The 54,365-nt window shown below is 66.5% G+C and carries 65 protein-coding genes (2 of these 65 running past the window's edge); 15 read left to right on the top strand and 50 right to left on the bottom strand.

Annotated features, from left to right (window positions below):
- Window positions 1-507, bottom strand: partial view of a hydantoinase B/oxoprolinase family protein gene (locus EV675_RS08280; protein ID WP_130356800.1) — the beginning only. Its footprint begins 1,074 nt before the window's first position; only the first 507 of its 1,581 coding nucleotides appear in the window; the start codon lies at window positions 505-507; the stop codon falls past the left edge of the window.
- On the bottom strand, window positions 507-2,597 hold the full coding sequence (locus tag EV675_RS08275) for a hydantoinase/oxoprolinase family protein (protein WP_130356799.1): 2,091 nt from the start codon (window positions 2,595-2,597) through the stop codon (window positions 507-509). Before EV675_RS08275 ends, EV675_RS08280 begins: the two co-directional genes overlap by 1 nt.
- Window positions 2,598-2,701: 104 nt before the next feature.
- On the opposite strand from EV675_RS08275, the gene EV675_RS08270 reads away from it, so the two are divergent.
- From EV675_RS08270 to EV675_RS08260, 3 genes are all read left to right on the top strand, one after another.
- The gene (locus EV675_RS08270) at window positions 2,702-3,631 is read left to right on the top strand and encodes a LysR family transcriptional regulator (RefSeq protein WP_130356798.1); all 930 of its coding nucleotides are present in this window, start codon (window positions 2,702-2,704) and stop codon (window positions 3,629-3,631) included.
- Between the two features lie 90 nt (window positions 3,632-3,721).
- Window positions 3,722-4,912 carry an aminotransferase class V-fold PLP-dependent enzyme gene (locus tag EV675_RS08265; RefSeq protein ID WP_130356797.1) on the top strand — a complete coding sequence of 397 codons (1,191 nt, stop codon included), beginning with the start codon at window positions 3,722-3,724 and terminating at the stop codon, window positions 4,910-4,912.
- The gene (locus tag EV675_RS08260) at window positions 4,890-5,978 is read left to right on the top strand and encodes a GntG family PLP-dependent aldolase (protein ID WP_130356796.1); all 1,089 of its coding nucleotides are present in this window, start codon (window positions 4,890-4,892) and stop codon (window positions 5,976-5,978) included. Before EV675_RS08265 ends, EV675_RS08260 begins: the two co-directional genes overlap by 23 nt.
- Here the strand turns inward: EV675_RS08260 and EV675_RS08255 are convergent.
- On the bottom strand, window positions 5,975-6,943 hold the full coding sequence (locus EV675_RS08255) for a LysR family transcriptional regulator (protein ID WP_130356795.1): 969 nt from the start codon (window positions 6,941-6,943) through the stop codon (window positions 5,975-5,977). The genes EV675_RS08260 and EV675_RS08255 overlap by 4 nt on opposite strands.
- A gap of 125 nt (window positions 6,944-7,068) precedes the next feature.
- On the opposite strand from EV675_RS08255, the gene EV675_RS08250 reads away from it, so the two are divergent.
- From EV675_RS08250 to EV675_RS08225, 6 genes are read left to right on the top strand one after another with little or no spacing between them, the layout of a single operon-like run.
- Window positions 7,069-8,577: an FAD-dependent monooxygenase gene (locus tag EV675_RS08250; protein ID WP_130356794.1), complete on the top strand. Its 1,509-nt coding sequence runs from the start codon at window positions 7,069-7,071 to the stop codon at window positions 8,575-8,577.
- On the top strand, window positions 8,574-9,911 hold the full coding sequence (locus EV675_RS08245; protein WP_130356793.1) for an amidohydrolase family protein: 1,338 nt from the start codon (window positions 8,574-8,576) through the stop codon (window positions 9,909-9,911). The genes EV675_RS08250 and EV675_RS08245 overlap by 4 nt, the downstream gene beginning before the upstream one ends.
- The gene (locus EV675_RS08240) at window positions 9,908-10,915 is read left to right on the top strand and encodes an alpha/beta hydrolase (RefSeq protein ID WP_130356792.1); all 1,008 of its coding nucleotides are present in this window, start codon (window positions 9,908-9,910) and stop codon (window positions 10,913-10,915) included. Before EV675_RS08245 ends, EV675_RS08240 begins: the two co-directional genes overlap by 4 nt.
- Window positions 10,912-11,895 (top strand): Bug family tripartite tricarboxylate transporter substrate binding protein, encoded by a 984-nt coding sequence (locus EV675_RS08235; protein ID WP_130356791.1) that lies wholly within the window; start codon window positions 10,912-10,914, stop codon window positions 11,893-11,895. Before EV675_RS08240 ends, EV675_RS08235 begins: the two co-directional genes overlap by 4 nt.
- 10 nt (window positions 11,896-11,905) lie before the next feature.
- Window positions 11,906-12,859, top strand: a complete 954-nt coding sequence (locus tag EV675_RS08230) for a VOC family protein (RefSeq protein WP_130356790.1) — start codon at window positions 11,906-11,908, stop codon at window positions 12,857-12,859.
- A gap of 19 nt (window positions 12,860-12,878) precedes the next feature.
- A complete protein-coding gene (locus EV675_RS08225; protein ID WP_130356789.1) occupies window positions 12,879-13,733 on the top strand; it encodes a fumarylacetoacetate hydrolase family protein in 855 nt (284 codons plus the stop codon).
- A gap of 31 nt (window positions 13,734-13,764) precedes the next feature.
- Here the strand turns inward: EV675_RS08225 and yghX are convergent, their stop codons facing one another.
- The 20 genes from yghX to EV675_RS08125 form a co-directional block, all read right to left on the bottom strand.
- On the bottom strand, window positions 13,765-14,652 hold the full coding sequence (gene yghX / locus EV675_RS08220; RefSeq protein WP_130356788.1) for a YghX family hydrolase: 888 nt from the start codon (window positions 14,650-14,652) through the stop codon (window positions 13,765-13,767).
- Window positions 14,653-14,780: 128 nt separating this feature from the next.
- Window positions 14,781-15,170 (bottom strand): 50S ribosomal protein L17, encoded by a 390-nt coding sequence (gene rplQ / locus EV675_RS08215; protein ID WP_124687637.1) that lies wholly within the window; start codon window positions 15,168-15,170, stop codon window positions 14,781-14,783.
- A 209-nt stretch (window positions 15,171-15,379) separates the two neighbouring features.
- A complete protein-coding gene (locus tag EV675_RS08210; protein WP_124687636.1) occupies window positions 15,380-16,366 on the bottom strand; it encodes a DNA-directed RNA polymerase subunit alpha in 987 nt (328 codons plus the stop codon).
- Between the two features lie 179 nt (window positions 16,367-16,545).
- Window positions 16,546-17,169: a 30S ribosomal protein S4 gene (rpsD, locus tag EV675_RS08205; protein ID WP_130356787.1), complete on the bottom strand. Its 624-nt coding sequence runs from the start codon at window positions 17,167-17,169 to the stop codon at window positions 16,546-16,548.
- A gap of 320 nt (window positions 17,170-17,489) precedes the next feature.
- A complete protein-coding gene (gene rpsK / locus EV675_RS08200; protein ID WP_087838298.1) occupies window positions 17,490-17,891 on the bottom strand; it encodes a 30S ribosomal protein S11 in 402 nt (133 codons plus the stop codon).
- Window positions 17,892-17,920: 29 nt separating this feature from the next.
- Entirely contained in the window at window positions 17,921-18,286 is a 366-nt protein-coding gene (gene rpsM / locus EV675_RS08195) for a 30S ribosomal protein S13 (RefSeq protein ID WP_087838299.1), read from the bottom strand.
- Window positions 18,287-18,328: 42 nt separating this feature from the next.
- Complete coding sequence (gene rpmJ / locus EV675_RS08190) at window positions 18,329-18,442, bottom strand: 50S ribosomal protein L36 (RefSeq protein ID WP_087780027.1); 114 nt, start codon at window positions 18,440-18,442, stop codon at window positions 18,329-18,331.
- Between the two features lie 36 nt (window positions 18,443-18,478).
- Entirely contained in the window at window positions 18,479-18,697 is a 219-nt protein-coding gene (infA, locus tag EV675_RS08185) for a translation initiation factor IF-1 (protein ID WP_087780026.1), read from the bottom strand.
- Between the two features lie 7 nt (window positions 18,698-18,704).
- The gene (gene secY / locus EV675_RS08180) at window positions 18,705-20,030 is read right to left on the bottom strand and encodes a preprotein translocase subunit SecY (protein WP_087838300.1); all 1,326 of its coding nucleotides are present in this window, start codon (window positions 20,028-20,030) and stop codon (window positions 18,705-18,707) included.
- A gap of 17 nt (window positions 20,031-20,047) precedes the next feature.
- Entirely contained in the window at window positions 20,048-20,479 is a 432-nt protein-coding gene (gene rplO / locus EV675_RS08175) for a 50S ribosomal protein L15 (RefSeq protein ID WP_130356786.1), read from the bottom strand.
- A 10-nt stretch (window positions 20,480-20,489) separates the two neighbouring features.
- Window positions 20,490-20,678 (bottom strand): 50S ribosomal protein L30, encoded by a 189-nt coding sequence (gene rpmD / locus EV675_RS08170; protein WP_130356785.1) that lies wholly within the window; start codon window positions 20,676-20,678, stop codon window positions 20,490-20,492.
- A gap of 3 nt (window positions 20,679-20,681) precedes the next feature.
- Window positions 20,682-21,203 carry a 30S ribosomal protein S5 gene (gene rpsE / locus EV675_RS08165; RefSeq protein WP_087838303.1) on the bottom strand — a complete coding sequence of 174 codons (522 nt, stop codon included), beginning with the start codon at window positions 21,201-21,203 and terminating at the stop codon, window positions 20,682-20,684.
- Window positions 21,204-21,214: 11 nt separating this feature from the next.
- Entirely contained in the window at window positions 21,215-21,580 is a 366-nt protein-coding gene (rplR, locus tag EV675_RS08160; RefSeq protein ID WP_130356784.1) for a 50S ribosomal protein L18, read from the bottom strand.
- Window positions 21,581-21,598: 18 nt separating this feature from the next.
- On the bottom strand, window positions 21,599-22,132 hold the full coding sequence (gene rplF, locus EV675_RS08155; protein WP_130356783.1) for a 50S ribosomal protein L6: 534 nt from the start codon (window positions 22,130-22,132) through the stop codon (window positions 21,599-21,601).
- A gap of 9 nt (window positions 22,133-22,141) precedes the next feature.
- Window positions 22,142-22,537 carry a 30S ribosomal protein S8 gene (gene rpsH / locus EV675_RS08150; protein WP_087838306.1) on the bottom strand — a complete coding sequence of 132 codons (396 nt, stop codon included), beginning with the start codon at window positions 22,535-22,537 and terminating at the stop codon, window positions 22,142-22,144.
- Window positions 22,538-22,548: 11 nt separating this feature from the next.
- Window positions 22,549-22,854, bottom strand: a complete 306-nt coding sequence (gene rpsN / locus EV675_RS08145; RefSeq protein ID WP_087838307.1) for a 30S ribosomal protein S14 — start codon at window positions 22,852-22,854, stop codon at window positions 22,549-22,551.
- Window positions 22,855-22,865: 11 nt separating this feature from the next.
- On the bottom strand, window positions 22,866-23,405 hold the full coding sequence (gene rplE / locus EV675_RS08140) for a 50S ribosomal protein L5 (protein WP_124687627.1): 540 nt from the start codon (window positions 23,403-23,405) through the stop codon (window positions 22,866-22,868).
- A gap of 15 nt (window positions 23,406-23,420) precedes the next feature.
- Window positions 23,421-23,738: a 50S ribosomal protein L24 gene (gene rplX / locus EV675_RS08135; RefSeq protein ID WP_130356782.1), complete on the bottom strand. Its 318-nt coding sequence runs from the start codon at window positions 23,736-23,738 to the stop codon at window positions 23,421-23,423.
- A gap of 10 nt (window positions 23,739-23,748) precedes the next feature.
- Window positions 23,749-24,117 (bottom strand): 50S ribosomal protein L14, encoded by a 369-nt coding sequence (gene rplN / locus EV675_RS08130; protein ID WP_087780015.1) that lies wholly within the window; start codon window positions 24,115-24,117, stop codon window positions 23,749-23,751.
- A gap of 303 nt (window positions 24,118-24,420) precedes the next feature.
- The gene (locus EV675_RS08125; RefSeq protein WP_130356781.1) at window positions 24,421-25,413 is read right to left on the bottom strand and encodes a LysR family transcriptional regulator; all 993 of its coding nucleotides are present in this window, start codon (window positions 25,411-25,413) and stop codon (window positions 24,421-24,423) included.
- 109 nt (window positions 25,414-25,522) lie between these two features.
- On the opposite strand from EV675_RS08125, the gene EV675_RS08120 reads away from it, so the two are divergent.
- Window positions 25,523-26,701 (top strand): MFS transporter, encoded by a 1,179-nt coding sequence (locus EV675_RS08120; RefSeq protein ID WP_130356780.1) that lies wholly within the window; start codon window positions 25,523-25,525, stop codon window positions 26,699-26,701.
- Window positions 26,702-26,711: 10 nt separating this feature from the next.
- Here EV675_RS08120 and EV675_RS08115 read toward each other — a convergent pair whose 3' ends face one another.
- Together EV675_RS08115 and EV675_RS08110 are read right to left on the bottom strand one after the other, a co-directional pair.
- On the bottom strand, window positions 26,712-27,662 hold the full coding sequence (locus EV675_RS08115; RefSeq protein WP_130356779.1) for a dioxygenase family protein: 951 nt from the start codon (window positions 27,660-27,662) through the stop codon (window positions 26,712-26,714).
- A 40-nt stretch (window positions 27,663-27,702) separates the two neighbouring features.
- The gene (locus EV675_RS08110; protein WP_130357950.1) at window positions 27,703-29,241 is read right to left on the bottom strand and encodes a glucan biosynthesis protein G; all 1,539 of its coding nucleotides are present in this window, start codon (window positions 29,239-29,241) and stop codon (window positions 27,703-27,705) included.
- Between the two features lie 397 nt (window positions 29,242-29,638).
- Here EV675_RS08110 and bglX point away from each other — a divergent pair, with 397 nt between their 5' ends.
- The gene (gene bglX / locus EV675_RS08105; RefSeq protein ID WP_130356778.1) at window positions 29,639-31,933 is read left to right on the top strand and encodes a beta-glucosidase BglX; all 2,295 of its coding nucleotides are present in this window, start codon (window positions 29,639-29,641) and stop codon (window positions 31,931-31,933) included.
- Window positions 31,934-31,952: 19 nt separating this feature from the next.
- On the opposite strand, the gene cynS is transcribed toward bglX, so the two are convergent.
- From cynS to rpsL, 22 genes are all read right to left on the bottom strand, one after another.
- Window positions 31,953-32,396 (bottom strand): cyanase, encoded by a 444-nt coding sequence (gene cynS, locus EV675_RS08100; RefSeq protein ID WP_130357949.1) that lies wholly within the window; start codon window positions 32,394-32,396, stop codon window positions 31,953-31,955.
- Window positions 32,396-33,202, bottom strand: coding sequence for an ABC transporter ATP-binding protein (locus EV675_RS08095; protein WP_130356777.1), 807 nt, complete (start codon window positions 33,200-33,202; stop codon window positions 32,396-32,398). The genes cynS and EV675_RS08095 overlap by 1 nt, the downstream gene beginning before the upstream one ends.
- 4 nt (window positions 33,203-33,206) lie before the next feature.
- Complete coding sequence (gene ntrB, locus EV675_RS08090; RefSeq protein ID WP_130356776.1) at window positions 33,207-34,049, bottom strand: nitrate ABC transporter permease; 843 nt, start codon at window positions 34,047-34,049, stop codon at window positions 33,207-33,209.
- Window positions 34,049-35,407, bottom strand: coding sequence for a CmpA/NrtA family ABC transporter substrate-binding protein (locus EV675_RS08085; protein ID WP_130356775.1), 1,359 nt, complete (start codon window positions 35,405-35,407; stop codon window positions 34,049-34,051). Before EV675_RS08085 ends, ntrB begins: the two co-directional genes overlap by 1 nt.
- Before the next feature lie 13 nt (window positions 35,408-35,420).
- A complete protein-coding gene (locus EV675_RS08080; RefSeq protein WP_130356774.1) occupies window positions 35,421-36,107 on the bottom strand; it encodes a DJ-1/PfpI family protein in 687 nt (228 codons plus the stop codon).
- A 163-nt stretch (window positions 36,108-36,270) separates the two neighbouring features.
- A complete protein-coding gene (locus EV675_RS08075) occupies window positions 36,271-36,909 on the bottom strand; it encodes a response regulator transcription factor (RefSeq protein WP_130356773.1) in 639 nt (212 codons plus the stop codon).
- Window positions 36,910-36,913: 4 nt separating this feature from the next.
- A complete protein-coding gene (locus EV675_RS08070; RefSeq protein ID WP_130356772.1) occupies window positions 36,914-38,056 on the bottom strand; it encodes a sensor histidine kinase in 1,143 nt (380 codons plus the stop codon).
- A gap of 117 nt (window positions 38,057-38,173) precedes the next feature.
- Window positions 38,174-38,437: a 30S ribosomal protein S17 gene (gene rpsQ, locus EV675_RS08065; RefSeq protein ID WP_124687618.1), complete on the bottom strand. Its 264-nt coding sequence runs from the start codon at window positions 38,435-38,437 to the stop codon at window positions 38,174-38,176.
- A 2-nt stretch (window positions 38,438-38,439) separates the two neighbouring features.
- The gene (gene rpmC / locus EV675_RS08060; protein WP_087838317.1) at window positions 38,440-38,631 is read right to left on the bottom strand and encodes a 50S ribosomal protein L29; all 192 of its coding nucleotides are present in this window, start codon (window positions 38,629-38,631) and stop codon (window positions 38,440-38,442) included.
- Window positions 38,632-38,641: 10 nt separating this feature from the next.
- Window positions 38,642-39,058, bottom strand: a complete 417-nt coding sequence (gene rplP, locus EV675_RS08055; protein ID WP_087780002.1) for a 50S ribosomal protein L16 — start codon at window positions 39,056-39,058, stop codon at window positions 38,642-38,644.
- Window positions 39,059-39,060: 2 nt separating this feature from the next.
- Window positions 39,061-39,912: a 30S ribosomal protein S3 gene (gene rpsC / locus EV675_RS08050; protein ID WP_130356771.1), complete on the bottom strand. Its 852-nt coding sequence runs from the start codon at window positions 39,910-39,912 to the stop codon at window positions 39,061-39,063.
- 9 nt (window positions 39,913-39,921) lie between these two features.
- On the bottom strand, window positions 39,922-40,251 hold the full coding sequence (gene rplV / locus EV675_RS08045) for a 50S ribosomal protein L22 (RefSeq protein WP_087838319.1): 330 nt from the start codon (window positions 40,249-40,251) through the stop codon (window positions 39,922-39,924).
- A 5-nt stretch (window positions 40,252-40,256) separates the two neighbouring features.
- On the bottom strand, window positions 40,257-40,532 hold the full coding sequence (rpsS, locus tag EV675_RS08040; protein WP_087838320.1) for a 30S ribosomal protein S19: 276 nt from the start codon (window positions 40,530-40,532) through the stop codon (window positions 40,257-40,259).
- 12 nt (window positions 40,533-40,544) lie between these two features.
- Window positions 40,545-41,372 carry a 50S ribosomal protein L2 gene (gene rplB / locus EV675_RS08035; RefSeq protein WP_124687616.1) on the bottom strand — a complete coding sequence of 276 codons (828 nt, stop codon included), beginning with the start codon at window positions 41,370-41,372 and terminating at the stop codon, window positions 40,545-40,547.
- A complete protein-coding gene (gene rplW / locus EV675_RS08030; protein WP_087779997.1) occupies window positions 41,373-41,672 on the bottom strand; it encodes a 50S ribosomal protein L23 in 300 nt (99 codons plus the stop codon).
- Window positions 41,669-42,292, bottom strand: a complete 624-nt coding sequence (rplD, locus tag EV675_RS08025) for a 50S ribosomal protein L4 (RefSeq protein ID WP_087838322.1) — start codon at window positions 42,290-42,292, stop codon at window positions 41,669-41,671. Before rplD ends, rplW begins: the two co-directional genes overlap by 4 nt.
- 2 nt (window positions 42,293-42,294) lie before the next feature.
- Window positions 42,295-42,987, bottom strand: coding sequence for a 50S ribosomal protein L3 (gene rplC, locus EV675_RS08020; protein WP_087838323.1), 693 nt, complete (start codon window positions 42,985-42,987; stop codon window positions 42,295-42,297).
- 248 nt (window positions 42,988-43,235) lie between these two features.
- A complete protein-coding gene (rpsJ, locus tag EV675_RS08015) occupies window positions 43,236-43,547 on the bottom strand; it encodes a 30S ribosomal protein S10 (protein WP_087779994.1) in 312 nt (103 codons plus the stop codon).
- Between the two features lie 179 nt (window positions 43,548-43,726).
- The gene (gene tuf, locus EV675_RS08010) at window positions 43,727-44,917 is read right to left on the bottom strand and encodes an elongation factor Tu (RefSeq protein WP_130356770.1); all 1,191 of its coding nucleotides are present in this window, start codon (window positions 44,915-44,917) and stop codon (window positions 43,727-43,729) included.
- Window positions 44,918-44,972: 55 nt separating this feature from the next.
- Entirely contained in the window at window positions 44,973-47,075 is a 2,103-nt protein-coding gene (fusA, locus tag EV675_RS08005; protein WP_130356769.1) for an elongation factor G, read from the bottom strand.
- Between the two features lie 78 nt (window positions 47,076-47,153).
- Window positions 47,154-47,624, bottom strand: a complete 471-nt coding sequence (gene rpsG, locus EV675_RS08000; RefSeq protein WP_087838326.1) for a 30S ribosomal protein S7 — start codon at window positions 47,622-47,624, stop codon at window positions 47,154-47,156.
- A 152-nt stretch (window positions 47,625-47,776) separates the two neighbouring features.
- The gene (rpsL, locus tag EV675_RS07995; protein ID WP_130356768.1) at window positions 47,777-48,154 is read right to left on the bottom strand and encodes a 30S ribosomal protein S12; all 378 of its coding nucleotides are present in this window, start codon (window positions 48,152-48,154) and stop codon (window positions 47,777-47,779) included.
- Between the two features lie 429 nt (window positions 48,155-48,583).
- On the opposite strand from rpsL, the gene EV675_RS07990 reads away from it, so the two are divergent.
- The 4 genes from EV675_RS07990 to EV675_RS07975 all read left to right on the top strand — a co-directional run bounded on the left by EV675_RS07990 (window position 48,584) and on the right by EV675_RS07975 (window position 52,306).
- A complete protein-coding gene (locus EV675_RS07990) occupies window positions 48,584-49,255 on the top strand; it encodes a TetR/AcrR family transcriptional regulator (RefSeq protein ID WP_242621357.1) in 672 nt (223 codons plus the stop codon).
- Window positions 49,256-49,378: 123 nt separating this feature from the next.
- Window positions 49,379-50,422 carry an aromatic ring-hydroxylating oxygenase subunit alpha gene (locus tag EV675_RS07985; protein WP_165404497.1) on the top strand — a complete coding sequence of 348 codons (1,044 nt, stop codon included), beginning with the start codon at window positions 49,379-49,381 and terminating at the stop codon, window positions 50,420-50,422.
- Between the two features lie 38 nt (window positions 50,423-50,460).
- Window positions 50,461-51,468 carry an ABC transporter substrate-binding protein gene (locus EV675_RS29680; RefSeq protein ID WP_165404496.1) on the top strand — a complete coding sequence of 336 codons (1,008 nt, stop codon included), beginning with the start codon at window positions 50,461-50,463 and terminating at the stop codon, window positions 51,466-51,468.
- 22 nt (window positions 51,469-51,490) lie between these two features.
- A complete protein-coding gene (locus tag EV675_RS07975; protein ID WP_130356765.1) occupies window positions 51,491-52,306 on the top strand; it encodes a TauD/TfdA dioxygenase family protein in 816 nt (271 codons plus the stop codon).
- A gap of 24 nt (window positions 52,307-52,330) precedes the next feature.
- Here EV675_RS07975 and EV675_RS07970 read toward each other — a convergent pair whose 3' ends face one another.
- The 3 genes in view from EV675_RS07970 to EV675_RS07960 are tightly spaced (at most 40 nt apart) and all read right to left on the bottom strand, a layout consistent with a single transcriptional unit that may run on beyond the window.
- Window positions 52,331-53,563, bottom strand: coding sequence for an NAD(P)/FAD-dependent oxidoreductase (locus EV675_RS07970; RefSeq protein ID WP_130356764.1), 1,233 nt, complete (start codon window positions 53,561-53,563; stop codon window positions 52,331-52,333).
- Between the two features lie 40 nt (window positions 53,564-53,603).
- A complete protein-coding gene (locus EV675_RS07965; protein ID WP_130356763.1) occupies window positions 53,604-54,347 on the bottom strand; it encodes an ABC transporter ATP-binding protein in 744 nt (247 codons plus the stop codon).
- Window positions 54,340-54,365, bottom strand: partial view of an ABC transporter ATP-binding protein gene (locus tag EV675_RS07960; protein WP_130356762.1) — the final stretch only. 724 nt of this gene lie beyond the right edge of the window; the window shows 26 of its 750 coding nt (coding positions 725-750); the start codon falls outside the window, past its right edge; it ends in the stop codon at window positions 54,340-54,342. Before EV675_RS07960 ends, EV675_RS07965 begins: the two co-directional genes overlap by 8 nt.

The raw sequence follows: 54,365 nt of genomic DNA, 5'->3' as shown, positions 1-54,365 counted from the left end.
GTCGAACACGTCACGGTTGACCTGGCCCGCGCTGACGATGCGCACGGGCGGAATGCGCAGTCCTTCCTGGAAGATGGACTGGCAGACCGCGGCCTCGGAACCCGGCACCATGCCGCCCACGTCCGCGTGGTGGGCGATGCAGGCCACATAGGCCACGATCTCCCCCTCGATGAAGACGGGCGAGATGACATTGATGTCGGGCAGGTGCGAACCGCCGCCGTTGTAGGGATCGTTGGCCAGGAACATGTCGCCCGGCCGGATCTCCTGACGGGGGAACCGTTCGAGCACGGCCTGTACCACGCCCACCATCGAGCCCAGGTGGATCGGCACGCGCTGGGGCAGCGCCACGACATTGCCGAGATGGTCGAACACCGCGGTCGAACAATCGCCGCGCTCCTTGATGTTGGGAGAGAACGCGGTGCGCATCAGCGCGGCGCTCATTTCCTCGGTCACGCCCAGCAGATAGCGGGCGACGACCTCGGCACGGATGGGATCGACGGAAATCATCAATGGGCTTCCTTGCCCGGTGCGCCGGGCGTGAGATCGATGTGCAGGCTGCCGTCCGCGCCGACGCGGGTCGACGAGCCCGGCGGAATGACCGTGGTGGTGTCCATCTGCTCGACGATGGCCGGCCCGTCCAGGCAGGCGCCGGCCAGCAGGTCGTCCCGCTGCAGCACGGGCGTGTCGACGAAGCCGGTCGCGGCGAACCACACGCGGCGCGTGGGCGCGCCGGCTACGGGATCGGTCCGCGCGTCGTGCCGGGCGATGGCCGCGACCTGCAGGCGTTCGCGGGCAATGACCACCGACACGCGCAGGTTGACGACTTCCACTCCTTGCGCACGCATGTCGTAGCCGTACAGATCCGCATGCCGGGCATGATAGGCGTCGACGGCACGGGCCAGCGCGGCCTCGTCCAGTTCGCCGGCGGCAATGTCCAGGATCAGTTCGGCGTTCTGGCCCAGGTAGCGCAGGTCGAGCTGCCAGTGCCGCGCGACGCCGGACATGTCATGGCCGACCCCCTCGGAGGCAAGCCAGTCGTCCGCGCGTCGCGCCAGTTCCCGCAGGCCCGCGTTCAGGGACGGCAGCCTGTCGGGCGTGGCCGGCACCAGACGGGTAAGAGAGAAATCGCCCTGTCTGTCGGACTGGAGCAGGCCCTGCGCCGACATCAGCCCGGGACGCGGCGGAACGATGACATGGCGCATGCCCGCCATCACGGCGACGTCGGCCGCATGCAGCGGTCCGGCCCCGCCGAAGGCGACCAGCGCATAATCGCGCGGATCCTCGCCCTGCTCGACGGAAATCACGCGAACCGCGCCCGTCATGTTGGCATTGGCGATCTCCAGTATGCCGATGGCGACTTCCTCCGCGCCGCGGCCCATGGCGGTGGCCACCTCATCGCGGATGGCCTGCGCCGCCAGTTCCGGATGCATGGACATGCGCCCTCCCAGCAGCGCGACCGGGCTCAGCCGGCCCAGCAGCACGTTGGCGTCGGTGACCGTGGGCCTGGTGCCGCCGCGTCCGTACGAGGCCGGACCCGGATAGGCGCTGGCGCTCTTGGGACCGACCTTGAGCAGCCCGCCCGCATCCAGCCAGGCCAGGCTGCCGCCGCCCGCCCCGATGGTATGGATGTCCAGGGTGCGGGTGCGCACGGGAAAGCCTCCCATGTCGCGCTCGCTCTTCATTGCCGGCCGGCCGTCGCGAATCAGGCAGACATCGGTGCTCGTGCCGCCCATGTCGAAGGTAATGAGGTTGCGCACGCCGCAGGCCTCGCCCAGCGCCGCCGTGCTGACGACGCCTCCCGCCGGGCCCGAGAAGAAAGTATTGATGGGACGCTGCCGCACGGTCTGCGTCGTGACCGCGCCGCCGTTCGATTGCATCACGTGGGGCGCCGAGCGCACGCCCAGGTCGCGCACGCCCATCTCGAAGCGTTGCAGGTAGTCGTCCATCACCGGCATCAGGCTCGCGTTGACGACGGTGGTGATGAAACGCTCGTACTCGCGGAACTCGGGCAGCACCTCGGACGAGACGCTCACGTATGCGTCGGGCCAATGCTGGGCGACCAACTGGCGCGCGCGCGCTTCGTGAGCGGCGTTCTGGTAGGCGTGCAAGAAGCAGATGGCAACCGTTTGCACGCCGCGGCCGCGCAGCTCGTCTATCGCGCGCAGTACCTCCTCGTCGCGCAACGGCGTGACGACCTCGCCGCCGGCGGCGATGCGCTCCGCCACTTCGGCGCAGCAGTCGTCGGGCACCGGTGGCGTCGGCTTGGGCACGTCCAGGTTGAAGTAGTGGGGGCGGCGCTGTCGCGCGAGGCTCAGTACGTCGCCGAAGCCTCGCGTGGTGATCAAACCCGTCCGCGCCCACTGTCCTTCCAGCACGGCATTGGTCGCCAGCGTGGTGCCCAGCACCAGGAATCCGACCTGCGCGGGGTCGACCGCCGCCAGGCTCATGATCTCGGCAATGCCGTTCAGTATCCCCTGCGCGGGATCCGCCGTCAGCGTGGGCACCTTGTGATAGTGCCAGCGGCCGCCGCCCGTATCGCCCAACACCAGGTCGGTGAATGTGCCGCCCGTGTCGATGCCTATCCAGTATTCGCTCATTCCTTCCTCGGCAAGGACCGCGGATCGGTCCTGTCGGCAGGACTATGAGCTTGCTAGACTATTACGACAATTGGATATTTATTTACCATTCATAGGCGATACGTATGAATTTCAAGCTGCGGCAACTCGAAGGTTTCGTGGCCGCCGCGGAGACCGGCGCGTTCAGCAAGGCCGCGGACCGGCTGGCCATGACCCAGCCCGCCTTCTCGCAACTCATACGCGAACTCGAGGCCATGGTGGGCGTGCGCCTGTTCGAGCGAACCACGCGGCGCATGGAGCTGACCGAAGGCGGGCGCCTGCTGCTGGCGCAGGTCAAGCGTCCGCTGGACGACCTGCAGCACGCCTATGCCAACCTGCGCGAGCTGGCCGGCGGCGAAAGCGGGACCGTGACCTTCGCCGTCCTGCCTTCGTCGGCATTCGGCCTCGGAACCCGCGCGATCGCCCAGTTGCGCGAGCGCTTTCCCAAGGTCCAGGTACGCCAGATCGAGGACCAGAACGACCTCCTGATCGACAAGGTGCTCCAGCGCGAAGTGGAGTTCGGCCTGGGCATGTACTCGCACGAGATTCCGGCGCTGCGGTTCGACTTCATGTTCACCGACGAACTGGTCGCCATCCTGCCCACCGGCCATGCCCGCGCGCGCGCCCGCCAGATCGGCTGGCCCGAGCTTGCCGCGATGCCGCTGGTGCTGCTGCCCGCGCCGTCCAGCGTCAGGCGGCTGGTCGATGCGGGACTGGCGCAGGCCGGCAGCCATCGCGCGCCGGCCTTCGAGGTGGTGAACATGGTCACGGCCCTGAGCATGGTGCGCGAAGGCCTGGGCGTGACCGTGCTGCCCCGCGTCGGCCTGGAAGCCATGAACCTGGCCGGACTGGTGCACCGGCCCATCGGCCCGCCCAGGCCCCAGCGGCAGATGGGCATCCTGCGCCGGGTGGACCGCCCCCTGTCGGCCGCCGCCGAGACGCTGATCGGTTTCCTGCACGGGCAGGCCGGAGAGGTCGCCCGCACCGCGGCGCGCGGCCAACGCGGTATGTCCTGAGGTCATGGCTCGCGCACCGAAAAATCGATAGGCGCGCAAAGTCGCGCTGACTATGCTGCCGGACATTCCCCGCATTTGTCCGAGCCCGCCATGACAACCGTTACCGACATGTCCCCCTTTGCCGCCCTGCGCGCCCGCTTCCCCGGCACCGCCCGGCGCGCCCACCTGGACGTGGCCAGCCGCAGCCTGATTCCCGCCAGCAGCCTGGATATCGCCCAGGCCCACCTGCTCGAACGCGTGAACGGCGTCATCGACAAGGACCGCTACTTCGGCCTGGTCGAGACGGTGCGCCAGTCCTTCGCGCGCCTGGTCAACGCCGATCCGATCGAGATCGCCATGACCAAGAACGTGTCCGAAGGCCTGAACATCGTCGCGGCCTCCATCGACTGGCGGCCCGGGGATGAAGTCATCCTGTGCTCCGACATCGAACACCCCAACAACCTCTATACCTGGCGCAACCAGGAACGGCTGGGCGTGGTGGTGCGCGACCTGCCGTCGCCCGACGGACTGTTCCCGCTGCAGGCCGCGCTCGATCGGCTGGGCGAGGGATCGCGCGTGCGCGTGGTGACCGTGTCCGCCACCTCGTTCAAGCCGGGGCTGCGCACCGACCTGCATGCGCTCGGCCGGGCCTGCCGCGCCGCCGGCGCGCACCTGGTCGTGGATGCGGCGCAGGCCGCCGGCATCACGCACCTGGACGTCGAGGCCATGGGCATCGACGCGCTGGCGGCCAGCACGCAGAAGGGACTGTGCTCGCTGTACGGCATGGGGCTGCTGTATGTGCGCCGCGCTTTTGCCGAGTCGTTGACGCCGCCCTACCTGGCGCGCTTCGGCGTCACCATCGCCGCGACCCACGAAGCCGATTACGACAAGGGTCCCATCCACTACAAGGCCGGCGCCCAGCGCTTCGATGTGGGCAACTACAACTTCCTGGCGTCGGCGCTCGTGGCCGATACCCTGTCCATGTTGCTCGCGTGCGGCACGCCCGCGATCGACCGACACGTCACGGCACTGGCCACCTCGCTCGCCGACGGCCTGACCGAGCGCGGCTGCGGCGTGGTGCGGCCCGCGGGCGCCATCATGGCCAACATGGTGTGCCTGCGCATCCCCGGCGGCGGCCCCGCGTCGGCCGAACTGCAACGCCATCTCCAGGAGCACCGGGTACAGGCCGCCGTCCGGCGCGACCTGCTGCGATTCTCCATCCATGCCTACAACGACCGGTCGGACATCGACCGCGCCGTGGCCGTGACCGCGCAGTGGCATGAGCGCCAGTCCCGCGTCTGACCGCGCGCCCGTCACCGGGGCCGGACGCCCCATCGACCTGCGCAGCGATACCGTCACGGAGCCCACCGAGGCCATGCGCGAGGCGATGCGCATGGCCGTCGTCGGCGACGACGGGCTGGACGGCGACCCGACCGTGCGCGAACTGGAGGCGGTGGGCGCCGCAGCCATGGGCAAGGAAGACGCCCTGTTCGTGACCAGCGGCACCATGGGCAACCTGGTGGCGGCCCTGGTACACGCGGGCAGAGGGGGCGAGGCGCTGGTCGATGAACACGCGCACGTGGCCCGTTCCGAGGGAGGCGGCATCTCGCGCCTGGCCGGCCTGATGTGCACGGCGGTCCGATCGCATGACGGCATGATGGACCTCGACGCGCTGGCGGCCTCGATGCGCGGCGACTATTCCCGCCACGGCGCGCCCACGGCGATGGTGGTGGTCGAAACGAGCCACAACCATGCGGGCGGCCGCGCCCTGCCCCTGCCCTACCTCGCCGCCGTGAGCGAACGCGCGCGGGCAGCCGGCGCGGCCGTCCATATCGACGGCGCGCGGATCTTCAATGCGGCGCTTGCGCAGGGCGTCCCGCCCGCGGCCATCGCCGCGTTCGGCGACACGGTGACGTTCTGCCTGTCCAAGGGCCTGAGCGCGCCCATGGGCTCGATCCTGGCGGGTTCCCGCGACTTCGTCGTCCGGGCGCGCAGCTATCGCCGCATGGTCGGCGGCGGCCTGCGCCAGGCCGGCTGTGTCGCCGCCGCGGGCCTGGTCGCCTTGCGCGACATGCTCGGACGGCTGGCCGACGACCACCGGCGGGCGCACGTCTTATGGGCGAGCCTGCGGACACCAACTCCGGCGCTGGTCGGAAATGCGCCGGACACGAACATCGTGCTCGTCCACCTGGGCGCCTCAAACCCTGGCGGGGCGACCGCCTGCGCCGCGCGGCTGTCCGCCCGGGGAATACTCGTACGCCCCCGCGATGCCGATACCCTGCGGATCGTGATCCATCGGCACATCGACGACGATGCGATTCGAGTCGCCGCAGCGGAGATCGCCCTCGCCACCGGGTCCGAACACTAGGCGCGCGCGCCTTCGCCCTGCCGGCGCCGCGGCGAAGCGCGTGGCACTTCGTCCAGCGCCGGCAAATCCGCCGCCGTGGCCCGCAACAACCCCCGCAGCCAGGAAATGGCCGGATCCCGCTCCTGATACTTATGCCATTGCAGATTCTCCGCAAAACGGGGAATCGCGATCGGACAAGGCACCACCCGCAGCGGAAAGCGCGCCGCCATGTGGCGCGCCAGCCGGGTCGGCAGGGTCGCGATTCGCGGCGTGCCTACCAGCAGTTCCGGCACCAGGGTGAAATTGGGGGCGATCACGTCCTGCCGGCGCTGGCGCCGACCGCGCGACAGCATCTTCGCGTCATAGGTGATGCGCCGCCCGCCGCCCCATTCGACGCCCACATGCGTCGCGTCGAAATACGCCTCGCTCGACAAATCGAAGTCCGGCGCGAAATGCGCTTCACACAGCAGGCAGGAAAACGTGTCCTCGAACAGCGGTTCCGCCGGGTGCCCCCCCACGACCGCGAACTCCGGCGCGATCAGCAGTTCGATCCCGCCGCTGTCCAGGTGCTCGGGCGTCTGGGGGCTGATCGCCCGCAGGTCGAACTGCATCAGCGGCGCCAGGCTGGCCGCGCGCCGCACCACCTCGGCCAGCAGTACCGTGATGACGTAGTCCGAGGATTCGATCGTGAAGCGGCGCGTGGCCGTGACCGGATCGAAGGTGGGCCGGGCGCGCGTCACGGTCTGGATCTGCAGCAGCACGTCGCGCACCGGCTTGACCAGTTGCTCGGCCAGCGGGGTCGGCACCAGGGTCTTGCCCACCGGCACCAGCAGCTCGTCGTCGAAATACTCGCGCAGCCGCCCCAGCGCCAGGCTGGTCGCGGGCTGGCTCAGGAAGATGCGCTCGGCGGCACGGCTCACGCTGCGGGTGGCCAGGAGGGCATCCAGCACCACCAGCAGGTTCAGGTCCAGCTTGTTGAAGCGCATGGCGCATCCATTTACCAAACAAATGGTTCTAATTTAAACAATTAACTTTACGTCTGTCGACGGGCTCGCCACCATGCGAGGCATGCGGCTTGAAGCCGCCTTGACGAAAAAGCTGGAGACAGACAATGCAGTGGGATGTGATCGTGGTCGGTGGCGGCCCGTCGGGGCTGACCCTGGCCGCCGAACTGGCGGGCTCGGGAGCCAGGACGCTGGTCCTGGAGCGGCGCACCGAAGGCGTGCAGTCGCGCGCCGGCACCCTGCTGCCGCGCGTGCTGGAACTGTTCGATGCGCGCGGCATCGCCGACCGCTTCATCCGGCGCACGCGCGACATCAGCCCGTATCCGTTCCGCCCTTCGCACATCTGGGCTGGTTTCCACCCTATCGAATGGCATTACCTGGAAACCCGCTACGGCTTCACGCTGGGACTGCCGCAGAATCTGACCGAGGAAATCCTGTGGACCTGGGCCGAGGAAAGCGGCGCCGAGATACGGCGCGGCGCCGAAGCCCGGGCCGTGCGGCAATCGGCGGACGGGGTCGAAGTGGATGTCGGCAGCGAGGACGGCACTACGACTACCCTGCGCGCCCGTTATCTGGTCGGCGCCGACGGCGGCCGCAGCGTCGTGCGCGGCCAGGCCGGCCTGCCCTTCGACGGCCGCGGCGGCTCGTTCCGCGGCATCGTGATCGACGCCGAACTGGACGCCCCCTGGCCCGGCGGCCGCGTCAACGTCGACAACGAGATGGGCTGGGTGCGCGGCTACGCCTTCGGCGACGGCATCACCCGCTTCAACATCGTGCACCGCGACCGGCGCCATGCGGCCAAAGACGAGCCCGTCACGCTGGAAGAAGCCCTGCAGTGCATCCGCGACGTGCACGGCACCGACTACGGCATCCGCGGCTACCGCTGGGCCTCGCGCTTCGACGACCAGATGCGCGCCGTGCCCACGCTGCGCAGCGGCCGCGTCTTCCTGGTGGGCGAATCGGCGCGCATCCACTACCCCGCCAGCGGCGTGGGCATGAACTTCTGCCTGCAGGACGCCTTCAACCTGGGATGGAAGCTGGCCCACGTGGTGCGGGGCCACAGCGACGCCGCCATCCTCGACAGCTATGACGAGGAACGCCTGCCGGTCATGCGCGACCTGCTCGACAGCGTCGCGGCCCAGTGTGCGCTGCAGTTCAATTTCGAACCCGAAGGCGTCGCCCTGAAGCGGCGCATGCAGCGCGAGTACATTCCGCTGCCCGACGTGCAGCGCAAGCTGGTGCGCGAACTGTGCGGCCTGACCCGGCCCTATCCCGCGCCGCCGGGCAGCCACCCGCTGGCCGGGCAGCACGCCCCGGACATCGACCTGATCGGACTGGACGGCCAGTCGGTGCGCCTGGCCGAACTGCTGCGCGAGCGGCGCTTCGTGCTGCTGGACCTGGAGGGCTACAGCGGCCAGTACGCGGACCTGCCGCTGGAAGGGCTGCCCGTGCGCCGCGTGCAGGCGCGCCTGGGCCGCGCGCCCGCCGCGCTGGCCGGCGTCCAGGGGTTGCTGGTGCGGCCGGACGGCTACATCGCCTGGGCCGGCACCTCCGTGCAGCAGGCCGGCGAAGTGCGCGCCGAGCTGGCCCGCTGGCTGCGCGGGGCCCCGGCATGACCCGCCGCACGCTCATCCGCCAGGGCTGGATCGTCAGCGTCGACCCCCAGGTGGGCGACCTGCGCCAGGGCGATCTGCTGATCGAGGACGGCCGCATCGCCACGATCGCCCCGCAACTGACGGTGGAGGATGCCGAACAGATCGACGCCCGCGGCATGATCGTCCTGCCCGGCTTCGTCGACACGCACCGCCATACCTGGCAGACCTGCGTGCGGCACCGCTATGCCGACATCGATCCGCAGGTCTATTTTGCCGAGATGCTGGGCGCCAAGGGCGCGGCCTTCCGCGCCGAGGACGTCTACACAGGCACGCTGCTGGGCGCAGTCTCGGCGCTGGACGGCGGCATCACCACCATGATGGACTGGTCGCACGTGCAGAACAGTCCCGAGCACAGCGACGCCGCCGTCCAGGCCCTGCGGGACGCCGGCCTGCGGGCCGTGTTCGGCCACGGCTGGCCGCTGGTCGAGGGCGCGAGCTGGATGTTCGACAGCCAGCGCGGCCACCCGCGCGACATCCGCCGGCTGCGCCGGGAGTTCTTTGCCTCGGACGACCAGTTGCTGACGCTGGCCATGGCGGCGCGCGGCCCCGAGATGGCCCGCCGCGAAGTCTGGCTGGACGACCTGCGCCTGGCGCGCGAACTGGGCCTGCGCTCGAGCATCCACATGGGCGCGTACGCGCGCAACGCGCCGATACGCGCCATCGCGCAGATGCACGCCGAAGGCGCGCTGGGCCCGGACCTGACCTTCGTGCACTGCTGCTTCTGCGGCCGCGACGAGATCGCGATGATGGCCGACGCCGGCGTCACCGCCTCGCTGGGCGTGCATTGCGAGATGAATGCCCAGGGCATCGGCGACATCCCCTTCGACCGCCTGCTGGCCGCCGGCATCCGGCCCAGCCTGAGCGGCGATACCGAAACCAAATGCGCCGGCGACATGTTCACCCAGATGCGCCACGCCTTCGCCTATTACCGCTCGTGGATGGGCGGCGGCCACTCGCGCGTGCCGGACGCGCCGGCCACGCTCACGCTGCGCGACGTGCTGGAGTTCGCCACGCTGGCCGGCGCGCGCGCCACCGGCCTGGACCACAAGACCGGCTCGCTCACGCCCGGCAAGGAGGCCGACATCGTGCTGATACGCGGCGACGACCTGAACCTGACGCCGGTGTCGGACGCCGTGGGCGCCGTGGTGCTGGCGGCCCACCCCGGCAACGTCGATACCGTGTTCGTGGCCGGCCGCGCCGTCAAGCGCGCGGGTCAACTGCTGCACATCGACGTCGAGGCGCTGCGGCGGCGCGCCCGGGCTTCGCAGGCGCACGTGCTGGAGCTGCCTGCATGACGGCCGGGCCCGCCATCCCGCTGGACGCGGACCTGGCCCGTATCGTGGCCGCCCTGCGCGCGCAGAACGCGCCGCCGCCCTTCGCCGACAGCGCGCCCGCCGCCCGCCAGCGCATGACGCGCGCCATCCTGGCGGCGCGCGAACGCCACGGCCTGCCCACGGTGGGCGCAGTGCGCGACCTGGACGACGCCCCGGTGCCCGGCCGCGTGTACCGTCCCGCCACGGCCGGCCCGCACGCCACCGTGGTCTTCTTCCACGGCGGCGGCTTCGTGCTGGGCAGCGTCGAACTGATGGACGACATCGCGCGCAAGCTGTGCCGCGACGTGGACGCGGTGGTCGTGTCGGTGGACTACCGGCTGGCGCCCGAGCATCCCTACCCGGCTGCGCACGACGACGCCCTGGCCGCCACGCAATGGGTGCAGGCGCATGCCCGCGAGCTGGGCGGCGACCCGGCGCGCGTGGCGGTGGCGGGCGAGAGCGCTGGCGCCAACCTGGCCGCCAGCGCCGCCCTGCTGTGCCGCGACGCCGGCCGGCCGCTGGCCGCGCAACTGCTGGTCGTGCCGGGCCTGGACATGGCCCGCGACACGCGGCGCCTGGACGCCGACGGCCACGACTACCCCATGCTGTCCCCGGCCGACCTGCGCGACATCGCCCGCCTGTACATGGGCGATCGCGCCGGGGAAGCCACCTCCTTTCCGCCTTCGCCGCTGCGCGCGGCCGACCTGGGCGGGCTGCCTCCCACCGTGATCGCGGTGGCCGGGCACGACCCGCTGCAAGGCGAAGGCCTGGCCTACGCAAACCGGCTGCGCGACGCCGGCGTGCCCGTCACGCTGCTGCGCCACGACGACATGTTCCACCCCTTCCTGGGCTTCTTCGAAGCCTCGGCAGGGGCCCGCCGCGCCAACGACGACATCTGCCGGGCGTTCCGCGCCTGCCTGGCATCCCTTCCCCAGGCCGGGGCCAAGTCCCCCGGCCGCACAGCCCCCCAAGAGGATCCACGATGAGACAAGCCAAGCAACTGATCGCCGGAGCGCTGGCCGCGCTGCTCGGCCTGGCCTGCCCGCTGCAGGCGGGCGCGCAGCAGCCCTACCCCAACAAACCCATCCACGTGGTCTTTCCCTATCCCACCGGATCGCCCATCGACGTCATCGGCCGCCTGATCGCCGACCGGGCCGGCAAGCTGCTGGGCCAGCCCCTGGTATTCGAGAACCGCGGCGGCGCCAACGGCATCGTCGGCACCAGCTATGCCGCCCGCATGGCGCCCGACGGCTACAACATCCACCTGACGACCACATCGGCCCTGCTGCTCAACAGCTACCTGCGCAAGGACCTGCCCTACGAGCCGCTCAAGAGCTTCACCCCCATCACCGCCGTGGCCGACCTGCCCGTCGCGCTGATGGTCAGCGCCAAGGTGCCGGCCAACACCACGCGCGAGTTCGTCGACTACCTGAAGCGCAATCCCGGCAAGCTCAATTTCGCCAGCGTCGGCAACGGCTCCTTCAACCATCTGCTGGGCGAACAGTTCAAGGCCGCCGCCGGCGTCGACATGCTGCACGTGCCCTACCAGGGCGCAGGCCAGATCGCCATGGAACTGCTGGCCGGCCGGCTGGACGCCACCATCCTGAGCGTGGGCAGCCTGCTCGGACAGTGGAAGCAAGGACAGATCAAGGTGCTGGCCTTCATGACGCCCAAGCGCCATCCGCTCCACCCCGACGTGCCCGCCATCACCGAGGACTTCCCCGACTTCCGCCCCTTCGGCAACTGGATGGGATTCGTCGCGCCCGCGGGCACCCCCGCTCCCATCGTCGCCAAACTGGCGGCCACCTTCCGGACCGTGCTCCAGCAGCCCGACGTGCGTGCCAAGATCGAGGAACAGCACTGGAGCGTGATCGGCAACAGCCCCGAAGCCTTCGCCGCCTCGCTGCGCGACGACACCGCCATCCTGCGCGCGGCCGTCGACATGGCGGGCGTCAAGCCGGAATAGGAGCACGCCGATGCGCGCCCCCGCCCTGACGACCCACCTCGAACGCCGCGCCGCCGTGCATTCGGTGGACTGCTTCGTGTACTCGGTGCCCGACCTGGCCGAGGCCGAGCGTTTCTATCTGGCCTTCGGCCTGGACGTGCGGCGCCGGGCCGGCCATCTCGAGCTGCGCACGCACGGCCATCCCCACGTGTGGAGCCGCATCCACGAAGGGGGCATGACCAAGCGCCTGCAGTACGTACGCTACGGCATCCACGCGCGGGACCTGGACGAGATACGCTCGCGCATCGAGGACGCCGGCCTGCGGACCGATCCGCACGACTGGTCGGACGGCCAGGGCCTGTGGCTGCGCGATCCGGACGGCACGCCGCTGCAACTGGTGGTGGCGGACAAGGTCTCGCCCGCCGCCAAGAGCCCGCCCACCGCCGTCGCCCCGGTCCCGCCCGGCCAGGGGGCCGCGCCGGCCCGCAGCCGCGTGCAGCCGGTGCGGCCGCGCCATCTGTCGCACATCCTGTTCTTCACACCCGACGTCCCGCGCATGGTGGACTTCTGCCGGACCATCCTCGGGCTGCGCGTGTCCGACCATTCCGGCGATCTCATCGCTTTCATGCATGGCATCCACGGCAGCGACCACCATCTCGTGGCCTTCGCCAAGTCGCACGCGCGCGGCCTGCATCACTCGAGCTGGGACGTCGGCAGCCTGGACGAGGTCGGCCGCGGCTCCGAACAGATGCGCATCGCCGGCCACGCGCAGGGCTGGGGCGTCGGCCGGCACGTGCTGGGCTCGAACTACTTCTACTATGTGCGCGACCCCTGGGGCAGCTGGGCCGAATACTCGTACGATATCGACTACGTCCCGGCCGGACTGGACTGGCCCGCCGCCGACCATCCGCCCGAAGACTCGCTCTACGTCTGGGGTCCGCCGCTGCCGGCCGACTTCATCACCAACCAGGAATACCCCGGCTGACGGGGCAACGAGACCAACCATGAGACTGATCGCCTTCAAGAACCAGGCCGGAGCGCCCACGCTGGGCGCCCGCATCGGCAACGACGTGGTCGACCTGACCGCGCGCGGCCTGCCCGCCACGCTGGACGGACTGCTGCGCGACCCCGGCGGCCTGGATGCCGCCCGCGCGGCCGCCGACGCGCCGGGCGAACGCCTGGCCCTGGCCGGCCTCGCCCTGCTGCCGCCGCTGCAGCAGCCCGCCAAAGCCTTCGCCATCGGCCTGAACTACGTGGACCACGCCGCCGAAAGCAATTTCGCGCCGCCCGCGCATCCGGTGCTGTTCCAGCGCTTCCCGTCGTCCTGGGTGGCCCACGGCCAGGCCATCGAACGCCCCCGCGTCTCGGTGCAGTTCGACTACGAGGCCGAACTGGTCGCGGTGATCGGCAAGGGCGGCCGCTACATTCCCAAGGAGCGCGCGCTCGAGCACGTGGCGGGCTATTCGCTGTTCAACGAGGGCTCGATCCGCGACTACCAGTTCCGCTCCAACCAGTGGCTGTGGGGCAAGAACTTCGACCGCAGCGGCGGCTTCGGCCCGGAATTCGTCACCGCCGACGAACTGCCACCGGGCGCCGCCGGCCTGCGCATCCAGTGCCGCCTGAACGGCCAGGTCATGCAGGACGCCAATACCCGCGACATGATCTTCGACGTCGCCACCCTGGTGGCGGCCTGCTCTGAAGGCATGGCGCTGCAACCGGGCGACATGATCATCACCGGCACCCCGTCGGGCGTGGGACTGGCGCGCAAGCCGCCGGTGTGGCTCAAGCCCGGCGACGTATGCGAGATCGAGGTGGAAGGCGTAGGCGTGCTGCGCAACCCGGTCGTCGACGAGGCCTGAGGTCCGACCACCGCCGAGACGGCCCCGGCGGCTAGGCCAGGTAGCGCTTGAACCAGGCGATCGTCCGGTCCCAGGCCAGCCTGGCCGCCGCCTCGTCGTAGCGGGGCGTGGAATCGTTGTGAAAGCCGTGGCTCGTACCCGGATAGATGTGGGCCTCGTAGGTCTTGCCGGCCGCCTTCAGGGCCGCCTCGTAGGCTGGCCAGCCGTCATTGATGCCCTTGTCGTTCTCGGCGTAGTGCAGCAATAGCGGCGCCTTGATGCGCGGCACGTCCGCCGCGCCGGCCTGTCTGCCGTAGAAAGGCACGGCCGCGGCCAGCTCGGGATACGCCACGGCGGCGGCGTTGGCGACGCCGCCGCCGTAGCAAAAACCGGTGATCCCCACCTTGCCGGTCGTCCTGTCGCCCTGCATCAGGAACTCGACCGCGGCGAAGAAATCGTTCATGAGCTTGGCCGGATCGACCTGGCGCTGCAAGTCCCGGCCCTTGTCGTCATTGCCCGGATACCCGCCCACCGAACTCAGGCCATCGGGCGCCAGCGCCAGGAAGCCCGCCTTGGCCAGCCGGCGTGCGACGTCCTCGATATAGGGGTTCAGACCGCGGTTCTCGTGCACCACGACCACGCCCGGCACCTTGCCCGCCGCCTTGGCCGGCCTCGCCAGGTAGCCGCGCACCGTGCCGTGCCCCTTGGGCGACGGATAGCCGATGTACTCGGCGACGATGTCCGGATCGGTAAAGGACACCTGCTCGGCCAACGCATAGTCCGGGCTCAGCGACGCCAGCAGCCCGGCGGCGGTCAGTCCTCCCACCGCATACCTGGCCGCCCGGTCCAGGAACTCCCGCCGGGAGATCCTGCCGTGGACGTAGTAGTCGTACAGCTCCAGCAGTCGGGGATCGAAGTCCTGCGCAGTCAGACGAGCCATGGCATGCCCTTTTCGGTAAGGTCCGCGAGTGCGGACAACATACACCGGGCGAAAAAAAACTGCGAGACAAGCTCGCAGTTTTCATGCAACCGGACATCGGACCGGACTCGCGCCCGGCCCTGCCTTGCTTACTCGGCGTCGGCGGCTTCTTCGGCTTCCGGCGCGCGGTCGACCAGTTCCATGTAGGCCATGGGAGCATTGTCGCCCTGGCGGAAACCCATCTTCAGGATACGGGTGTAACCACCGTTGCGCTCCTTGAAGCGGGGGCCGATTTCGGCGAACAGCTTGACGACCAGGTCGCGGTCGCGCAGGCGGGCGAACGCCAGGCGCTTGTTGGCCAGGGTCGGTTCCTTGCCCAGGGTGATCAGCGGCTCGACGATGCGGCGCAGTTCCTTGGCCTTGGGCAGGGTGGTCTTGATGGCTTCGTGCGTGAGCAGCGAGACAGCCATGTTGCGGAACATGGCCAGACGGTGGCTGCTGGTGCGGTTCAGTTTACGGAGACCGTGACGGTGACGCATGATGACTTCCTTTATGAATCTAAGAGCGGCTGTGCCGCGAGGTTTCCAGCTCTTCTATCGGCAAAGCGCCGCGGGCCGGTGGAAAAACTCTTGGTACTACAACTACGTAACGAAAGAAGCTCCGCTACCCAGGGCACAGCGGATCCGGCTTTGCCGGTCCGCCAGTGCCGCCCCCTGGGGGGCGCCCGTAGGGCGTAGGGGGGAGACCCCTACGGCCTTTCCAGGCCGAGAGGCGGCCAGTTTTCCAGCTTCATGCCCAGGGTCAGACCGCGGGCAGCCAGGACTTCCTTGATCTCGTTGAGCGACTTGCGGCCCAGGTTCGGGGTCTTCAGCAGCTCGTTCTCGGTACGCTGGATCAGGTCGCCGATGTAGTAGATGTTCTCGGCCTTCAGGCAGTTGGCCGAACGCACCGTCAGTTCGAGGTCATCCACCGGGCGCAGCAGGATCGGGTCGATCTGCGGCGTGCCGCGGGCGGGCGCTTCGATGGTTTCGGTCGAGCCTTCCAGCGCGGCGAACACCGACAGCTGGTCCATCAGGATGCGGGCCGACTGGCGCACGGCTTCCTCGGGCGAGATCACGCCGTTGGTCTCGATGTCCAGGACCAGCTTGTCCAGGTCGGTACGCTGCTCGACGCGGGCGCTTTCGACGGTGTAGCTGACACGGCGGATGGGGCTGTACGAGGCGTCCAGCACGATGCGGCCCACGGTGCGGGCATGGTCATCGGCGAAGCTGCGCAGGTTGCCCGGCACGTAGCCGCGGCCCTTCTCCACCTTCAGTTGCATTTCCAGGCGGCCGTTGTCCGTCAGGTTGGCAATGACGTGGTTGGGGTTGATGATCTCGACGTCGTGCGAAAGCTCGATATCGGCAGCCGTGACCACGCCGGGGCCTTGCTTGCGCAGGGTCAGGACGACTTCGTCGCGGTTGTGCAGCTTGAACACCACACCCTTGAGGTTCAGCAGGATGTCGACCACGTCTTCACGCACGCCGTCGATGGCCGAGTATTCGTGCACGACGCCGGTGATCTGCACTTCGGTCGGCGCATAGCCCGCCATCGACGACAGCAGGATGCGGCGCAGCGCATTGCCCAGGGTATGACCGTAGCCGCGTTCGAACGGCTCCATGATCACCTTGGCATGATTCGAGCCGATGGTCTCGACGTCGATATTGCGCGGTTTCAGAAATGCGGCATTCGCCATGAATCTTCCTTATTCCTTATCAATACCCTCGGCTCGTTACACCGATAAGGCTGGGGGAAAAATAGGCCCACCCCTACGCGCTCCGCGCGCCCCTCAAGGGGCGGCACTGGCGGACCGGCAAAGCCGGATCCTCTGTGCCCAGGGATGGGAAAGCCGGCACCTAGAGCCGGCTTCAGTTATTAGCGCGAATAGAGTTCCACGACCATGGATTCGTTGATGTCGCGGGCGACATCGGCGCGGTCCGGGGCCTGCTTGAACGTGCCTTCCAGCTTGGTCGCGTCGACGCTGACCCACTGCGGCATGCCCTGGCTGGAGGCCAGTTGCAGCGCTTCCTGGATACGGGCCTGCTTCTTGGCCTTCTCACGGACGGTGATCACGTCGCCGGCCTTGACGATGATGGACGGCACGTTGGCGGTGTGGCCATTCAGCATCAGCGCCTTGTGGCTGACCAGCTGGCGCGCTTCGGCGCGGGTCGAACCGAAGCCCATGCGATAGACCACGTTGTCCAGGCGCGACTCGAGCAGCTGGATCAGGTTTTCACCGGTGTTGCCCTTGCGGCGCTCGGCTTCTTCGAAGTACTTGCGGAACTGCTTTTCCAGAATGCCGTACATGCGCTTGAGCTTCTGCTTCTCGCGCAGCTGCAGACCGTAGTCCGAGGTACGGGCACCCGAGGTGCGGCCATGCTGGCCGGGCTTGCTCTCGAGCTTGCACTTGGAATCCAGCGAACGGCGGGCGCTCTTCAGGAAGAGGTCCGTGCCTTCGCGGCGGGAAAGCTTACATTTGGGGCCAATATAACGTGCCACGATGTATCCTTTTCTCTGTCAGGCCATGCACACGCATGGCGAGGAGTTTGCCTTGGTCTTTTACGTTCGATGAACCAGAACGCGGCAAACGGTGGTCTTACTCGGCGCGCCCGACCCATGCCGGCCGCGCCCCCATAAAACAATAAAAACTACATACAGCAAACAGCAAAGCCCACCATTCTACCGCGCTTTGCCCGAATCCCCCACAGCGAGCGGCCCAAAGGGCCGCTAAGCGAAAGACCCAGGGCACCGCGGATCCGGCTCCGCCGGTCCGCTAGTGCCGCCCCCTGGGGGGCGCGCGTTAGCGCGTAGGGGGGGGCCTAGATCCTTCTACGCTTCGGCGGACGGCAGCCGTTGTGCGGCACCGGCGTGATGTCGGCGATGCTGGAGATCTTGATGCCCAGGGCGTTCAGGGCGCGAACCGACGATTCGCGGCCGGGACCGGGGCCCTTGATACGCACTTCCAGCGTCTTGATGCCGTATTCCATCGCCACGCGACCGGCGGACTCCGCCGCGACCTGGGCCGCGAACGGGGTGGACTTGCGCGAGCCCTTGAAGCCGGCGCCGCCCGACGTCGCCCACGACAGGGCATTGCCCTGGCGATCGGTGATCGTGATGATGGTGTTGTTGAAGGACGCGTGAACGTGCGCGATGCCGTCCGAGACGTTCTTCTTGACTTTCTTGCGAACGCGCTGGGCGCCGCTGTTCGGGGATTTCGCCATTTCTGGATCCTTGACTGGGTATCAGCCGATTACTTTTTGAGCGACGCGGCGGCGCGACGCGGACCCTTGCGGGTGCGGGCGTTCGTACGGGTACGCTGGCCACGCACGGGCAGGCCGCGCTTGTGGCGGAAGCCACGATACGAGCCGAGGTCGATCAGACGCTTGATCGACAGTTGGATTTCACGACGCAGATCGCCTTCGACGGTGAAGGTGTTGATCTGTTCGCGAATCCGCTCGAGCTCGGCGTCGTTCAGATCCTTGACCTTCTTGTTGCTCGGCACGCCGGCCACTTCGCAGATCTTGCGAGCGCGCGAACGGCCAATGCCGAAGATAGCCGTCAGACCGATTTCGGTGTGCTGATGCGGCGGAATGTTGATGCCAGCAATACGGGCCATAACGTTTCCTTGAATACCTTTAGCGTAGAACCGAGCCTAGGCTCAGCCCTGACGTTGCTTGTGGCGCGGGTCGGTGCAGATGATCCGCACCACGCCCTTGCGCTTGATGACCTTGCAGTTCCGGCAAATTGCTTTGACCGATGCCATTACTTTCATGATTGACTCCTAATTCTTACCCGGCAGGCCCCAGGCCTACTTCGAGCGGAACACGATTCTTGCTCGCGATAGATCGTATGGGGTCAGTTCGACCGTCACACGATCCCCCGGCAGGATGCGGATGTAATTCATCCGCATTTTTCCCGAGATATGTCCCAGCACGACATGGCCATTCTCGAGCTTGACACGAAACGTTGCGTTGGGCAGGTTTTCCAGGACCTCGCCCTGCATCTGGATAACGTCGTCTTTGGACATTTTCTCGTTACCGCACCGGTAGATTTCCACCCTTGAAGTTCGCCTTCTTGAGCAGAGAATCATATTGGTGCGACATCACGTAAGCCTGCACCTGGGCCATGAAATCCATCGTGACCACAACGATAATCAGCAAAGACGTACCACCGAAGTAGAACGGAACGTTCCACCTCAAGACCAGGAACTCCGGCAGCAGGCACACCAGCGTGATGTAGATGGCGCCGCTGAACGTCAGGCGCATCAGGATCTTGTCGATGTACCGCGCGGTCTGCTCGCCCGGACGGATACCCGGGACGAACGCGCCGCTCTTCTTCAGGTTGTCGGCGGTCTCGCGGCTGTTGAACACGAGCGCCGTGTAGAAGAAGCAGAAGAACACGATCGCAATGGCATACAGCGTGATGTACAGAGGCTGCCCGGGCGACAACGCGGCGGCCAGGTCCTTCAGCCAGCGCAGGCCGTCGCCGCTCGAGAACCAGCTGACCACCGTAGCCGGGAACAGGATGATCGACGACGCGAAGATCGGCGGAATCACCCCGGCCATGTTCAGCTTCAGCGGCAGATGCGAGCTTTGTCCGCCATACACCCGGTTGCCCACCTGGCGCTTGGCGTAGTTGACGACGATCTTGCGTTGTCCGCGTTCCACGAACACCACGAAAGCCGTCACCAGCACCACCAGCACGACGATGAACAGCGCCGTCAGGACGGCCATCGCGCCCGTGTTGACCAGCTCGAACAGCCCGGCCAGCGCATGCGGCAGGCCGGCCGCGATACCCGAGAAGATCAGGATCGAGATGCCGTTGCCCAGGCCCCGCTCGGTGATCTGTTCACCCAGCCACATCAGGAACATCGTTCCCGTGACGAGCGAGATCATCGTGGTGGCCCGGAACATCAGGCCAGGATCGATGACCAGCCCGGGCTGCGATTCCAGCGCGACCGAAATGCCGACCGACTGCACCAGCGCCAGCGCCAGCGTACCGTAGCGCGTGTACTGCGTAATCTTGCGCCGCCCGGCCTCGCCTTCCTTCTTGATCGCTTCCAACGACGGCACGATGACCGTCATCAGCTGCATGATGATCGACGCCGAGATGTACGGCATGATCCCCAATGCAAAGATCGAGAAACGCGAAAGCGCACCGCCCGAGAACATGTTGAACAGGCCCAGAATCCCGCCCTGGTTCTGATGGAACAGGGAGGTCAGCTGGACCGGATCGATCCCGGGAACAGGGATGTGCGTACCGATCCGGTACACCACCAGGGCGAGCAACAGGAAGACCAGCCGGCGCTTCAGGTCGCCGTACTTGCTGCCGGTCTTGCCCAGTGCGTTCGCATTAGCCAAAGCTCAGTCCTCGGTTATCAGACCAGGGAGCCGCCGGCGGCTTCGATCGCCGCCTTGGCACCGGCCGTCGCCGTCATGCCCTTGAGCACCACCTTGCGGGAGAGCTCGCCGGTCTTGATGACCTTGACGTAGCGGACCTGCTGGCCGACCACGCCGGCCTGCTTGAGCGCCTGCACGTCGATTTCCTCGACCGGCAGGGCTTGCAGTTCGGACAGGCGGACCTGCGCGTACAGGTGCTGGCCCAGCGACTTGAAGCCACGCTTGGGCAGCCGGCGCTGCAGCGGCATCTGGCCGCCTTCGAAACCGACCTTGTGGAAGCCACCCGAACGGGACTTCTGACCCTTGTGGCCGCGGCCGGCGGTCTTGCCGAGGCCGGAGCCGATACCACGACCGACACGGCGCTTGGCGTGCTTGGCGCCTTCGGCGGGCTTGAGCGTATTGAGTTGCATGCTAGACCTCTCAGGCTTCCGACACGGTGATCAGATACGACACCTTGCGGATCATGCCGCGCACTTCGGGCGTGTCGACCAGGACGCGCGAGCTGTTCAGCCGGCGCAGTCCCAGGCCACGGATCGTGGCGCGGTGCGATTCGGGCGTTCCGATAGGGGAACGCACGAGCGTCACTTTGACGTTTTTCTTCGTCGTCATGGCTTACCCCAGGATCTCTTCGACCGACTTGCCGCGCTTGGCGGCGACGTCTGCCGGAGTCGAGCTTGCGCTCAGACCGTTGAGCGTCGCGCGCACCAGGTTGTACGGGTTGGTCGAGCCGAGGCTCTTGGCCACCACGTTACGAACACCCAGCACGTCGAAAATCGCGCGCATCGGACCACCGGCGATCACGCCGGTACCTTCGACGGCGGGCGAGATCAGAACGGTCGAGGCGCCGTGCTTGCCGACCACGTTGTGGTACAGGGTGCCGTTCTTCAGGGGCACCTTGACCATCTTGCGGCGGGCTTCTTCCATCGCCTTCTGGACCGCGACCGGGACTTCCCGGGCCTTGCCCTTGCCCATGCCGACGCGACCGTCGCCATCGCCGACCACCGTCAGCGCCGCGAAACCGAGGATACGACCGCCCTTCACGACTTTCGTGACGCGGTTGACGGCAATCATCTTCTCGCGAAGACCGTCGTCGCGTTCCTCAGCCGCTGCATTCTTACCTTGCATCTTGGCCATGTAATCCTCGCTTAAAACTTCAGGCCGGCTTCACGCGCGGCATCAGCCAGGGCCTTGACGCGGCCGTGGTAGCGGAAACCGCTGCGATCGAACGCGACGGTCTCGATACCGGCAGCCTTGGCCTTCTCGGCCACGCGCTTGCCCACCAGGGTTGCTGCGGCCACGTTGCCGCCCTTGCCCGAATCGCCAGCCAGTTGCTGACGGACTTCGGGTTCGACGGTCGAGGCACTGACCAGCACCTTATCGCCTTCAGGCGAAATGATGTTTGCGTAGATGTGCAGGTTGGTGCGGAACACCGACAGGCGATGCACGCGCAACTCGGCGATCTTCCGGCGGGTAGGTACCGCGCGACGCAAACGAGCTTGCTTCTTGTCCATGATTCGTCCTTGCCCGCCTTATTTCTTCTTGGTCTCTTTGATGATGACCCGCTCATCCGCGTAGCGCACACCCTTGCCCTTGTAGGGCTCGGGGGAGCGGTAGGCGCGGATTTCAGCGGCCACCTGACCAACCTGCTGCTTGTTGGCGCCCTTGATGACCACTTCGGTCTGCGAGGGGCACTCGACTTTCACGCCGGCAGGCATCTGGTGCACGACATCGTGCGAGAAACCGAGCTGCAGCTTGACGGAATCGCCCTGCGCCTGGGCACGATAGCCCACGCCGACCAGGGTCAGCTTGCGTTCGAAGCCCTTGCTGACGCCGGTCACCATGTTGTTGACCAGGGCCCGGACGGTACCGGACATGGCCTTGGCTTCGCGGCTGTCGTTGGCGGCGACGAAAGTCAGCTTGCCGGCGTCTTGCGCGATCGTGACCTGACCGGTCAGGGCCTGGGCGAGCGTGCCCAGGGGACCCTTGACGGTGATCTGGTCGGCAGCGATCGTGGCTTCGACGCCCTTGGGCAGCTCGACGGGATATTTAGCTATACGCGACATGTCGACTCCTTACGCCACGTAGCAGAGGACCTCGCCGCCCACGCCGTTGGCGCGCGCCTTGCGATCGGTCATCACACCACGGGAGGTGGACACGATGGTCACGCCCAGGCCGTTCATGACCTGGGGAATGGAATGACGGCCCTTGTAGATGCGCAGGCCGGGCTTCGAGACGCGTTCGATGCGCTCGATGACCGGACGGCCGGCGTAGTACTTCAGGGAAATTTCGAGTTCAGGTTTGCCATCATTGGCCTTGACCTCGAAACCGTCGATATAGCCCTCGTCCTTCAGCACGGTGGCAATCGCCACCTTCAGCTTCGAGGAGGGCATGGACACGGACGCCTTATCTACGCGCTGCGCATTGCGGATGCGCGTCAGCATATCGGCGATCGGATCGCTCATGCTCATGAATGACTCTCCTACCAGCTGGCCTTGGTCATGCCCGGAACTTCACCGCGCATAGCCATCTCGCGCAGTTTGTTACGAGCCAGACCGAACTTGCGAAACACGCCACGGGGGCGACCGGTCACCGCGCAACGGTTGCGCTGGCGGGTGGGGTTGGCGTTACGGGGCAGCTGCTGAATCTTCAGGCGAGCCTGGTAACGTTCTTCGTCCGACTTGGACGCATCGTCGACGATAGCCTGGAGCGCGGCGCGCTTGGCGGCATACTTGGCCGCCAGCTTGGCACGCTTGATATCGCGGTTGATGAGTGAAAGCTTAGCCACTATTTCACCCCTTAATTACGGAACGGGAAGCGGAAGGCCGACAGCAGCGCCTTGGCTTCTTCATCGGTCTTGGCCGTGGTCGTGATGCTGATGTTCAGCCCACGAAGCGTGTCGATCTTGTCGTACTCGATCTCGGGGAAGATGATCTGTTCTTTCACACCGATGTTGTAGTTGCCGCGACCGTCGAAAGCACGGCCGGACACGCCACGGAAATCGCGCACGCGCGGCAGCGCGACGCTGATCAGGCGATCGAGGAATTCGTACATGCGGGCGCCACGCAGGGTCACCATGCAGCCGATCGGGTAGTTCTCGCGGATCTTGAAACCGGCGATGGCCTTGCGCGACTTGGTCACGACGGGCTTCTGGCCGGCGATCTTGGTCAGGTCGCCGGTGGCGTGCTCGATGACTTTCTTGTCAGCGACCGCTTCCGAGACACCCATGTTCAGGGTGATCTTGGTGATGCGGGGCACTTCCATCACGGATTTGTACGAGAACTGCTTGGTCAGGTCGGCAACGACCTTCTCGCGGTAGATGTCTTGAAGACGGGCCATTGTGTTTGCTCCCGCTTACGCTTTCGTCGCAATGGCTTCGCCATTGGAACGGAAGACGCGCACATTCTTGCCGTCGACTTTCTTCACGCCCACGCGATCGGCCTTGCCGGTGGCGGGGTTGAAAATCGCCACGTTGGACACGTGGATGGGCATGGTCTTGTCGATGATGCCGCCGGGCTGGTTGGCCATCGGATTCGGCTTCACATTCTTCTTGACGACGTTGATGCCTTCGACCAGGACGCGGTCTTCGGCAACGCTCAGCACGACGCCGCGCTTCGCCTTGTCCTTGCCGGTCAGGACGATGACTTCGTCACCTTTGCGGATCTTGTTCATCGCGGCACCTTTACAGCACTTCGGGCGCCAGCGACACGATCTTCATGAAACGCTCGGTACGCAGTTCACGCGTAACGGGTCCGAAGATGCGAGTGCCGATGGGCTCGAGCTTGGCGTTGAGCAACACGGCGGCATTGCCACCGAAACGGATCAGCGAACCGTCCTTGCGACGGACGCCCTTGGCGGTACGAACCACCACGGCGTTGTAGATTTCGCCCTTTTTCACGCGACCGCGGGGGGCCGCATCCTTGACGCTCACTTTGATGACGTCGCCGATGCCGGCATAGCGGCGCTTGGAGCCGCCGAGCACCTTGATGCACATAACCGAGCGCGCACCGGTGTTGTCGGCCACGTCCAACGTGGTCTGCATTTGAATCATGGTTTACCCTGTTCCAACTTAACCCGAAATGCCCGGCACCACCTTGTCAGTGAAAGCCAAGCCTTCCGATCAGTTTTGGTCCCGTCAGGCGGCAATGCGACTTGCGCACCCTGGGTTGAAATTCTGAAGCGGACACCGCAAGAACGCGGTGCCAGGCCAGTTACTACCCACCCCGGGCCCCCGCTTCCCGCCACGCGCAAGGCTGGCAAGAAGGCAAAAACCCATAGGTAAGCCAGCCATCATACCCGGCAAACCACCACTTAGCAAGCCTTTTGTCGGGATATCCCCCACAGCCGGCCGCCCTCATCCACCCGTCGGGGCCGCCGCTCCGGGCGTGCGCTCGGCGTAGCCCAGGTCGACGTTGGCCTGCAGGAAATCGAGCACCGCCCGGGTGCGGGGCGGCAGCCGGCCGGGCTTGCCCAGGTAGATGGCATGGATGGGTTCGAGATCGCCCGTGTTGTAGGGCTCGAGCACCGGCACCAGGCGGCCGGCCAGCAGGTCGGCCCAGGCATGGTAGACCGACAGGCGGGCCAGCCCGGCGCCGTTCAGGGCCAGCCGGCGCATGACCTCGCCGTCGTTGACGCGGACGATCTCGCCGATCTCGACCTCGATCCGGCGTCCGTCCACCGCGAAAGGCCAGCGCGGCACTTCGCGCGGATAGTTCCAGCCCAGGCGCAGGTGGGCGCCCAGGTCGTCGGGATGCGAGGGAGTGCCGTGGGCGGCAAGATAACCGGGACTGCCGACGACGACCTGGCGGGTGCGGCCCAGGAGCCGCGCCACCAGATCCGAGGCGGGCAGCCGCCCCCAGCGGATCGCGATGTCGACCCCCGCCTCCAGCAGGTCCACGACCTGGTCGGTGAAGCTCAGGTCCAGCCGCAACCCGGGGTGCGCCGCCAGCAGCCCGGGGATCAGCGGTCCCAGCAAGGTCTGCCCGGTCGACGTGCTGGCGGTGATGCGCACCAGCCCGCGGGGTTCAGCCTGCCCCGCCACCGAGGTTTCCAGTTCGTCCAGGTCGGCCAGCACGCGCTTGCCCTGCTCATAGTATTGGACGCCTTCCGCCGTCAGCAGCACCCGCCGCGTACTGCGTTGCAGCAACTGCACGCCCAGTCTCGCCTCCAGCCGGGACATGACCTTGCTCACGGCCGAGGGCGAGACCCCCAGCCGACGCGCCGCGGCCGACAGGCTGCCGCGCTCGGCCACCAGGACGAAGGTCTCAAGTTCGCCCGACCGGTTGGCCTCGCCGGGTGTCGGCGCAGGTCCGGCTGGATGGGGGGCCGCCTTCGAGGGAGTAGGCACAGCTTTTCCTTACAGGAACAAATGTCGTTCCATTATTCCACCTACACAAAGATCCCGCCCACCCCCACAGTGTCGCTGTCAACCGCAATCCGCTTACAGGACACTCACCATGCCGCTCTCTTTATTGGCGCTGGCCGCCGGTGCCTTCGGCATCGGCACCACGGAATTCATCATCATGGGCCTGTTGACCCAGGTCAGCACGGACCTGGGCATCTCCCTTCCCACGGCGGGCACGCTGATCTCGGGCTACGCGATCGGCGTCGCCGTGGGCGCGCCCGTGCTGACGCTGCTGACGCGGACCTGGCCCCGCAAGCGGCTGCTGCTGTCCCTGATGCTCATCTTCATCGCCGGCAACGCCGCGGCCGCGGTGGCGCCCGGCTATGGGTGGCTGATGGCCGCCCGCATGCTGACCTCGCTCACGCACGGCACCTTCTTCGGCGTTGGCGCGGTGGTCGCGACCGGCCTGGTCCCGCCCCACAAGCGGGCCTCGGCCATCGCGCTGATGTTCTCGGGCCTGACGCTGGCCACCCTGCTGGGCGTGCCCGCCGGGGCCTGGATAGGACAGCATTTCGGCTGGCGCTCGGCATTCTGGGCGGTGGCGGTGGTGGGCGTGGCCGCCTACGCCATCCTGGCCTTGTTCGTACCGCGCGACCAGGGCCGTCCGCAGCTCCCGCCGCTGGGGCAGGAACTGGCGGTACTGGGGCGCGTGCAGGTCTGGGCCGGACTGGGCATCACCGTGTTCGGGTTCGCCGGCGTGTTCGCGCTCTATACCTATATCGAACCGCTGCTCAGGCAGGTCACCGGCATGAGCGACAATCTGGTCGCGGTCACGCTGCTGCTGTTCGGCGCGGGCCTGGCCGCCGGCAACCTGCTGGGCGGACGCATGGCCGACCGCGGCGTCATGCGGGCGCTGCTGCTGACCACCGGCGGACTGATGGCGATCCTGGCGCTCGGCCCCTGGGTCTTCGGCCGGCCTCTGGTGGCCATGGCCTACACCGTCGCGCTGGGCACCGTGGCCTTCGCCACCGTCGCCCCGATGCAGATGCGCGTGCTGCAACAGGCAGGCCCGGCCGGCGCCACGCTGGTTTCCAGCCTGAACATCGCCGCCTTCAACCTGGGCAATGCCCTGGGCGCCTGGGTGGGCGGCCTGACCCTGTCGGGCCTGGGCCTGGTGTCGGTGGGCTGGGCCGGCGCCGCGCTCACGGGCGTGGGCCTGCTGCTGGCGCTGTGGAGCGGCAGGATGTCGGCTTGCGCGCCCTCCATCGGCCAGTCCCGGCAGTGCGCGTGAGGCCCGCCCGTCAGGGCCGCCGCGCCAGCACCTTCAGGACGGGCCGCTCGCCGTCCGCCTTGCCGGTGATGGGCGGCCGGGGCAGCCCGGCCTCGCCGGGCTCGATCACGAAATGGTGGTCCATGGAATACCACCGGCCCCGCACTCCGGGATCCGGCGCCGGCTCGGCGGCGCTGTCGTGCAGCACGTACTGTCCCACCAGGGCCTGCGTGACGCCGAACTGCACGTCGGTCTCCAGGTTGGGATCGTCGCTGGAATAGACCTGCGAGAACTGAGTCTTGAAGCCCGGCTTGTAGATCATGAAATGGATGTGGGCCGGACGCATGTTGTGCCGGCCCTGGGCCTGGATCAACTCGCCCACGGGACCGGTCACCGGGATCGGATAGCCGGCCGGCTTGATGCTGCGGAAGGCGATGCGGCCATCGCCGTCGGTGGTGAACTTGCCCCGCAGATTCATGTCGCCCTGCGACGGATCCTGGTTCTCGTAGAAACCCTCGGTCGAACTGTGCCAGACGTCGACCTCGGCGCCCGCGACCGGGCGGCCCTCGCGGTCGCGCACCCAGGCCTGGACGAACACCGGATCGCCCGGGGTGGGCGACCGCACGATGGAGCCGCCATTGGGCGTCTGGGGCGATCCCATCCGCCAGAACGGCCCCATCAGGTTGGCGGTGGTCTCGGTCTGGCCGTTGTCGCCGTTGTTCAGCAGACAGACCAGCGAGGACAACCCCAGCGATCCGGCGGCCAGCACCACCTCGTTGTGCGAGGCGGTGGTCGCCTGGCCCAGCCGTGCGATCACGCCGCACAGCTGGTGGAACTCCGTCTCGGTCAGCCGCGCCTCGCGCGCGAAGGCATGCAGGTGGCGGATGCCCGCCGACAGGATTTCGCGGAATCGCGCATCGGGCGCGCGGGCGGCCTCGGCCAGCACCGCGCGGGTAACGTCTTCCTGGTTCTTGATGATCATGGTGGGTCCGTCGGGAAACTCGGCTTGCGGACCCTCCAGGTTACCGCGCCGGCAGCTGATAGCTCCAGGTCTCGGTCAGGGCACGCTTGCCCTCGACCAGCGCGGCCCGCATCTCGACCGGCACCTTCGGATCCTTGACCTTGACCCGCAAAGTCAGGCGCCAGCCCTGGATGGCGGGATTGCGCTGCAGGACGTTCTCGATCAGTTCGGCGTTCTCGCCCACGCTGACCTCGGCGCCCACCGCCGCGTCGGGCGAGAGCCGCGCCAGCACCGGTCCCTCGAAGTCGACGATCAGGGCCGTGCTGCCGTCCAGGTGGCGGATCAGGTTGGCCTGGCGGATCTCGCCGTCTGTGCGCAGGGTCTGCTTGACCCAGCCCACGTCCTTTTCGATCAGCGCGGGTTCGTTCATCGTCCAGTGGATGCGGTAGTCGTGGCGCATGGGCTGCCCCTTGGGCGGCAGCACGTCGGGCGTCCAGAACGCGACGATGTTGTCGTTGGTCTCGTCCGCCGTCGGGATCTCGACCAGCTCCACCCTGCCCGGCCCCCAGTTGCCCCTTGGCTCTATCCATGCGCTGGGGCGCAGGTCGTAGCGGTCGGCCAGGTCCTCGTAGCGGGAGAACTCGTGCCCCCGCTGCAGCAGGCCGAAGCCCTTGGGATCCGTGACCTGGAAGGAACTGACCGACAGCGAGGCCGGATTGTTCAGGGGCCGCCACAGCCATTCGCCGCTGCCGGTGTGGATGGCCAGGCCGTTGGAGTCATGCAGCGCCGGACGGAAGTTGTTGCCCCGCACGCCCTGGTTCGGCCCGTACAGGAACATGCTGGTCAGCGGCGCGACACCCAGCTTGTTGATCTGGCCGCGCAGGAACACGCGCGACTCGACGTCCAGCACGGCGTCCTCGCCCGGGCGCAGCACGAAACGGTAGGCGCCGGTGGCACGCGGCGAATCCATCAATGCGTAGATCACCAGGAAACGGTCCTGGGGCTTGGGCCGCTCGATCCAGAATTCGCGAAAGCGCGGAAACTCCTCGGCCATGCCGTCCTTCCACGCGGTGTCCAGCGCCAGCCCGCGCGCCGACAGGCCGTACACCTGGCCCTTGCCGATTACGCGGAAATAGCTCGCGCCCAGCATGCTCATGATCTCGTCGTGCACGCCGTCGCGATTGATGGGATAGAGCACGCGAAAGCCCGCGTAGCCCAGGTTGCGGGTCGTGTCCGCATCGAAGGACATGCCGCCGAAGTCGAACTTGGCGGGGTCGTACCTGATCTCGTGGACCTGGCCGTCGACCACCTCGTTGATGCCGACCGGCGTGGAGAAATGCATGCCCTGGTGGTAGAACGCCAGCCTGAACGGCGTATCGCGGTCGTGCCACTCGAACTGGTCGCGGCGCGGCTGGATGCGCAGATAGTCGGCGAACTGCATCTTGCTGAAGGCCGGCGGCAGGTTGCTGACCGGTGCCTGGTAGGCCCGGTCGGCAAGCGCCCTGGCCCGCGCCGTCACGTCGTCGAGCGAAAAGGCGTGTGCCGCGGCCGCGCCCAGCAAGGACAACAAGACCGTGGCGATCCCGAGCGAGACAGGCACGAACCTGTCGCGCGCGAAGCTGGCTACGTCTGCAAAACCCACTAGTTTCTCCCTGGAACGATGTGGACGATGAAACCCCGAGTCGGGTTACGACCGCCCCCAGCCCCGATGATTCCTCGATCCTGGTGGCCTGGACGGCCGCGGTTGTAACAAGCCGTCTGCCGTGCCACCGCCCGCGCACCCCGCCGCCGCGCGGCGCGGGCGAAACGGAAAGTATCACAGCCGCGCGCCGCGCCAGCGCACTCGGGCGCAGAATCGCGCCGTGCACCCGTACAATCGGGCGACCCCCATGGAGGACGACCACTTGGCGCCAAGCTCTTCCCATCGATTCCACCTTCCCCGCAATCTTCTCACTGCCCGCCTGTCGCGCCGGACTGACGGCGCCGCAGGTACGTCGATGGCAAGGCGGTTCGCCCTGGGCCTGTGCGCCTTCCTGCTCGCCTGCGGCGCCCAGGCCGCGGCCAATCCGGCGCTGCTGGGCGACAAGGAAGCCTTCATCGCCGACCTGATGTCGCAAATGACGCTGGACGAAAAGATCGGCCAGCTTCGGCTGATCAGCATCGGCCCCGACATGCCGCGCGAGAAGATCGCCAAGGAAATCGCGGCCGGCCGCATCGGCGGCACGTTCAACTCGGTGGTCCACGTCGACAACCGCATGATGCAGGACGCCGCGGCCAGGAAGAGCCGCCTGCGGATCCCGCTGTTCTTCGCCTATGACGTCGTGCACGGCCACCGGACCATCTTCCCCATCGGCCTGGGCCTGGCGTCGAGCTGGGACATGGGCGCCATCGAACGCGCCGCCCGCGTGTCGGCCATCGAGGCCGCCGCCGACAGCCTGGACATGACCTTCGCGCCCATGGTGGACATCTCGCGCGATCCGCGCTGGGGCCGCACCTCGGAAGGCTACGGCGAGGATCCCTACCTCGTCTCGCGCATCGCGCAAGCCACCGTCCAGGGCTACCAGGGTCCGTCGCCGGCGCGCGCCGACAGCATCATGGCCAGCGTCAAGCATTTCGCGCTGTACGGCGCGGTCGAAGGCGGCCGCGACTACAACGTGGTCGACATGAGCCCGCTGCGCATGTACCAGGACTACCTGCCCCCCTACCGGGCGGCCATCGACGCCGGAGCCGGGGGCGTGATGGTGGCGCTGAACTCCATCAACGGCATCCCCGCCAGCGCCAACACCTGGCTGCTGCAGGACCTGCTGCGCAAGGACTGGGGGTTCCGGGGCATCGCCATCAGCGACCATGGGGCCATCACCGAACTGGTCCGCCACGGCGTGGCGCACGACAACCGCGAAGCCGCGCGGCTCGCCATCAAGGCGGGCGTGGACATGAGCATGGCCGACTCGCTGTATCTGCAGGAACTGCCGGGTCTGGTGAAATCGGGCGAGGTCACCGTCGCCGAGATCGACCGGTCGGTGCGCAACGTGCTGGGCGCCAAGTACGACATGGGCCTGTTCCACGATCCCTATCTGCGCATAGGCGCCGCGGCCGACGATCCGCCCGATCTGTATGCCGAAAGCCGCATGCACCGCACGGATGCACGCGAGATAGCCCGCAAGTCGATGGTCCTGCTGGAGAACCGCAACCGGGCCCTGCCCCTGGACAGGGCCGCCACCGTCGCGCTGGTGGGCCCGCTGGCCGATTCGCCGCTGGACATGATGGGCAGTTGGTCGGCGGCGGGCAAGAGCACATCCTCGGTCACGCTGCGGCAGGGCATGGAGGAAGCCATGCGCGGCCAGGGCCGACTGCTGTACGCGCGCGGAGCCAATATCACCGACGATGCCCGCATCGTCGACTACCTGAACTTCCTGAACTGGGACCACAAGGAAGTCTTCCAGGACCCGCGGCCGCCCGCCGACATGATCGCCGAGGCCGTCCGCATCGCCCGGCAGGCCGACGTCATCGTCGCCGCGGTGGGAGAGTCGCGCGGCATGTCGCACGAGTCCTCCAGCCGCACCCGCCTGGACATCCCCGCCAGCCAGCGCGCGCTGCTGCATGCGCTCAAGGCCACCGGCAAGCCGCTGGTGCTGGTGCTGATGAACGGCCGGCCGCTGGACCTGCAATGGGAAAGCGCCAACGCCGACGCCCTGCTCGAGACCTGGTACAGCGGCACGGAGGGCGGCCATGCCATCGCCGACGTGGTGTTCGGCGACTACAACCCCGCCGGCAAGCTGCCCATCTCCTTTCCCCGCTCGATCGGCCAGATCCCGACCTACTACAACCATCCCCGCGTGGGCCGGCCCTTCGTCGAAGGCAAGCCGGGCAACTACACCTCGCAGTACTTCGAGGAAAAGAACGGGCCGCTCTACCCGTTCGGCTACGGCCTGAGCTATACCGACTTCACGGTGTCCGAGGTATCCCTGAGCAGCGCCCGGATGGAACGCGGCGGCCGCCTGGCGGCGCGGGCGACGGTCGCCAACGTCGGCGGGCGCCCGGGAGAAACCGTCGTCCAGCTATACATCCGCGATGAAGCCGCATCGGTCGTGCGTCCGGTCAAGGAGTTGCGGGATTTCCAGAGAATCTCCCTCGCGCCGGGCGAGTCCCGCGTCATCCAGTTCGATATCGACGAGGAAGACCTGAAATTCTTCAACGCCCGGCTGGAGCACGTGGCCGAGCCCGGCGCGTTCGAAATCCAGATCGGACTGGATTCGCAAGCAGTCCGAAGCCAACGCTTCGAACTGCAGTAGCCGGCGCCCGCGGATAGGGTCAGTAGGTCTTGTAGGGCAGGAATTTCCCGCTCATGACGATCTGCACGCGATCGCCCTTGGGATCGGCCTCGCGGGACAGGTCCATCTTGAAATCGATGGCGCTCATGATGCCGTCGCCGAACTCCTCGTGTATCAGTGCCTTGAATGTGGTGCCGTATACGCTTATCAGTTCGTAGAATCGATAGATCAGCGGGTCGGTCGGCACGGCGGTCGGCATCGACCCCTTGTACGGCACGACCTGCAGTTGCAGGACCGCGTCGTCGGGCAGGTCCAGCAGCTTGGCGACAGCCAGGGCCTGTTCCTCGGTCAGGGTCATCTGGCCCAGCAGCGCGGCGGTGCTCCATTCCTTGCTCTGGCCCAGTACCTTGGCGATCTCGGCCCAGCCGAGCTTCTTCTCGATCTTGCGGGAAACGATCAGTTCGGTCACTTCGATGCGGGACATCATGATGCGACGGACTCCTTCTTGGTAGCCTTGTCGACCAGGAAGTCGACCAGGTGGTTGCGAATGTCGTAGTAGCCGGGCTCATGGTGAAGCGTGGCGCGGGTGCGGCTCCGGGGGAGATCGACAGGCACCATCTGCGCGATGCGCGCGTACGGCCCGGTGCTCATCAGCATGATGCGGTCGGCCAGCAGGATGGCTTCATCGACATCGTGTGTGATCATGAACACCGTCTGCCCGGTGGCGCGGACGATGTCCAGCAATTCGTCCTGGATGGTGCCGCGCGTCAACGCATCCAGCGCGCCGAAGGGTTCGTCCAGCAACAGCATCTTGGGCTGGATGGCGAACGCCCGGGCGATGCCCACGCGCTGCTTCATGCCCCCGGACAATTCGGCAGGTTTCTTGTCCAGCGCATGGCCAAGGCCCACCATCTCCAGATAGCGCACGCTGTGCTCGCGCACTTGTTCGCGCCGGTGGCCCGGCCAGCGCGACCGCACGCCGAATTCGACGTTCTGCAGCGCGGTCAGCCAAGGTAGCAGCGCGTGCGCCTGGAACACGACTCCCCGGTCGAGGGACGGCCCCGCGATCTCGCGTCCGTCCATGATGAGGGTGCCGCGGCTGGGCTCGTCGATGCCGGCCAGGATATTCAGGATCGTGGACTTGCCGCAGCCCGAATGACCGATCACGCAGACGAATTCGCCCTTGTCGATGCTGAACGCGATCTTGTCGAACACGGGCGCGCCGGGCTTGCCGTCGCGACCGGGGTAGCGCTTGCACAAGTCATCGACTTCGAGGAATGGACGGGTCATGGTGCTATTCCCTGTAGCTGACCAGGCGTGCGGCGCGTGCCAGCAAGGTATCCAGGACCATGCCGACGATCCCGATGACCAGAATGGCGCAGATGATGTTGGCGATGGACAGGTTGTTCCATTCGTTCCAGACGAAATAGCCGATGCCCGTGCCGCCGATCAGCATCTCGGCGGCGACGATGACGAGCCAGGCGATGCCCACGGAAATGCGCATGCCGGTCATGATGGTCGGCGCCGCCGCCGGCAGCACCACCATCAGCGCGGTGCGCAGCCGCGACACTTCGAGCGTGCGCGCCACGTTCAGCCAGTCCCCGCGCACCGAACCGACGCCGAACGCCGTGTTGATCAGCATGGGCCACAGCGAGCAGATGAAGATGACGAATATGGCCGACGTGTTCGCATCCTTGATCGTGTAGAGCGCGAGCGGCATCCAGGCCAGCGGCGAGATGGGCTTGAGCACCTGGATGAAGGGATCGCAGGCCTGGTGGACGGTACGCGACATGCCGATCAGGAAACCCAGCGGGATCGCGACCACCGCAGCCGCGGCGAAGCCCAGCAGCACGCGGCCGATCGAATAAGCCAGTTGTACGCCCAGGCCCTTGTCGTTCGGACCGTTGTCGTAGAACGGATCGCGCAGATGCCGCCATAGCTGCTCGCCCACCTCCCCCGGCCCGGGGAAAGGGGTCTTGGAACCGCTGGCGGCGGCATTGCCCACCAATGCCGCGTAGGCCGGGTCGACCGTCGCCTCGCCCTGTTCGGGAAGGCTGGCCGCATGCCACACGGCCAGCAGCACGGCCAGGATGGCGAGCGACAGCAAGGCGGAACGCCAACGTTGAGCAATCGGCATCAGGCTCTCCGGATCTTGAAGCTCGCCAGGTATTTCTCCGGCGCGCCGGGATCGAACGGTTTACCCATGACGCTGAACGACTTGTCGGCCTGCGCCGGCACCGGATAGCCCGCGTCCTTCATCAGGCGCAGGGCATCGGTTGCCAGGAACACCTCGCGCGCCACTTTCGCGTAGTCGACTTCGCCCTTGATCTGCCCCCAGCGCTTCATCTGCGTCAGGATCCAGATCGCGAACGACTGCCACGGCATGGGATCGAAATCGATGCGGCCGGGCTCCTTGATCACGTTGCCCAGGCCATCCGCGAAGGTTCCGGTCAAGACCTGCTCGACCACCGTCACGGGTTGGTTCAAGTAGCTCGGCGCGGCGATGGCCGCGGCGATTTCCTTGCGGTTCGAGGGGTTGTGCGCGTAGGCGGCCGCTTCGATGATGGCCTTGAGCAGCGCCTGGTAGGTATTGGGCATCCGGGTCACGAATGCCTTGCTGGCCGCGAAGGCGCAGCACGGGTGCCCTTCCCACAGGCTCTTGGACAGCGTGTGGATATAACCGACGCCGTCGTAGACCGCCCGCTGGTTGACGGGATCCGGCGCCAGGAAGCCATCGATGTTGTCCGCGCGCAGATTGGCGACCATTTCCGGCGGCGGAACGGCCCGGATCTGGACGTCCGTATCGGGATCCAGCCCATGCTCGGCCAGGTAGTAGCGCAGCAGGTAGTTGTGCATCGAATAATCGAATGGCACGGCGAATTTCATGCCTTTCCAGCTCTTCGGATCCCGCTTGTCCTTGTGCCTGATCGAAAGCGTGATGGCTTGGCCGTTGACGTTCTCGACGGCGGGCATGGTCCATGGGATGGCGCTGGCCGTGCCGGCCCCGAGCGTGATGGCCAGCGGCATCGGCGACAGCATGTGGGCGGCATCGTATTCGCCCGCCATGGCCTTGTCGCGGATCAGCGCCCACCCCGCCGCCTTGTCCACGGTCACGTCCAGCCCCTGCTTGGCGTAGAAGCCCATGGGATGGGCCATGATGATGGGCGTGGCGCAGGTGATGGGAATGAAGCCCACCTTCAGTTTCTGCTTCTCCAGGGGGCCGCCGCTCTGGGCGAAGGCCTCCTTCGCGGCGGCCAGCGGAAACAGTGCGCCGATGGCCGCCATCGCGGTACCGCTGCCCACTGCCTTGAGGAACACCCGGCGCAGGCCGTCCTCCGGAAACAGCGCACGCATGACCGCGCTCTCGACCGCGTGGGACTGCAGGGCTTCGCCCTGCGCGCGCACGGCCTGCTCATGTTCGGCCTGGCTGGCATGGCGGCCGCAACCGCAGGTCAGGCGGGTCCGGGCATCGAAAGGATTGCGAAACAGCGACATGGGCATGCTCCAGTCAGTCGTTGGCAGGGAAGGTATCGGCGGACGGCGGCGAGGCGAACTCGATGTCTTCCCGATACAGGGCATAAGCGCGGTGGTATTCCATGATCCGCGCGGTATCTTCGATGAAACTCTCTGCGTAGCCGGCCCGGCGCAGCAGGTGCAGGCCGAGTTCGTGGCCGCTGGATATTCCCCCGGCCGTCACGACCCTGCCCGCGTCGACCACGCGCGCGCGGCTGATGCGGCAGGCCGGGGCCAGCGTGGCCAGGCGGTCGATGGGCGTGCGCCCCAGGTGCGAGGCTTCCAGACGATCCGGCTCCTTGCGGCTGGTAGCCGGCAAGCCATCGAGCAGCCCCATCCGGGCATAGATCCACGAGCCGGTGCATACACTCGTCAGCAGGCAGTCCGAAGGCTGTGCACGGATGTAGTCGTGGAGGCGGCGGTTGTGCATTTCCTGGCGCGTGCCCAGGCCGCCGGGAATGAGCAAGGCATCCATCGCCGGCGAATCATTGAAGCCATAGGCGGGCACGACGGTCAGGCCGGCCTGGGTCTGAACCGGCCGCAGCGCATCGGCCACCAGGAACACGTCCAGCTCCGGATCGAGCCGGCGCGCCACCGAGAAAACCCCATAGGGCGCGGCGTAGTCGATGACCTCGGCATCCTTGAACACATAGATGCCCAGCCTGAACCCGTTTTTCCTCATGGCGATCCATCCGCGTCACGTCCGGCGCTGCCACCCATCGCGGCACCGCATGCGACACATCATGGGCGAGCGGGCCGGTTGCGGATATCGCGGTTCCAACGAAAAATTTGTAGTGATCGAACTACGCGGTGCGCGCAATGCCCACCATTGGTGCGCGATGCCCCTATACGGGACGCAGCTCGTGCTGCCGCGCGTAGGTCACCAGTTCCGCGACGCTGCGAACTCCCAGCTTCTCGAAGATGCGGCCGCGGTAGGTGGAAATGGTATTGGCCGACAAGGCCAGTTGCTCGCCGATGGCGGATACCGACTTGCCCGCCACGAGCAGATGCAGCACCTGGAACTCGCGATTCGACAGCAGTTCGTGCGGCGCCCGCGGCCGATCCTGGCGCACCGTGCTGGCGAGCAACTCGGCCACGCCGGGCGTGAGGTAGGTCTTGCCCGCCGCCGCGCTGACCAGTGCGTCGCGCAGCTCGCCCGGCTCGCATCCCTTGTTCAGATAGGCATGCGCGCCGGCTCGCAGCGCACGCACGGCCAATTGGGACTCGGGATAGACCGACAGCATGACCACGCCCACCGCGGGAAACTCGGCGCGCACCGATTTGAGGACATCCAGGCCATCGCGCTCTTCCAGCGCGATATCCAGCACCATCGCCCGGTATCCGCCCTGGCGCAGGGTGCGCAGCGCCGAGGGCCCGTCCGCGGCCTCGGCGACCCGTCCGATGCGCGGGTCCTCGGCCAGCAGCCTGGCCAGGCCCTGGCGAATGATCATGTGGTCGTCGACGATCAGTATGCCCAGCCCCATCGCGCTACACCGAGATTTCCTGCAACGTCAGCCGCGCGCGCGTACCGGCTCCCGGCGCGCTGTCCAGTTCCAGCACGCCGTTGATCGAGCGGGCGCGCTCGCGCATGCCCAGGATGCCGAACGTATGGGCCGGCTCGGGCAGTTGCATGCCGATCCCGTCATCCTCCAGCTCGACGACCAGATTCCGCTCCCGGATCTCCACGCTCAAGCTCACGCAGCGGGCGCGGGCGTGGCGCTGTACGTTGGTCAGCAACTCCTGCACGATGCGGTAGATCTCGATCTCGGCTGCCCGCCCGAGGCGGCACCGTTCCGCTTCGGCCGCGCACAGATAGCGGCAAGCCAGTTCGCCCCGGACCTGCAGATCTTGAAGCAGCGTCTCCAGCGCCGCCCACAGCCCCAGATGATCCAGCACCGCGGGGCGCAGATCGTTCACGATTCGCCGCGTGGACTCCATGGCCTGCTGCGCAACCCCAAGCATGCGGCCCACGTGCGCCTGCAATGCCTCCTGCCCCGCCAGCCGCCGCGACAGCCAGTCGAGGTCCAGGCGCAGCGCGGTGAACGAAGCCCCCAGATCGTCGTGGATGTTGCGCGCGATGTGCGCGCGCTCCTCCTCGCGCAGGGTGCTCAGGTGCGCGCTCAGCCGGCGCAGCGACTCATGCGCGGTCTGCAGCCTGGCGGTGCGCTCCTGTACCCGGCGTTCGAGCAGCGCATGGGTGCGCTGCAATTCCCCCTCGATGCGCCGGCGCGCGGAAATGTCCGAGAAAGTCACGACCGCGCCGACCACCCGGTCATGATCGCGGATGGGGTAGGACGCGTACTGGGCATCGAAGCAACTTCCATCCCGGCGCCACAGGACCTCGTCCTCGACCCGTATGCCCCGCCCCTCCCGGAACGCCCGGAAGATGCGGCAGTCCTGGACGTGCATCAGGGTGCGGTCGGAATGGGAGTGGTGGATGAGGTAGTGCATGTTGCGGCCCACCACTTCGTCCGGGCTGTAGCCCAGCATATCCGCGCCGGCCCGGTTGATGAAGATGCAGCGCCCTCTCAGATCGATGCCATAGATGCCGTCGCCGGCGGACTCGAGCAGCATTTCCAGCTGCCGTTGCCAGGCGGCGCGGTGGGAGAGGTGCTTGAGATCCGAGAACATGCCGGAGCAGGAAGCAAAGTCCGTGCCTTTGCATGTGGCCGGACGAAAAAAACCGCCAGAGCCTTGCGACTCGGGCGGTTTCTTCTACGACGCGCTTGCGGCGCCGGTAAAGCGCGCTCAGATGATCCGGGCGGCTTCGACCAGACGCACCACCGACCAGGCCTTGGTCTTGGAAACCGGACGGGTTTCCGAGATCTCGACCAGATCACCGGTCTTGTACTGGTTGGTTTCGTCGTGAGCGTGGTACTTGGCGGACCGGACGACGATCTTGCCGTACAGCGGGTGCTTGACCCGCCGCTCGACCATCACGGTTACCGTCTTGTTCATCTTGTCGCTGACCACACGACCGGTCAGCGTACGCTTCAGCTTGGTTTCGCTCATGATTACTTCCCGGCTTTCTCGCGCAGCACGGTACGGACGCGCGCGATGTCGCGGCGCACCTTGCCGAGCTGGCTGGTATTGGAAAGCTGCTGGGTAGCCAGCTGCATGCGCAGACTGAACTGAGCCCTAAGCAGACCCTCGAGCTCCTTGCCGAGCTCGCCGGCGTCTTTCGAACGGAGTTCGCTTGCCTTCATTGCTATCTCCTTACGTTCCGAGATGACGCGTCACGAAGACGGTCGAGATCGGAAGCTTGGCAGCCGCCAGGCGGAACGCCTCGCGCGCCAGTTCTTCGTTGACGCCTTCCATTTCGTACAGCACCTTGCCGGGCTGGATCTCGGCGACCCAGTACTCCGGGTTGCCCTTGCCGTTACCCATCCGGACTTCGGCGGGCTTCTGCGAGATCGGCTTGTCCGGGAAGACGCGGATCCAGATACGGCCGCCACGCTTGATGTGGCGGGTGATGGCACGACGGGCCGACTCGATCTGGCGAGCGGTCAGGCGGCCACGACCCGTGGCCTTCAGACCGAATTCGCCGAACGAAACGTTGGCGCCGCGCGTAGCCAGGCCGGTATTGCGGCCCTTTTGTTCCTTGCGGTATTTCCTGCGCGATGGCTGCAGCATGCTTATTCTCCGTCTTTGGCAGGCGCGGCCGCGTCAGCAGCCGGCTTGCGCGGCGCACGCCGGGCACCACCCTCGGGCGCGGCAGCAGCTGCCTCGCCTTCGGGCCGGCGGCCGCCGCGACCACGACCGGCGCCGGGGCGATTGCCCGGACGGTCGTTACGCGGACCGCGGCGCGGCTTGCGCTCTTCGTCCTTGGTGGCTTCAGGGGCGGCGGCCAGCTCGGCCGAGCCCAGCGTATCGCCCTTGTAGACCCACACCTTGATACCGATCAGACCATAGGTCGTGCCGGCTTCGGACGTGCCGTAGTCGATGTTGGCGCGCAGGGTGTGCAGCGGCACACGGCCTTCGCGATACCATTCCGTACGGGCGATCTCGATACCGTTCAGGCGACCGGCGCTCATGATCTTGATGCCCTGGGCGCCCAGGCGCATGGCGTTCTGCATGGCGCGCTTCATCGCGCGGCGGAACATGATGCGCTTTTCGAGCTGCTGGGCGATCGAGTCGGCGATCAGCTGGGCGTCGATTTCCGGCTTGCGGATTTCTTCGATATTGACGTGCACGGGCACGCCCATCAGACGCTGCAGATCGGCCTTCAGGATTTCGATGTCCTCGCCTTTCTTGCCGATCACGACACCCGGACGAGCCGAGTAGACCGTGACGCGCGCGTTCTTGGCAGGACGCTCGATGATCACGCGACCCACCGAAGCGCCTTTGAGCTTCTTCTTCAGGTATTCGCGGACCTTGATGTCTTCCGCCAGCATGTTGGCGTAAGCGCTTCCGCTGGCGTACCAGCGGGAAGACCAGTTACGGCTGACCGAGAGACGGAACCCGGTCGGGTGAATTTTCTGTCCCATCGTGGCTCCTTAGCTGCCGACCTTGACCACGATGTGGCAGGTCTGCTTCTCGATCTTGACGCCCCGGCCCTTGGCGCGGGCGTCGAAACGCTTGAGCGACGCGCCCTTGTCGACGTAGATGGTTTTCACCTTCAGTTCGTCGATATCGGCACCGTCGTTGTGCTCGGCATTCGCGATGGCGGATTCGACCGCCTTCTTGATGATGCCGGCGGACTTCTTGGGCGTGAACGTCAGAATGTTGATGGCCTGGGCCACCGACTTGCCGCGGATCATATCCGCGACCAGACGGGCCTTCTGGGCCGACACGCGTACGCCACGAACAATCGCAGTGGTTTCCATCGCGCTTACCTCTTGGCCTTCTTGTCCGCAGCGTGACCCTTGAACGTACGGGTCAGCGCGAACTCGCCGAGTTTGTGACCGACCATGTTCTCGTTGACATACACGGGAACATGCTGGCGACCATTGTGAACCGCGATCGTCAGACCGATGAACTCGGGCAGGATCGTGGAACGACGCGACCAGGTCTTGATCGGGCGCTTGTCTTTGCCGGCCGTGGCCGACTCAACCTTCTTCAGAAGGTGCAGGTCGACAAACGGGCCTTTTTTAATCGAACGTGACATGGCTCGCCTCGCTTACTTCTTCTTGCGCCGCTGGACGATCATATTGCTCGTCCGCTTGTTGCGGCGGGTCTTGAAACCCTTGGACGGAGTGCCCCAGGGGCTGACCGGCTCACGGGCTTCGCCAGTACGGCCTTCACCACCACCGTGCGGGTGGTCGATCGGGTTCATGGCAACACCGCGAACGGTGGGGCGAATGCCGCGCCAACGGGTGGCACCGGCCTTGCCGATCTGGCGCAGGCCATGCTCTTCGTTGCTGACTTCGCCGATGGTCGCACGGCACTCGATGTGCACCTTGCGGACTTCGCCCGAACGCAGGCGAACCTGGGCATAGGTACCTTCACGAGCCAGCAGCACGGCCGATCCACCCGCCGAACGCACCATCTGGGCGCCCTTGCCAGGGATCATTTCCACGCAGTGGATGGTGCTACCGACCGGGATGTTGCGGATCGGCAGGGTATTGCCAGCGCGGATGGGCGCTTCGCTACCAGACACCAGCGTGGCGCCGACTTCAAGACCGCGCGGGGCGATGATGTAGCGACGTTCGCCGTCGGCATAGCACAGCAGAGCGATGTGCGCCGTCCGGTTGGGATCGTATTCGATGCGCTCGACCTTGGCCGGGATGCCGTCCTTGGTGCGCTTGAAATCGACCACACGATAATGTTGCTTGTGACCACCGCCGCGATGGCGCGTGGTGATATGGCCGTTGTTGTTGCGGCCGGCATTCTGCATCTGCTTTTCGAGCAGACTGTCGAGCGGGCGACCTTTGTGCAGGTGGGGGTGAACCACCTTCACCATCGCGCGGCGACCGGCGGAAGTCGGCTTCAGCTTGACGAGGGGCATTTACTTCACCTCCTGCGCAAAGTCGATTTCCTGACCCGGCTTCAGCGACACGTACGCCTTGCGCTCGTTGCGGCGGCGACCGATGAAGCGGCCAAAGCGCTTGACTTTGCCCTTGGTATTGAGAACCTGCACGGACTCGACCTGCACCTTGAAGAGCAGTTCGACGGCAGCCTTGATTTCCGGCTTGGTGGCGTCTTGCAGGACGCGGAAAGCCACTTGCTGGTTCTTGTCGGCGATGAACGTGCTCTTTTCAGAGACGATCGGGGCCAGCAGAACCTGGAGCAGACGGTCGTTGCTCATCCCAGCATCTCCTCGAGCTGAGCGATCGCGGGCTTGGTGATCAACACTTTGTTGTAGTGGATCAGCGACAGCGGATCGGCATAACGGGACTCGACCACCGCCACGTGCGGCAGATTGCGCGTGGCCAGATAGAGGTTTTCGTCAACCGTATCGGTAATGATGAGGACCGAGTTCAAGCCCAGGCTCTTGAGCTTGTCGGCGGCCACCTTGGTCTTGGGCGAATCGACCACGAAGTTCTCGACGATCGCGATCCGGTCTTCGCGGGCCAGCTGCGACAAGATCGACCGCACACCGGCGCGGTACATCTTCTTGTTCACTTTCTGGCTGAAGTTTTCTTCAGGCGAATTCGGGAAAATGCGACCACCCCCACGCCACAGCGGCGACGAGGTCATACCGGCGCGAGCGCGGCCGGTACCCTTCTGGCGCCAGGGCTTCTTGGTGGAGTGCTTGACTTCCGTGCGGTCCTTCTGGGCGCGGTTGCCGCTGCGGGCGTTGGCCTGGTAGGCGACAACGACCTGGTGCACCAGCGCTTCGTTGAATTCGCGGCCGAAGACCGTATCGGGGGCGCTGACGGTCGCAGCGACCTGGCCCTGGTCATTCAGGAGCTTGAGATCTGCCATGTTCAGGCTCCTTTCACAGCGGGACGAACGACGATGTTCGCGCCGGCATGGCCCGGGACGGCGCCACGGACCAGCAGCAGGCCGCGCTCGGCGTCCACGCGGATCACGTCGAGGTTCTGCACGGTGCGGGTGACGTCGCCGTAGTGGCCGGCCATCTTCTTGCCCGGGAACACACGGCCCGGATCCTGCGCCATACCGATGGAGCCAGCCGAGTTGTGCGACACCGAGTTACCGTGCGAAGCGCGGTTCGACGAGAAGTTGTGACGCTTGATCGCGCCCGAGAAGCCCTTACCGATGGTCGTGCCCGTCACGTCGACCTTCTGGCCGACCGTGAACACGGATTCCACGGTGATGACTGCGCCCGGAGCGAACTCGGCCGCTTTGGCCGGATCAAGGCGGAATTCCTTGAGCACGCTGCCCGCTTCGGCACCCGCTTTCGCGAAATGGCCGGTAAGGGGCTTGGTGACGCGCGAAGCACGGCGCGTACCGAACGTGACCTGAACGGCGGCATAACCGTCCGTTTGCGGGGATTTGACCTGGGTCACACGGTTGTTCGACACGTCCAGCACGGTCACGGGGATGGACTCGCCATCGTCCGTGAAAATGCGGGTCATGCCAACCTTGCGACCCACCAGGCCGAGCCGGAATGCGGCTGGCGTGGAGGCCGTCGATTGGGTCGACATCGTTTTCTCCATTCCCGACTACGATTGGCCGGGGCTAAAAGTGGCGTCACACCGGGGTGCGGCGCCGGTCAGCAACGCCAGGGGCGCTGCGCCTACATTGATGCGATAGTGATTGCTGGCGGCACGATCCGGGAAAAATGCCGGGGAACCCCCACCGGAATAAATACGTGCCAAAAGCCCATGAGGGTTTACCCACGGGCTAGCCGGCTAGTATAGCCTGCGCCCGGCGGCCTTTTCAAGCCCCGGGCGCAAATACCACGTCACTGCAAAGCGATTTCCACATCCACGCCAGCCGGCAGGTCCAGGCGCATCAGCGCGTCCACGGTCTTGTCGGTGGGATCCACGATGTCCATCAGGCGCTGATGGGTGCGGATCTCGAACTGGTCGCGCGACGTCTTGTTGACGTGCGGCGAACGCAGCAGATCGTAGCGGCGGATACGGGTCGGCAGGGGAACCGGACCACGGACCACGGCACCCGTGCGCTTGGCGGTTTCGACGATCTCGGCGGCCGACTGGTCGATGAGCTTGTAATCGAACGCCTTGAGGCGGATGCGAATCTTCTGCTTTTTCATGAAATATCCTAAAGAGCGATGAGGCGAGGAAACCTCGCCTCGGTAGTAGTCAGATACCGCTGGCACCACAACCACACCTTCCGCACTACCACGCCCCCGATCCAGGGGACAGCGGATCCGGCTCCGCCGGTCCGCCAGTCCCGCCCCCCGGGGGGCGCGCGTAAGCGCGTAGGGGGGTCTTACTTAACGATCTTGGCGACGACGCCGGCGCCGACGGTACGACCGCCTTCACGGATGGCGAAGCGCAGACCTTCTTCCATGGCGATGGGGGCCAGCAGACGCACCGTGATCGACACGTTGTCGCCCGGCAGCACCATTTCCTTGCCTTCCGGCAGCTCGATCGTGCCCGTCACGTCCGTCGTACGGAAGTAGAACTGGGGACGATAGCCCTGGAAGAACGGCGTGTGGCGGCCGCCTTCGTCCTTCGACAGCACGTACACTTCCGCCGTGAAATCGGTGTGCGGCGTGATCGAACCGGGCTTGGCCAGAACCTGGCCCCGCTCGACGTCTTCACGCTTGGTGCCGCGCAGCAGGATACCGACGTTGTCACCGGCCTGGCCCTGGTCCAGCAGCTTGCGGAACATTTCCACGCCCGTGCACGTCGTCTTGACCGTGTCCTTGATACCGACGATTTCGATTTCCTCGCCGACCTTGATGACGCCGCGCTCGATACGGCCCGTCACCACCGTGCCGCGACCCGAGATCGAGAACACGTCTTCCACCGGCATCAGGAACGCGCCGTCGACCGCGCGCTCGGGCGTCGGGATGTACGAATCCAGCGCCGCAGCCAGTTGCAGGATCGCCTGCTCGCCCAGCTCGCCCTTGTCGCCGTCCAGCGCCATGCGGGCCGAGCCCTTCACGATCGGCGTATCGTCGCCCGGGAAGTCGTACTTCGACAGCAGTTCCCGAACTTCCATTTCCACCAGTTCCAGCAGCTCGGCGTCGTCAACCAGGTCCGCCTTGTTCAGGAACACGATGATGTACGGCACGCCAACCTGGCGCGACAGCAGGATGTGCTCGCGCGTCTGCGGCATCGGGCCGTCAGCGGCCGACACCACCAGGATCGCGCCGTCCATCTGCGCCGCGCCCGTGATCATGTTCTTCACGTAGTCCGCGTGGCCCGGGCAGTCGACGTGCGCGTAGTGCCGCGTCTGCGTCTCGTATTCCACGTGCGCCGTGTTGATCGTGATGCCACGCGCCTTTTCTTCCGGCGCCGCGTCGATCTGGTCGTACGCCTTCGCCTCGCCGCCGAACTGCTTCGACAGCACCGTCGTGATCGCCGCCGTCAGCGTCGTCTTGCCGTGGTCAACGTGACCGATCGTGCCCACGTTCACGTGCGGCTTGGTACGCTCAAACTTGCCTTTTGCCATGTTCTCTCTTCCTGCAGTTTGCCTGGAGATTTAACGATTACTTGCCTGTCGCCAATTACTTGGCGCGGGCGCTGATGATTGCGTCGGCGACGTTCTTCGGCGCTTCCGCGTAGTGCTTGAATTCCATCGTGTACGTCGCGCGACCCTGGGTCGCGGAACGCAGCGAGGTGGAATAACCGAACATCTCGGCCAGGGGAACCTCGGCCTTGATGACCTTGCCACCGCCGACCATGTCGTCCATGCCCTGGACCATGCCGCGCCGCGAGGACAGATCGCCCATCACGGTACCGGCATAGTCTTCCGGCGTCTCGACTTCCACGGCCATCATGGGCTCGAGCAGCACGGGGTTGGCCTTGCGCATGCCGTCCTTGAAGGCCATCGAGGCAGCCATCTTGAACGCGTTTTCGTTCGAGTCCACGTCGTGGTACGAACCGAAGAACAGCGTGACCTTGACGTCCACCACCGGATAACCGGCCATCACGCCCGCCTGCAGGGTGTCGATACAACCCTTTTCCACGGCCGGGATGAATTCACGGGGCACCACGCCGCCCTTGATCGCGTCGACGAACTCGAAGCCCTTGCCGGCTTCCTGGGGCTCGACCTTCAGCACCACGTGGCCGTACTGGCCGCGGCCGCCCGACTGCTTGACGAACTTGCCTTCGGACTCTTCGCAGACCTTGCGGATGGTTTCGCGGTAGGCCACCTGGGGCTTGCCGACGTTGGCGTCAACGCCGAATTCGCGCTTCATGCGGTCGACCAGGATTTCCAGGTGGAGCTCGCCCATGCCGGCAATGATGGTCTGGCCCGATTCTTCATCGGTGCGCACGCGGAACGACGGATCCTCGGCGGCCAGGCGGTTCAGGGCGATGCCCATCTTTTCCTGGTCGGCCTTGGTCTTGGGTTCGACGGCCTGCGCGATCACGGGCTCGGGGAACTCCATCTTTTCCAGCGTGACGATCGATTCCGGATCGCACAGCGTTTCGCCGGTCGTGACGTCCTTCAGGCCCACGGCCGCGGCGATGTCGCCCGCCAGCACTTCCTTGATTTCTTCACGCTGGTTGGCGTGCATCTGCAGGATACGGCCGACGCGCTCTTTCTTGCCCTTGATCGCGTTGTAGACGGTGTCGCCGGAGTTCAGCACGCCCGAATACACGCGGATGAAGGTCAGCTGGCCGACGAACGGGTCCGTCATCAGCTTGAACGCCAGCGCCGAGAACTTTTCCTTGTCGTCGGCCTTGCGGACCACCGGCTGGTCGTTCTCGTCGGTACCATCGACCGGGGGGATGTCGACCGGCGAGGGCAGGTAGTCGATGACCGCGTCCAGCATGGCCTGCACGCCCTTGTTCTTGAAGGCGGTGCCGCACAGCATGGGCTGGATCTCGCCGGCGATGGTGCGCTGGCGGATGGCGGACTTGATCTCGGCTTCCGACAGCTCGCCGGATTCCAGGTACTTGTTCATCAGCTCTTCGGACGACTCGGCAGCCGCCTCGACCAGCTTTTCGCGCCATTCGCTGCAGGTATCGGCCAACTCGGCGGGAATGTCGCCGTAGTCGAACTTGGTGCCCTGGGTGGCGTCATCCCACAGGATGGACTTCATCTTGACCAGGTCGACCACGCCCTTGAACGAGTCCTCGGCGCCGATCGGCACTTGCAGCGGAACCGGGTTGGCCTTCAGGCGCAGACGCATCTGCTCGTAGACCTTGAAGAAGTTCGCGCCGGTGCGGTCCATCTTGTTGACGAACGCGAGACGGGGCACGCCGTACTTGTTGGCCTGGCGCCAGACGGTTTCCGACTGGGGCTGCACGCCGCCCACGGCGCAATACACCATGCAGGCGCCGTCCAGCACGCGCATGGAGCGCTCGACTTCAATCGTGAAGTCCACGTGCCCCGGGGTGTCGATGATGTTGAAGCGATGCTCGGGATAATTGCCCGCCATGCCCTTCCAGAAGCAGGTGGTGGCAGCCGAGGTGATCGTGATGCCGCGTTCCTGCTCCTGCTCCATCCAGTCCATCGTGGCGGCGCCGTCGTGCACTTCGCCAAGCTTGTGGTTGACGCCCGTATAGAACAGGATACGTTCGGTGGTGGTGGTCTTCCCTGCGTCGATGTGCGCAGAGATGCCGATGTTGCGGTAGCGCTCGATCGGGGTCTTGCGGGCCATGATCGGATTTCCTTGGTGACTGGACTGGTTGGCCCGCGGCGATCGGCCGCGGGCCATTTGAGAAACGAAGAGTGCTGCTTACCAGCGGAAGTGGCTGAATGCCTTGTTGGCCTCGGCCATCTTGTGCGTGTCGTCGCGCTTCTTGACCGCGCCGCCGCGGCCTTCGGACGCATCCATCAGCTCGCCGGCCAGGCGCAGGTCCATGGACTTCTCGCCACGCTTCTTGGCGGCCTCGCGAACCCAACGCATAGCCAAGGCCAGGCGGCGCACGGGGCGCACTTCAACCGGCACTTGGTAGTTGGCGCCGCCAACCCGGCGGCTCTTGACCTCGACGATGGGCTTGACGTTGCCGATCGCCTGACCGAACACCTCGATGGGGTCCTTGCCGGTCTTGGTCTGGATTTGTTCGAGGGCGCCGTAAACGATCCGCTCTGCAACGGCCTTCTTGCCGGAGAGCATGACGACGTTCATGAATTTGGCGAGTTCAACGCTGCCGAACTTGGGATCGGGCAGGATTTCACGCTTGGGTACTTCGCGACGACGAGGCATTTCTACTTCCTATGTCTTCAGTTGAACCGTGGGCTTTCGCCTACGGCCGTGGCCTGTCATGCTGGGCTTGCGCCCCGACGGGCCCCTTACTCGCGCCGCCCCTGCAGGCCAGGGCGCGGCAACGCAACGGGTAAAGCGGCAGGACCTGGAGATCAGGCCTTCTTGGGGCGCTTGGCGCCGTACTTCGAGCGGGACTGCTTGCGATCCTTCACGCCTTGCAGGTCCAGCGAGCCGCGGACGATGTGGTAGCGCACACCCGGGAGATCCTTCACCCGGCCGCCGCGCACCAGAACCACCGAGTGCTCCTGCAGGTTGTGGCCTTCACCGCCGATGTACGAAATGACTTCGAAACCGTTGGTCAGGCGCACCTTGGCAACCTTACGCAGAGCCGAGTTCGGCTTCTTCGGGGTCGTGGTGTAGACACGGGTGCAGACGCCGCGACGCTGCGGGCTGCTTTCAAGAGCGGGCGACTTGCTCTTGGCGTGGCTGGATTCGCGCGGCTTGCGCACGAGTTGGCTGATAGTTGGCATAAGCCCTCTTCCGTAACCTTTTGGGGTCTTTTGGTTAGGTCTGCGGCCTACGTCACAAGGCCCAGACGTCTACAACAAGCCATCCGGCAGCGCGGCCCCGAGCAGGAAGCCGCAACCGGGGCGAACCGGAAGAGGAACATGCACGGGCCGCACGATCGTGCGGCATGAAAACCTGCTGGGGGAGGAACGCCGCGACGCGGCTCTTGAGAAAGGCAGTATTTGCGGGACATCCGAGCGATTGTGCCTGCCGGATATTGCAATTCTGCACATCAAAGAACGCGCGGCCCGGGCGAGCCGACTCCAGAGAGCTTGCCATAATAGCGTGCCCCGCGCGAGACTGTCAACGAAAGATGCGCTCTGGCGTACCGCGGCGTGCACAACGGGGCCCGGACTAGAATGGCGCGTCGCCACTCGCAGCCGGCCCGATCCATGCCCAGAACGAAAAAAGACGCCCCAGCCCCACGCGGCGCCGGCCGGCCCGTCGACAGCCAATCGGTAGGCCGGGATCGTATCATCGACTGCACCGTGGGCCTGCTCAAGCGCCGCACCCCGGAGGAGCTCACCATCCTGGAGATCGCCGCCGAAGCGGGGGTGAACCGGGCGCTGGTCCGCTATTACTTCGGCGATCTGCGGGGTTTGCTTCACGAAGTGACCGAATTCCTCATGCGCCAGTTGCAGGACCGCATGGAGCGGGCGCTGCGCCAGCCGGGATCCCTGCGCGAGCAGCTCAAGGCGCGCCTGGCGCTGCGCCTGGAGTTCATGCGACAGCATCCCCATTTCGAACGGCTGGCGCTGGCCGAGATCTACCACGCCCCTGCGAACGAGGACGGCGCGGACGCGCCGACGCCCATCCAGCGCGTCACCGCGCGCGGGCTGGAGATCACCGCCATGCTTTTCCCCGAAGGCGTGCCCCCGGCCGTCGATCCGCGTTTCGTGCACCTTATATTGATAGGCGTGCCGGCCTTCGTCTCGACCGCGCAGCCGCTCATCGAGACCCTGTTCGGAACCGGCCCCCAGGCCGAGACGATGATGGATGCCTACGTCGACTTCGTCGCCCGCATGCTGGAGGACCAGATCCGGCCTGCGCGAGGCTCCTTCTAGCGGGAACAGGACCTAGGGATTCCCCCGGCGTTGACGCCCCGTTCCGGCCGCCGTATCCTGACTTTAATTACCACTTATGGTAATTATTGATCGGCCGGACGGATGGGCCTCGTGGGGAATGACGTGGAATATCTGCGCAATGCCTGGTACGCGGCCGCGGCGGAGGCCGAGGTCACGCGTACGCCCCTGCGCCGGGTGCTCCTGGAAACGCCGGTAGTGTTGTTCCGCGGCCTGGACGGCGGCCCCGTCGCCCTGCAGGATCGCTGCGCGCACCGCTTCGCGCCGCTGTCCCGGGGCACCTTGCACGGCGACGAACTACAGTGCGGCTACCATGGGCTGCGCTACGACCGCACCGGCCGGTGCGTGCACAACCCTCACGGCCCGCAGATCCCCGCCCACGCCGGCATCCGCGCCTATCCGCTGGTGGCGCGCTACGGCTTCATCTGGCTGTGGGCGGGAGATCCGGCGCGTGCCGACGCCACGCTGCTGCCCGACCTGTCCCCGTTCGACCCGCGCCCGGGCTATCGGACGCAATGGGGCTACCTGCGCATCGAAGCCCATTACCAGCTCATCATCGACAACCTGCTCGATCTCAGCCACGTGGAGTACCTGCATCCCGCCTTCGCCACCGGCGGCGCCATCGGCAATACCCGCCACGAAGTCCTCGAGGCCGATGGCGTGGTCCATGCGAATCGCTGGAAGCCGGGCTGCACCGTCAGCCCGCTGCTGGGTCGGTGCTGGGGCAGGCCCGGCGCCACCGGCGACGTGCGGTCGTGCATACGCTGGCACCCTCCCGGCACCCTGTTCCTGGACGTCGGCGCCACCGAGGCCGGCGCCGACCCGCGCGATGGGGTCACCCTGTCGTTCCTGCACCTGCCCACGCCGGAAAACGGCACCCGCACTCATTATTTCTGGGCGGCAACGCGCCGCCACTCCCCGGACGACGACGAACTGACCGACTGGATACAAGCGACCACCGAACGTGCCTTCATGCTGGAAGACGAACCGATGATCGAAGCGCAGCAGAACAACCTCGGACCAGGCGCCGACATGGCGTCGCTGCATCCGGTCTACCTCGCTCCCGACCTGGCGCCGGTCAAGGCGCGCCGGATTCTCGCCCGCCTGATCGAAGCCGAGCGCAACGCCCAGCCGCCAGGCATCCGATAGCGCTCTTCCCTGCCGCTCATCTGAAGGAGTATTTCGCCATGCTTCCTCCCCGCTCATCGATGCTGCGCGCCGTCGGGTCGCTGGCCTGTTGCTGGGCGCTGGCCTGGCCCGGCGCCCAGGCCGCGGCCGCGCCCGAAGAGATTACGGTCCTGACCCCCGCCCCGCCCACGCTGCCCGGGTTCGCGCCATGGATACTGGCGCAGGCCCGCGGCTACTACCAGGCCCAGGGCCTGAAGGTGAACCTGATGGCGGCCAACGGCGGCGGCGTACAGGTGGCCAAGCAGGTAGGCGCCGGCATCGCCCTGGCGGGCAGCTCGGTAGGCGACGCCCCGCTGTTCCTGCGGCCCAACGGCATCCCCATCAAGGTCGTCGCCGTGCTGGGCGGCCATTCCCTGATGCGCGTCGTGGTCCACGAGGACGATGCCCGCATCAAGACCCCGGCGGACCTGCGCGGCAAGACGGTCACCGTCGGCTCGTATACCGACTCGATCTATTACAGCTTCCTGGGAATGCTCAAGCACTACGGCGTGGACAAGAGGGCCGTGAACGTCCAGGCCGCCGGCCCGACCGGCGTCTGGAAACTGTTCGCCACCCGCGAGGCCGACGCCATGGTCGCGACGCCCGACTGGGCCCTGGCGGCAATCAACGCGGGCGCCAAGGTGCGTATGTTCCATGGCGACCAGGTGTTTCCCGGCCTTCCCCAGGCCATCGTGGCCTCGGACGAAACGATACGCACCCGGCCCGACCTGGTCGAGAAAGTGGTCGGCGCCACGTTGAGAGCCATGCGCGAGATCATGCAGGACCCGGGCGCCGCCGTCGACGACTTCATCGCCGCCGTACCCGCCTACCGGGACAAACGCGACTACGTCGCGCAGATCATCGGCGCTTATGCCCGCGACGTCTATCCCGGGCAGGCCGTGCCCGGCAAGATGGACCCGGCCTTGCTGGGACGGCTGCAGGACTTCTATGTCAAAGAAGGCTTGCTGGCCAGGCGTGCGCCGCTGGAAGACTTCTATACCGACCGCTTCGTCGGCAAGACGCCATAGCGCCCCATCGTCCGGAGACATCATGCTGATCCGCCCCCTTACTCCGGCCATAGGCTCGGAAGTGCTGGACATCGACCTTGCCGACGCGGCCGAGGTCACCCGCCATGCCGACCGGCTGCGCGCCCTCCTGGCCGAACGCCAGGTCATCTTCTTCCGCGAGCAGCGGCTCTCGCCCGATGCCCAGGTGTTCTTCTCTCAGGTGTTCGGCAACGTCGAACCCGTATCCTCCACCTTCCCGTCGCACCCGGCCAACCCCTATGTGGAAATGCTCGTGACCCGCGGCAAGGAGACCGGCACCGATATCTGGCACGCCGATCTGACCTGGCAGCCCCGCCCGCCGGTGGCCGCCTGCCTGTACGCGGTGGAGGTGCCCGAGGTGGGCGGTGACACCATGTGGGCAAGCATGACCGCGGCGCACGACTCGCTGGACGAAGGACTGCGCCGCTACCTGGCCGGCATGACCGCCGTGCATCATTGGGAAGCCCCCGCGCTCGTGAACAACCTCAAGGGCAAGCCCGACGGCGACGAGCAATACCACGCCATGCGCCGCCGCTATCCTCCGGTGGACCAGCCGGTCTTTCTGCCTCATCCCGCCACCGGCAGGCGCGTCGTCTTCGTCAACAGTCTGTACACCACGCGCATCAACCAGATGGGGCACGACGACGGCGCGCACATGTTGTCCTTCCTGGCGGGCCTCGCCCGTGTGCCGGAATGGCAGGTGCGGTTCAACTGGCGCAAGGGCTCGGTGGCCGTGTGGGACAACCTTGCCACCCAGCACTATGCGGTCAACGACTACTACCCCTCGCCGCGGACCATGCACCGCGTATCGATCCGCTAACGCCGCGGACCGGCCCGCGCAGGCTCAGCTCCGGCCCCGCACTTCCGGCGGCTCCTGCACCTGGGGCGTGGCCGCCGCCAGGATCTCCACCCGCCTCCCGCTGCGCGGCGGATAGATGCGCTCACGGTTGATGGTCCGCTTGGTCGCCTTGGCCGCTTCCCGTGTCGAGATGACCCGGCGGTCCCAGCCGCCGGTATAGACGGCACCCCACTCGCCCAGGTCCAGCACGGTCACGTACCAGTCGATGTACAGCGGCAGCATGGGCTCTCCGATCAGGTCCGCCGCGACGTTGTAGCCGGCGTAGCGGCCCATGGGCCTGCCATGCTGGCAGGACATGACCGAGGCATGTTCGCCATCGAGTACCGCGCGGGCGGCATCCCCGGCGGCGAACACGTGGGGCACCCCCCGCACGCGCATGAACTCGTCCACCTCCAGGCGACCGAGCCCGTCCCTTCCCACCGGAAAGGCATCGCCCAGGTCGCTGGCCCGCATGCCGGCGCACCAGACGACGGTCGCCGCCTCGATCCGCTCTCCGCCTGCCAGCGTCGCGCCACGTGCGTCCAGCGCCGCGATGGACACGCCTGTACGCATTTCCACGCCCTGGGCAGCCAGGGCTTCGGCAATGACGGGTCGCGCCTCATCGCCCATGTCCGGACCGATGAGGGGACTGGCATCGGCCAGGACGACCCGGGGTGCCGGCCGGTCGTGCGCCAGGGCCGACAGTTTCGCAAGCCTGGCCGGCAGTTCGGATGCCAGCTCGATCCCGGTCAGGCCCGCCCCGACGACCAGAACGCGCAACCGGTCAGGGTCCCGGCCGCCACGCGCCAGCGCATGCAGATGCGCATCGAGCCGCTTGGCGCCGTGATAGGTATCGATGTCGAAAGAATGCTCGGCCAGGCCGGGGATGGATGGCCGCTGCACCCGGCTGCCCAGCGCGTAGACGAGGCGGTCGTAGCCGACGGACACCACGCCCGCATCCGTGCGCACCTCGACCATGCGGCGCTCGGTATCGACGCCGGCGACCACGCCCTGGAGGCGCTCCACGCCTATCGGATCCAGCACCAGCGCGAACGGTACGATGGTCGCGTCGAGGTCCTCTTCATAATTGCGGACGCGGATGCTGTGGAAATCGTTCTGGTCGACCAGGGTCACACTCACGGCATCCGGCCCGATGCCATGTTCCTCCAGCTTCCTGGCGGCCCCTATCGCGCTCCACAACCCGGCGAAACCGCCGCCCAACACCACGATGCGTTTCATCTAGACAACTCCTTCGCTTTGAACATAACAGGCGGGCGCGCTACATGCCGATGTAGTCGCGCACCAACTCGGGCCGGTCTCGCAACGCTTGCGAGGAACCCCGCCACACGACGGCGCCCTTCTCGAGGATGTAGTGGCGGTCGGCCACCCGCATCAGCGGCCCCAGATTCTTGTCGATCACCAGCAGCGCGAGCCCGCGCCGCTTGAGCAGTTCGATGCAGCGCCAGATGTCGCCCCGGACCAGCGGCGCCAGCCCTTCGGTGGCCTCGTCCAGGATCAGCAGTTCCGGGGCCGTCATCAACGCGCGGCCGATGGCGAGCATCTGCTGCTCGCCACCGGACAGATGGCACCCCAGGTTCCGCTCGCGCTCGCGCAGCCGGGGAAACATGCCGTAGATATCGTCCAGGGACCAGCCGGCCCCCCGGCTTGGCGAGGGGCGCGCCGTAGCGAGCAGGTTCTCGCGCACCGTCAGGTTCGGAAAGACCCGCCGCCCCTCGGGCACCAGCCCCAGGCCGGCCCGCGCAATCTGGTGCGCAACCAGCGGCCGCAGGCTGCGGCCCCGCCATTCGACGTCGCCTCCCCGCAGGCGCAGCAGCCCCATGATGGACTTGACCGTAGTGGACTTGCCCATGCCATTGCGACCCAGCAAGGCGACGCATTCGCCGGCGTGGATCTCCAGATCGACGCCGAACAGCGCCTGGCTGGTCCCATACGCCGCCTCGACGCGCCTCAGGCTGAGCAGCGGCGCCGCCGTCCTCTCGTTGGACCGAACCCCTTCAGTCATTCCCATCTCCCAGATAGG

The organism is Pigmentiphaga kullae (assembly GCF_004216695.1).
GTDB lineage: Bacteria > Pseudomonadota > Gammaproteobacteria > Burkholderiales > Burkholderiaceae_B > Pigmentiphaga > Pigmentiphaga kullae.
The sequence above is the reverse complement of the archived record's forward strand: the minus strand, read 5'-3'. Positions and strand labels throughout refer to the sequence as shown.

Bases quoted from the DNA above. Each gene is read 5' to 3' on its own strand.
- EV675_RS08275 (WP_130356799.1), bottom strand. From the start codon at position 2,597: ATGAGCGAATACTGGATAGGCATCGACACGGGCGGCACATTCACCGAC.
- EV675_RS08115 (WP_130356779.1), bottom strand. From the start codon at position 27,662: ATGATCATCAAGAACCAGGAAGACGTTACCCGCGCGGTGCTGGCCGAG.
- rplW (WP_087779997.1), bottom strand. From the start codon at position 41,672: ATGAGCAACGACCGTCTGCTCCAGGTTCTGCTGGCCCCGATCGTCTCT.
- EV675_RS08260 (WP_130356796.1), top strand. From the start codon at position 4,890: ATGAGCGCCAGTCCCGCGTCTGACCGCGCGCCCGTCACCGGGGCCGGA.
- EV675_RS29680 (WP_165404496.1), top strand. From the start codon at position 50,461: ATGCTTCCTCCCCGCTCATCGATGCTGCGCGCCGTCGGGTCGCTGGCC.
- EV675_RS08265 (WP_130356797.1), top strand. From the start codon at position 3,722: ATGACAACCGTTACCGACATGTCCCCCTTTGCCGCCCTGCGCGCCCGC.
- EV675_RS08210 (WP_124687636.1), bottom strand. From the start codon at position 16,366: ATGGCGAATGCCGCATTTCTGAAACCGCGCAATATCGACGTCGAGACC.
- rpmC (WP_087838317.1), bottom strand. From the start codon at position 38,631: ATGAAGGCAAGCGAACTCCGTTCGAAAGACGCCGGCGAGCTCGGCAAG.
- fusA (WP_130356769.1), bottom strand. From the start codon at position 47,075: ATGGCCCGCAAGACCCCGATCGAGCGCTACCGCAACATCGGCATCTCT.
- rplC (WP_087838323.1), bottom strand. From the start codon at position 42,987: ATGGAGAAAACGATGTCGACCCAATCGACGGCCTCCACGCCAGCCGCA.
- infA (WP_087780026.1), bottom strand. From the start codon at position 18,697: ATGTCCAAAGACGACGTTATCCAGATGCAGGGCGAGGTCCTGGAAAAC.
- EV675_RS07990 (WP_242621357.1), top strand. From the start codon at position 48,584: ATGCCCAGAACGAAAAAAGACGCCCCAGCCCCACGCGGCGCCGGCCGG.
- EV675_RS08080 (WP_130356774.1), bottom strand. From the start codon at position 36,107: ATGAGGAAAAACGGGTTCAGGCTGGGCATCTATGTGTTCAAGGATGCC.
- rpsL (WP_130356768.1), bottom strand. From the start codon at position 48,154: ATGCCAACTATCAGCCAACTCGTGCGCAAGCCGCGCGAATCCAGCCAC.
- ntrB (WP_130356776.1), bottom strand. From the start codon at position 34,049: ATGCCGATTGCTCAACGTTGGCGTTCCGCCTTGCTGTCGCTCGCCATC.
- rplD (WP_087838322.1), bottom strand. From the start codon at position 42,292: ATGGCAGATCTCAAGCTCCTGAATGACCAGGGCCAGGTCGCTGCGACC.
- EV675_RS08085 (WP_130356775.1), bottom strand. From the start codon at position 35,407: ATGTCGCTGTTTCGCAATCCTTTCGATGCCCGGACCCGCCTGACCTGC.
- EV675_RS08225 (WP_130356789.1), top strand. From the start codon at position 12,879: ATGAGACTGATCGCCTTCAAGAACCAGGCCGGAGCGCCCACGCTGGGC.
- EV675_RS08250 (WP_130356794.1), top strand. From the start codon at position 7,069: ATGCAGTGGGATGTGATCGTGGTCGGTGGCGGCCCGTCGGGGCTGACC.
- bglX (WP_130356778.1), top strand. From the start codon at position 29,639: ATGGCAAGGCGGTTCGCCCTGGGCCTGTGCGCCTTCCTGCTCGCCTGC.
- rpsG (WP_087838326.1), bottom strand. From the start codon at position 47,624: ATGCCTCGTCGTCGCGAAGTACCCAAGCGTGAAATCCTGCCCGATCCC.
- EV675_RS08255 (WP_130356795.1), bottom strand. From the start codon at position 6,943: ATGCGCTTCAACAAGCTGGACCTGAACCTGCTGGTGGTGCTGGATGCC.
- rpmD (WP_130356785.1), bottom strand. From the start codon at position 20,678: ATGACGACGAAGAAAAACGTCAAAGTGACGCTCGTGCGTTCCCCTATC.
- EV675_RS08235 (WP_130356791.1), top strand. From the start codon at position 10,912: ATGAGACAAGCCAAGCAACTGATCGCCGGAGCGCTGGCCGCGCTGCTC.
- rpsC (WP_130356771.1), bottom strand. From the start codon at position 39,912: ATGGGACAGAAAATTCACCCGACCGGGTTCCGTCTCTCGGTCAGCCGT.
- EV675_RS08230 (WP_130356790.1), top strand. From the start codon at position 11,906: ATGCGCGCCCCCGCCCTGACGACCCACCTCGAACGCCGCGCCGCCGTG.
- EV675_RS07970 (WP_130356764.1), bottom strand. From the start codon at position 53,563: ATGAAACGCATCGTGGTGTTGGGCGGCGGTTTCGCCGGGTTGTGGAGC.
- EV675_RS08120 (WP_130356780.1), top strand. From the start codon at position 25,523: ATGCCGCTCTCTTTATTGGCGCTGGCCGCCGGTGCCTTCGGCATCGGC.
- EV675_RS07975 (WP_130356765.1), top strand. From the start codon at position 51,491: ATGCTGATCCGCCCCCTTACTCCGGCCATAGGCTCGGAAGTGCTGGAC.
- EV675_RS08070 (WP_130356772.1), bottom strand. From the start codon at position 38,056: ATGTTCTCGGATCTCAAGCACCTCTCCCACCGCGCCGCCTGGCAACGG.
- rpsE (WP_087838303.1), bottom strand. From the start codon at position 21,203: ATGGCCAAGATGCAAGGTAAGAATGCAGCGGCTGAGGAACGCGACGAC.
- rplF (WP_130356783.1), bottom strand. From the start codon at position 22,132: ATGTCGCGTATAGCTAAATATCCCGTCGAGCTGCCCAAGGGCGTCGAA.
- rplP (WP_087780002.1), bottom strand. From the start codon at position 39,058: ATGCTGCAGCCATCGCGCAGGAAATACCGCAAGGAACAAAAGGGCCGC.
- rpsJ (WP_087779994.1), bottom strand. From the start codon at position 43,547: ATGAAAAAGCAGAAGATTCGCATCCGCCTCAAGGCGTTCGATTACAAG.
- rplN (WP_087780015.1), bottom strand. From the start codon at position 24,117: ATGATTCAAATGCAGACCACGTTGGACGTGGCCGACAACACCGGTGCG.
- rplQ (WP_124687637.1), bottom strand. From the start codon at position 15,170: ATGCGTCACCGTCACGGTCTCCGTAAACTGAACCGCACCAGCAGCCAC.
- EV675_RS08095 (WP_130356777.1), bottom strand. From the start codon at position 33,202: ATGACCCGTCCATTCCTCGAAGTCGATGACTTGTGCAAGCGCTACCCC.
- rpsH (WP_087838306.1), bottom strand. From the start codon at position 22,537: ATGAGCATGAGCGATCCGATCGCCGATATGCTGACGCGCATCCGCAAT.
- rplR (WP_130356784.1), bottom strand. From the start codon at position 21,580: ATGGACAAGAAGCAAGCTCGTTTGCGTCGCGCGGTACCTACCCGCCGG.
- cynS (WP_130357949.1), bottom strand. From the start codon at position 32,396: ATGTCCCGCATCGAAGTGACCGAACTGATCGTTTCCCGCAAGATCGAG.
- EV675_RS08075 (WP_130356773.1), bottom strand. From the start codon at position 36,909: ATGGGGCTGGGCATACTGATCGTCGACGACCACATGATCATTCGCCAG.
- EV675_RS08245 (WP_130356793.1), top strand. From the start codon at position 8,574: ATGACCCGCCGCACGCTCATCCGCCAGGGCTGGATCGTCAGCGTCGAC.
- rplX (WP_130356782.1), bottom strand. From the start codon at position 23,738: ATGAACAAGATCCGCAAAGGTGACGAAGTCATCGTCCTGACCGGCAAG.
- EV675_RS08270 (WP_130356798.1), top strand. From the start codon at position 2,702: ATGAATTTCAAGCTGCGGCAACTCGAAGGTTTCGTGGCCGCCGCGGAG.
- EV675_RS08240 (WP_130356792.1), top strand. From the start codon at position 9,908: ATGACGGCCGGGCCCGCCATCCCGCTGGACGCGGACCTGGCCCGTATC.
- rpsQ (WP_124687618.1), bottom strand. From the start codon at position 38,437: ATGAGCGAAACCAAGCTGAAGCGTACGCTGACCGGTCGTGTGGTCAGC.
- rplB (WP_124687616.1), bottom strand. From the start codon at position 41,372: ATGCCCCTCGTCAAGCTGAAGCCGACTTCCGCCGGTCGCCGCGCGATG.
- rplE (WP_124687627.1), bottom strand. From the start codon at position 23,405: ATGGCCCGTCTTCAAGACATCTACCGCGAGAAGGTCGTTGCCGACCTG.
- rplV (WP_087838319.1), bottom strand. From the start codon at position 40,251: ATGGAAACCACTGCGATTGTTCGTGGCGTACGCGTGTCGGCCCAGAAG.
- rpsM (WP_087838299.1), bottom strand. From the start codon at position 18,286: ATGGCCCGTATTGCTGGCATCAACATTCCGCCGCATCAGCACACCGAA.
- rpmJ (WP_087780027.1), bottom strand. From the start codon at position 18,442: ATGAAAGTAATGGCATCGGTCAAAGCAATTTGCCGGAACTGCAAGGTC.
- rpsK (WP_087838298.1), bottom strand. From the start codon at position 17,891: ATGGCGAAATCCCCGAACAGCGGCGCCCAGCGCGTTCGCAAGAAAGTC.
- rplO (WP_130356786.1), bottom strand. From the start codon at position 20,479: ATGCAACTCAATACGCTCAAGCCCGCCGAAGGCGCCAAGCACGCCAAG.
- EV675_RS07965 (WP_130356763.1), bottom strand. From the start codon at position 54,347: ATGACTGAAGGGGTTCGGTCCAACGAGAGGACGGCGGCGCCGCTGCTC.
- yghX (WP_130356788.1), bottom strand. From the start codon at position 14,652: ATGGCTCGTCTGACTGCGCAGGACTTCGATCCCCGACTGCTGGAGCTG.
- tuf (WP_130356770.1), bottom strand. From the start codon at position 44,917: ATGGCAAAAGGCAAGTTTGAGCGTACCAAGCCGCACGTGAACGTGGGC.
- rpsS (WP_087838320.1), bottom strand. From the start codon at position 40,532: ATGTCACGTTCGATTAAAAAAGGCCCGTTTGTCGACCTGCACCTTCTG.